Consider the following 56451-nt stretch of genomic DNA (forward strand, 5'->3'; position numbering starts at 1 on the left):
CCCCCACTCCGTCAGCCATTCGTCGCGGGTCAAGGTCGACGAGGTGAGGAACTCGCTCACGTCCACCCCGATCCCGCCGGCCCCGATCACGGCGACCCGCGACCCGACCGAGGCGCCACCTCGCACGACGTCCACGTAGGACACCACCTTGGGATGGTCGATCCCCTCGAACGCCGGCACCCGCGGCACGACGCCCGTGGCCAGCACGACCTCGTCGAACCCGGCCAGATCCTCGGCCGACGCACGCCGTCCGAGGTGCACCTTCACGCCCGTGACCTCCAGTCGCCGCGCGTAGTAGCGGATGGTCTCGGCGAACTCCTCCTTGCCCGGGATCCGCCGCGCGATGCCGAACTGGCCGCCGATCTCGTCAGCCGCCTCGAACAGCTCGACGCGGTGACCGCGCTCGCCCAGCGCCGTCGCCGCCGCGAGCCCGGCCGGCCCGGCGCCGACCACGGCCACGTGCTTCGCGCGCCGCGTCGGCGACAGCACCAGCGTCGTCTCGTGGCCGGCGCGCGGGTTGACCAGGCACGACACGGGTTTGCGGCTGAACGCGTGGTCTAGGCAGGCCTGGTTGCACGCGATGCAGGTGTTGATCTCGTCTTCGCGGCCTTCCTCCGTCTTGCGGACCCACGACGGGTCGGCGAGGAACGGCCGCGCCAGCGACACGAGGTCCGCGTCGCCGCGCGCCAGCACCTCTTCCGCGACCTGCGGCATGTTGATGCGGTTCGACGTCACGACCGGGATCGACACGTGCGGCTTGAGCTTCCCGGTCACCCAGGTGAACGCGGCGCGCGGCACCGACGTCACGATCGTCGGCACACGCGCCTCGTGCCAGCCGATGCCGGTGTTGATGATGGTGGCACCGGCGGCTTCCACTTCCTTCGCCAGCGCCACGACGTCGTCCCAGCTCTGCCCGCCTTCGACGAGGTCGAGCATCGAGAGCCGGTAGATGATGATGAAGTCCGGGCCCACCTTTTCGCGCGTGCGCCGCACGATCTCCACGGCGAACCGGCGGCGCTTCCGGGCCGAGCCGCCCCAGCCGTCGGTGCGCTTGTTGGTGCGCTCGGCCAGGAACTGGTTGATCAGGTAGCCCTCGGAGCCCATGATCTCGACGCCGTCGTACCCCGCCTCGCGGGCGAGCGCTGCGCAGTCGGCGAACGCGCGGATCGTCCGCAGGACGCCGTAGCCGGTCAGCGCGCGCGGGCGGAACGGGTTGATCGGCGCCTTGAGGCTCGACGCCGAGACGCTCAACGGGTTGTACGAGTAGCGGCCCGCGTGCAGGATCTGCAGCGCGATCTTGCCGCCGGCCTCGTGCACGGGCGCGGTGAGCTGCCGGTGCTCTTTCGCTTCCGCCGTCGTCGAAAGCTTCGAGGCGAACGGCAGCAGCCAGCCTGTGCGGTTCGGCGCGAACCCGCCCGTGACGATCAGGCCGGCGCCTCCGCGGGCCCGCTCGGCGTAGTACTCGGCGAGCTGCGGGAAGTGGGCCGCGCGGTCTTCGAGACCGGTGTGCATCGAGCCCATGAGCACGCGGTTGCGCAGGGTCGTGAAGCCGAGGTCGAGCGGTTGCAGGAGGTGCGGGTAGGGCGTCATCGGGCGTCCTTCTCGTCGGATTGGAGCGCGCTCAGGACTTCGTCGAGCCACTCGACCTGGCCTTCTTCGGCTCGGATTCCACCGCGCAGCACGAGGTACTGGTGCAGAGCGCGGCCGCTGGTGGGTGCGGGGAAGTCGCGTTTCTCGATCCGGTGGTAGGCGTCGAGGCGTTCGGCGTGGGCCGCGCGGTGCCGCGCCAGCTCTTCGGCGACGGCCCTTTCGTCTCCGAAGGACGCCCCTCGGAGCTTCACCGCCAGCTCCTGCGGCCCGGCTGCTGCGTTGGGCTCCGCGAGCCACCGCCGCAGCTCGGCGCGCCCGTTTTCGCTGACGGTGTGCACCTTCTTGTCCGGCCGCCCGTCCTGCGCGACGGTCTCGACGGCCACCCAGCGGGCCTCTTCCATCCGCTTGAGCACGCGGTAGATCTGCTGGTGAGTGGCGCTCCAGAACAGGCCGATCGACTTCTCGAAGCGGCGCGCGAGCTCGTAGCCCGAACCCGAGCGTTCGGACAGCGAGACGAGGATCGCGTGCTCCAGTGCCATGGCGCTCAGGGTGCTATGCAACTAGGTGCAGTGCAACCCGGTGCAACGCAGGTCACCCGGCAGGGTGGGGCAAATCGGGTCGACGAATGGCGTGAACCGACCAGGATGGACATCGTGCACCCGGTTCTGGAACTGATCAACGAACGGCTGGCGTCGGGCAGCGTGCCGGGGGAGCGGAGTGACGACCGCCGCCTGGTGCTCGCGATCGAAGGGGGCAGCAGCCGCGGCACGTACTCGAGTGGCATGGTCCTGGCCCTGGACGAGATGGGCGCGACGCCCGCGTTCGACGCCGTCTACGGCTCGTCCGCCGGTGCCTTGAACGCCGCGTGGCTGCTGTGCGGACGCTCGCAGACGGGCGTGCGCACCTGGTGGAACCCCACGGTGATGCGCCGGATCATCAACCCGCTCCAAGCCCTGCGCGGCAAGTCCGTGATCGACCTGGACTACCTCGTGCACCAGGTCTATTCGGTGCTGGAACCCATGGACTTCCCCGCGATCCTGGCCAACCCCGTCACGTTTCACCCCTTGGCGACCGACGCGGACACCGGCGAGTCCACCGACCTGCACCCGTTCATCACGGAGGTCGAGGACATCAAGACGGCGCTGGCGGCCTCGTCGTGCATGCCCGTGCTCGCCGGGCCGCCCATCGCGATGGGCGGCCGTCGTTTTGTCGACGCGGGTGTGGCGGAGCCGCTGCCCTTTCGGACCGCTCTGGCTCAGGGCGCGACAGACGTGCTGGTCCTGCGCACCCGCCGGTCGGACGAGCTGCCGGCCCGGCCGCCGCGGGTGCAGGACGTCGTCGTGCCCCGGTTCCTGCGCCGCCACGCCCCGGGCACGATCAACGCGTGGCGGGAGCAGTACACCCACGACCTCGACGACGAACGCCTGCTGCGCGAGGATCCGCGGCTGGCCAGCATCCGCCCGCCCGCCGGCTCCCCGGCCGTCGGGGCGCTGGAACGCGACCCCGCGGTGCTACGGCGGGCGGTGGAGCTGGGGACGGAAGCGGTGTACAGCGCGTTGGAACAGCTGAGGGAAGTTTCCTAGGCCGCCACGACGTGGTTGGCCCTCGACTGGACCACCAACCTCTGCGCGCCCAGCGACACCGCCAGGTACAGCAGGATCGAAGCGCTCCCCAGGCCCTTCGCCGGGCTGTTCGCGTCGATCACGAAGTCCAGTCCGATGTGGATCGCGATGGCGACCACCCAGAGGACCACGGTGAGCCACGTGCCCTGGCGCCAGAGCTGGCCGTCGGCGCGCCAGAGGCGGACGGTGTACGCGCGGACGAGGCCGAAGAGGGCCGCGACGACCAGGCTGCCGATGAGCAGCAGCACGGCGGGCGTGCCCGGGGTTCCGCCCTTGAAGAACGACGCGAGGGACACCACGCCGAGCACGGCGAGGATGAGCAGGACGGTCGGTTTGCGGTCTTCGCGCACGAGGCGTTTCTGCGTCTGTCGCCAACACAGCCACGCCAGCACGACGAGTCCGATGAGGATGTTGACGGTGTTGCTCACGGTGGTCCCCTCCAGGCAGAACTCAAGGTGAGCACCAGCTTGGCGGCCGGCGAGCCGGGAAGCGTCAAACCCAGGGTTGATCCCGGGCCGGTTTCACCCCACCGAGTCCCGCCCGAGTCCGCCCGAGCCCGCAAACCGGTCAGAGCGACGGTTTCCGCGCCACCCCGCCGATCACCCGCGACTCCGAGGGCGCCTTCGCGAACACGGTGTCGCGGTCCGGGTGCCAGGCAGGCGCGTAGACCAGGCCCGGATCCAGCAGCGGCCACCCGCCGAAGAAACGCGAGAATTCCGCCACGTTGCGCAGAACGCCGGGGTTCGTCGTGGACTCGTAGTACTCCAGCAGATCAGCCAGCGCCTGGCGTTCGTCGTCGTCCACCGGGTTCTCGTTGGTCATCTGCGAGAGCACCAGCAGTGAGCCGGGAGCCACGCGGTCGCGGTAGAAGGACAGGATGCCGTCCGGATCCTGGTCGTCCTTGATGAAGTGCAGCACCGCGTTCACGATCAGCGCGACGGGCTCGCGCACGTCGATCACGTCCGAGTCCATCACGCGCTCCCACAGCTCTTCCGGCTGCAGCAGGTCCGCGGCGATGGCCTGGTGACGTCCCTCGTCGGCGGTGTCGGCGAGCAGGATCTGCGAGTGCGCGAGGGCGACGGGTTCGTTGTCGATGTAGAGCACGTGCACGTCGTTGTCGGGGCGCTCGGCGTCGGCGACCTCGTGCACGTTGCCGGCCGTCGGCAGGCCCGAGCCGATGTCCACGAACTGTCGAATCCCGGCGCGCACGCTCTGGCGCACTGCGCGGCCGAGGAACTGCCGGCTGGTCAGGCAGTAGTCACCCATGAGCGGCAGCCGAGCGCGCACCTTCTCGGCGAACTCGCGGTCGATCGCGTAGTTCGTGTTGCCGCCGATGAAGTAGTCGTAGATCCGGGCCGCGGACGGCCGGTCCAGGCTGCCTTCGACTGCGCGCAGGGCTTCGTCTCGTTCGATCATCGCCGTCCTCACCGCTCGGGTCGCGCCCATGCTAACCACGGTGCGCGACAAGCGGATCAAGCCGTGGTGATGGCCTCCCGATAGGCGTTCACGGATTCCGTCAACTGGTCCATCGAGACGCGCAGCTGGACGATCGTCTCGAGGTCGAAGCCCAGGGAGCGGCCGATGTGCGGCGGGATCCGCTCGGCCTGCGCGCGCAACGCCTCGCCCTTGTCGGTGAGCGTGATCCGCACGGACCGCTCGTCGTCGGCCTGGCGCTCGCGCGTGACGAGGCCGGCCTTTTCCAGGCGCTTCAACAGCGGCGACAACGTGCCCGAGTCGAGGTTCAGCGCGGCGCCGAGTTCCTTCACCTGCTGGGCGTCGTGTTCCCACAGTGCCAGCATCACGAGGTACTGCGGGTACGTGAGGTCGAGCGGCTCGAGCAGCGTCCGGTAGAGCGACGTGACGGCGCGCGAGGCTGAGTAGAGGCCGAAGCAGAGCTGGTCGTCGAGCAGAAGTGAGCCTGTCTCGCCGGGATCCTGGCTGGTCATGGGTACCTCCTCCACAAGGTGTAACTCTCGATGATCCCCGATTTGTGCCCGAACGAGCAACTCAAGTGCCTTAGATCTCATTGTACTCAGTTTAGTTGTGCACAACTGAGTTGCTCACTAACTTTATGGAAGTCGGCAACGGACACCGCCTGGAGGAGACTCGAGATGACCACCCCGAACCCGCAGAACCTCGCCCTCGAACCCGCCGCGCAGGCGTTTTCCGAGGCCACGGCCGCGCACCCATTCCTGTTCGAGCTCCCGCCGGCCGAAGGTCGCAAGGCCGTGGACGGCGTGCAGGACGGCCCCGTCGAGATGCCGCCCGCCGACATCGAGGTCGTCCAGGTGCCGGGCGGCCCGAACGGCGACGTCGAGGTGCGCATCGTCAAGCCCCAGGGTGTGACCGGTCCGCTGCCGATCCTCGTGTACGTCCACGGCGCCGGCTGGGTCTTCGGCGGCTTCCGCACCCACGAGCGGCTGGTCCGCGAGCTCGCCGCCGGCACCGGCGCGGCCGTGGTCTTCCCCGAGTACAGCCTTTCGCCCGAGGCGCGCTACCCCGTCGCGATCGAGGAGAACTACGCGGTCGCGAAGTGGGCCGTCGAGCACGGCGCCGAGAAGGGGCTCGACACCTCCCGTGTCGCCATCGCCGGTGACTCCGTCGGCGGGAACATGACCGCCGCCCTCACGATCATGGCCAAGCGGCGCGGCGACGTGCGCTTCCTGCAGCAGGTGCTGTTCTACCCGGTTACCGACGCGAACTTCGACACCGAGTCCTACCGCCTGTTCGCCACGGGCTACTTCCTGCAGCGCGACGCCATGAAGTGGTTCTGGGACCAGTACACGACCGACGAGGCCCAGCGCGCCGAGATCACCGCGTCGCCGCTGCGCGCGTCGCTCGAAGACCTGGCGGGTCTGCCGCCGGCGCTCGTGATCACCGGCGAGGCCGACGTGCTTCGCGACGAGGGCGAGGCGTACGCGGCGAAGCTGCGCCGAGCGGGCGTCGCCGTGACGGCCGCACGCTACGCCGGCGCCATCCACGACTTCGTGATGGTCAACGCGCTGCGCGAGACCGGCGCCGCCGACGCCGCGATCAAGCAGGCGATCAGCGTCCTCCGTGCCGCGTTCGGGGCCTGAAACCGCAGCTGAGACGCCCGGCGGGCTACCCTCTTGATCTTGTGACGGCGCTCACCTGATCACAACGGGGGTGGCCTGCCGAACGTTTCTTGTACAGGGGTTTGTACGGCGGGTTCGATCTTCCGGACACGCGCCGGAGGAGGGGGAGTTCCCGTGCACCTGAGCAGCATCCGGCTGGACTCACCGGTCGAAGTGATCGTGATCGGTGTGCTGGCCGTGCTCGCGGTCGTGGCCGTCCCGTGGTTCTGGGACCGGTGGCGCAAGCGTAAGCAGCTCGGGCGCAGCACCACCGTGCTCACGGCCGTGGTGCTGGTCGTGGTGAGCGTTTCGCTGGTGGGCAACCTCATCGGCGGCTTCTTCCCGACGCTCGGCTCGCTGCTCGGCACCGGCGTGTACGCGGCCGAAAGCGTCGACGCCGAGGCCGGCGACAACGGTGCGGACCTCGACAAGATGCGCGACCTCGGCGTGGTGCACGCGCGCGAGGGCAAAGGGACCGTGCTGCACATGAAGGTCACGGGCCGGCGCACCGGGCTGGTGCGCGACGTCGCCGTTTACCTGCCGCCGCAGTACTTCCAGCTGGCCTACCGCTCGCTGAAGTTCCCGGCGATCGAGTGGATCCCGAACTACCCGTCGGGACCCGAGGTCGCCACGAGCGGCTACCACCTGCCTGAACAGCTCGACGCGGCGATCGCCAAGCACGTGCTGCCGCCCACCGTCGTCGTGATCCCCGACCCGACGGGCGTGCCCAAGGTCGGCCACGACACCGAGTGCGTCGACGAGGTCGGCGGCACCCCCAACGACACCTACCTCTCCGCCGACGTCCGCGAGTGGGCCATCCAGCGCCTCGGCCTCAACCCGGCGCGCGGCGCGTGGACCATCGCGGGCTGGTCCTCGGGCGGCTACTGCGCCATGAACCTCGTGACGCGCCACCCGCAGTGGTTCGCCCAGGCCGTCAGCGTCAGCGGCTACGACCGCGCTCAGGTGGACTCCGAAACCGAAGACCTCTTCCACGGCCGCCACGACATCGACGACGCCAACAACGTCCGCCTGAACGTGCGCCTTCATCCGTCCCCTGTGGACATCCTGGCGATCTCCGGGGACAAGGAGAACTACGAAAGCTTCGCCATCGACCAGATCCGCGCCGCCGCTCAAGCCCCGGTCCGCTTCTCCTCGTGGCGGATCCCGGACGCGGGACACAACATGAACACGTTCAAGTCGCAACTGCCCGACGTCCTGGCGTGGATCGGCGCGCGCATCCCCGGACCTTGTGCGGCCGGCCGGCAGGTCGACGTCAGCGGCGGCGTGCGGCCGTGGCCGTTGCCGAAGTCGGGGGCGCGCGGTGCGTTGTCGGCGACGGACGAGTGAGGGTCAGGTTTTCAGCAGCGGCACAAGGTTCTTCACGACGGACGTGATCTGCGCCGACGCGGTGTCGTAGCTGACGGACTGCGGCTGTTCCGTGAGGACGGTGACGATGAAGCGGTCGCCGTCGCCGGTGAGGCCGGAGGTGTGGAGCATGCGCGTCGGGCGGCAGCAGGACCAGCCTTGCTTGACGGCGAAGTTGCCGGGGCCAAGGGCGTCGGGGATGCCGAAGTACTGGCGGAAACCGTCGGCGCCGAACTCGGTGGCGGCGTGCAGGGCGGCGAGGATCACCGTGCGTTCGTCGGCGGGAGCTTTGGTGAACAGGTACTGGTAGATCTTCGTGACGTCGTTGGCCGTGATCTCCGTGTCGCCCCAGCGGCCGGGGCTCGCGGGCGGGTGGGTTTCCGTGAGTCCCATCCGCTGGATAGCGCTTTCGACGATCTGCGTCTCCCCGTTGGCGACCCAGAGCGTGCTGGCGGTCGTGTCGTCGCTGCGGGACAGCATTTCCTTCACGGTGCCGGCGGGCGTGCCGTTCTCCAGAGCGGACACGGCGATCATCAGCTTCACCAGCGACGCCGACGTGTAAGTGCGGTCCGCGTTCACCGACAGCACGGTGGTCCCCGTCGTGCGGTCGTAGACCACGGCGCTCACGTGCCCACGCGGGACGAGCGCCGACAGCGCCTGGGTGCTCGGCTTGCGGGGCTTGGCGCCACCGGGCGTCGACGAGTTGCGCGCCGGCGGGATTTTGCTGGACGACGTGGGCGACGGGGTCTCCGAGGGCACGGAAACGGTCGAGCTTTCCGAGCCGGCCGCGGCGACCGGCGTCGGACCGAGCGCGGTGACGACGTGCCGCGCCGGTTCCGCCACCACGAGCACCAGCGCGACGAGTGCCCCCAGGCACAGCCCCACGAGGAAGAGGATGTTCACTTTGCGCATGACCGGACTTGTCCGATCACCCGTTCGGTGTTGCCGAATCGGGGGCCTTTTGTGGCATTGATCTCGAACAAGCCCGAATCCGGTGACGCTCCGGGGGTCTGCGGGCAAGCACCGGCGTTTCACCCCGGGTGAAGACGGGGTACTTCCTTCGCGTGAGTCAGCTCACCACGGGAAGGACTGGAGTCATGGTTCATGCGCACGGAGCCCGGATCCGGGTGGAGGGCCTGCAGCCCGCGCAGGTCCTGGCCGCACTGGTGGGCGTTGCGTTCCTGGTCTACGGCGTAATCGGCTTCGCGAGGACCGGCGTCGGTGGCTTCACCGGGCACCACGAAGCCGGCTTTTGGCGGTTCTCCGGCAACCCGATGAACAACCTGGTGCACGTGGTGACCGGTGCGCTCGGCCTGCTGCTCGCGTTCGGCTCCGGCCGCGCGCGGACGTTCGGCTGGCTGCTCTTCCTCGGCTACGGCGTGCTGTTCGTGTGGGGCCTGATGATCACCGGCATGATCGCGGCCAATCCGTTCGCCGTCGCCGGCAACCCGCTGGACCTCACGACGCCGGACAACTGGCTACACCTCGGCATCGCCGTGCTGGGCCTGGTGATCGCGATGGCGCCGGCGCGCCGCAAGGTGCGGCTGCCGGACGAAGACGTGGAGCCGATCACGGCGGATCAGGCCCAGACGAGCGTGATCGAGTGCGTCGAGGACGACGACCACGCCGGGTCCACCCGGGAGATCCAGCCCCGGGAGAAGCGCGGTCCCGGCCTGGCGCACTAGAACACACCCGAAGGCCCGGCAACTCCCGCAGCTGCCGGGCCTTCGGGTGTGTTCGGGAACTGCCGCTCCTTCCGCCGCCCGTGGCCGGGTTGTCCTGACGACGCGCTGTCGGGGCGCGGCGCCGGGTCTGGGGTCAGTAGCTGTACGGCTCGCTCGAAGCGCTGGCGGCCGGGGCGCTCGTGGTCGGCTTGGCCGGGGCGGATCCGGTGCTCGTGGTGGTGCCGGACTTGCAGCCGTTGGGCTCGATCACGAACCACGTGCCCTTCACGCCCATGCCGTTGGCCTGGCCGGGCGCGGTGTCCTTCGAATACCGGTACAGCGGCCAGCCGCCGAGCGTGGCCTGCGTGGTGCCGTCGGCGCGTTTGACGCTGCCGAGCAGCTTGGCGTCGATGCCGTCGAGCGCGACGTTGCCGCTGGTCAGCACGGGCGGCCACAGCTTGGCGCAGTCACCGTCGCAAGTGGACTTCGAGGGTTTCTTGCTGTCCTTGGTGAACAGGTAGAGCGTGAAGCCGTCCTGGTCGACCACGGCCGCGCCGACGCCGTCGACCTCGCCGGCGCTGAGCTTCACACCGTCCGAAGTGGACTTTCCGGCCTTGCCGCCCTGCGGGGTGGCCGCGAACCAGGTGCCGTTCACGCCCTGGCCGGTGGCGTCGCCGGGCGTGGTGTCCTTCGCGTAGGTGTAGAGCGGCCAGCCGTTCACGGTCACCTGCTCGGTGCCGTCGGCGCGGGTCACGCTGCCGACGAGGCTCTTGTCCACCCCGTCGAGCTGCACGTCGCCCTTCGACAGCAGCGGTGGCCACGCCTTGGCGCAGTCGTCCACGCACGCGGACTTCGGCGGTTTGGCGGTGTCCTTGTCGAAGCGGTAGAGCGTCTGGCCGTCGCCGTCGGTGAGGACTTTGCCCAGCTCACCGACGTCGGTGGCCGCGAGTTTGACGGCCGTCTCGGTCGCAGCCGCGGCGTTGCCGACCTGACCGCCCCCGGTCCCGCCGCCGGGCACCGGCGCGGGTGGAGCGGTCGTGCCCGAGCAGGCGCTCAGCAGCGTGAGCCCTGCGGCCGCGGAGACGACGATGACGCCCGTGCGGAACCTGCGAAGCATGAAACTTCTCCTTGGGTACGTGGTCGCCGCGCCAGGCGCAGCTGCCGGTACCCCCCGCGTTCCGTGAGGAACGCTTCCCACCCTCCTACACGGGCGGTCGGGCGGAGCGGTTCAGCAGAAGTTGCGACTACTTTCCGTCACCTTCGAGGGCGCGGTCGACCAGTCGCCCGGCCGCGCCCGTGTACTGAGCGGGGTCGAGCAGGTCGTCGAGCTTCGCGGGGTCCAGCACGTCGGTGATCTGGGAGATCTCGGCGAGGACGTCGCGCAGCGGCCGATTCTCGCCGACCGCCCGCTTCGACGCTTCGCCGAGCACGTCCTTCGCCCGCGCCTTGCCGAGCAACGGCGCCAGCGCGGCCGACAGCCGTTCCGACACGATCAGCCCGTGCGTGAGACCGACGTCCTCCCGCATCCGCTCCGCGTCCACGGCCAGGCCGCGCGCCAGCTCGACGGCCGTGTGCGCGGCCCCGCCCGTGAGGCGCAGGCACTCGCGCAGCAGCTGCCACTCGGCCTGCCACACGCCGGCGGACCGCTCGTCCTCGGCCAGCCCGGACTGCGTCACGCCCGCCGCGAGCACCGGCACCTGCAGCGCCGCCGAGCGGATCAGGGCCGACAGCACGGGGTTGCGCTTGTGCGGCATCGCCGACGAGCCACCGCCCGTGGGCTCCGCGACCTCGCCGATCTCGGTGCGCGTGAGCACCTGGACGTCGACCGCGAACTTGCCCAGCGCCGTGGCCGTTTGGGCCAGCGCGGCCACGAGATCGGCGACGGGCGTGCGGTTCGCGTGCCAGGGCAACGTCGTGGTGACCAGGCCGGTTTCCTCGGCGAAGGCCTCGACGAGCCGCTCCGCGTAGTCCTCGGTGCCGTCGCCGTACTCGACGTACGCGGCCAGCGTCCCGGCCGCGCCGCCCAACGACACGGGCAGCTCGAGGCGGCGCACCCGCTCGGCCGCGTCGAGCACGTACTGCCGCCAGCCCGCGGCCTTGAGCCCGAACGTCGTCGGTACGGCGTGGGCCGTCAGCGTCCGGCCGGGCATCACGGTGTCGCGGTGCGCGCGAGCCAGATCCGCAAGCGCCGACGCGGTTGTCGCCAGGTCGTCTCGCAGCAGCTCCAGCGCGTTCCTCGCGACGATCATCAACGCAGTGTCGACGATGTCCTGACTCGTCGACCCGCGGTGCACGTAGTCGGCGTGCTCGGCGCCGACGGCCGCCGTCAGCTCCTTGACCAGCCCGACAACGGGATTCGCCGTCGCACGCGCCGTCTTCGCCAGCGCCACCACGTCGATCTCCCGCGCCACCTCGGCGGCCTTCGCGGTGATCGCCTCCGCGGCCCCGGCCGGCACGGTCCCCAGCCGCGCCTGCGCTCTCGCCAGCGCCGCCTCGGCCGCCAGCATCGCCCCCACCACCGCGTTGTCCCCGGTCACCGCCTCGACCGGCGTCCCGGCCCGCACAGGCGACAACAACCCGGAATCAGGATCGACGCTCATGCCGCCCAGCATCGCACGCAGGACTCGTCGCCACCGCGCTTCTGTGCGGAGCCTCGCATCGGGTCAGTGGCCCACCGTGCCGTCGAGGGATTCGCGCAGCAGATCAGCGTGGCCGTTGTGCCGCGCGTACTCCGCGATCTGGTGCACCAGCAACCACCGCAACGTGAACGGCTCACCGGTCACCAGCGACGTTCCCCGGTCCTCCAGCGAGGAAGCCAACGCAACGATCTCCCGCGAGCGTGCGCACTCCGTGCGCCACAAGGCCATCGCCTCGGTGACGTCGCCGTCGAGGGAGTCGAAGTCCTGGTTGGGGTCGTCGTCGGAGTAGTGGAGGAGGGGCACGTCGGCGCCGGCGAACTGTTGTTGGAACCACCAGCGTTCGACGCCCGCGAGGTGGCGCAGGATGCCGTGCAGGGAAAGGCCCGACGGGGACACGGCCTTGGTCGACAGGGCGTCCTGCCCGAGGCCCGCGCACTTCACCGCGAACGTCTCGCGGTGCCAGTCGAGGAACGCGACCAGCGTGTCGCGCTCACTGGCCAGCCTGGGGATGGCCTCTCGCGTGCTTTCGGCCACGGGCGAGAAATGCTGAGGAATCTCCATCCGCCCACGGTCTCACCCGGCACCGACAATTCGGGCTCACCGGGCAATCAGCCGCGAAACCGCCGTGGCCAAGGCCGTCCGCTGCGAATCCGGCCACAACGCGGCGTTTCCGGCCTGCGCGATGTTGCCGTACGTCAACGCGAGGATCAGATCGAGCAGCGCCGCAGCCGGCAACGCCGAAGACACCGCCCCCGCGGCCTGCGCCGCCGCGATGCCCGTCACTTTGTCGGCCATCGCGCGCGAGACGGGGGCCAGCGACGGCAGCAGATCCGGCCGTTCGAGTGCCTGCCACAGGTTCAGCCGCACCATCCGCGGATGGGCGCGGTAGAAGTCGAACACCTGGCACGCGTACCCCGGCAGGTTCTCGGCGTCGAACGTCACCGCGGCCTGCGCCTGCAGCACCTTCTCCGTCAGCACGGCCTCGAACAGCCCGTCCTTGCTGCCGAAGTAGGCGTAGATCATGCGCTGGTTCGCGCGCGCCCGGTCGGCGATGCGGCCGACGCGCCCGCCAGCGAGCCCGGCGTCGGAGAACTCCTCGATGGCCGCGTCGAGGATGCGACGGCGAGTGGCGGCGGCGTCGCGGGCCGGAGCCTCAGTCATGGGCGTCCACCGAGCGGCTCAGCTCCTCCCAACGGTCCAGCTCCGCGAGTTTGCGCTGCTCCGCGGGCCGGATGAAGTCCACGGCCTCGCCCGAAAGCGGCAGCCACAACGGCGGGTCGGTCAGCTCGAACACGCTCAGGATCATCGCCGCCGCCCGCGCTGGGTCGACCCCCGGGGCCCGCCCGGTGGCGTGGGCCGTGCGCATCGGCGCCAGCACGGACGCGTACGCGGGGCTCGGCTCGGGCGCGTCCATCGACGAGTACAGCGACGTCGCCATCGACCCCGCCTCGACCACCGTCACGCGCACGCCGAACCCGGCCGTCTCCAGGGCCAGTGCTTCGGAGAACCCCTCCAGAGCGAACTTCGCCGTGACGTAGGGCCCGAGCCCCGCCGCCGGTGCCAGCCGCCCGCTCACCGACGAGATCTGCACGACGTGCCCCGAGCCCTGCTTCCGGAACACCGGCAGCGCCGCGCGGCTGACGTGGACCGCGCCCCAGAGGTTCGTCTCGACCTGGTCGCGGAAGTCGGCGAGCGGGGTGTCCTCGAGGCTGGAGACGTTGGCGTAGCCGGCGTTGTTGATCACGCCGTCGAGCCGGCCGAACTCGTCCACCGTGACCTGCACGGCGTCCGCGGCGGCCTCGGGATCCCGCACGTCCAGGGCCACGGCCCGCGCCGATTCGGGATACGCCGAGACCAGGTCCGCGACCGCGTTGGAGCGGCGTGCCGTAGCCACGACCCGGTGGCCGGCCTCGAGCGCCGCGACCGCGAGCGCGCGACCGAGGCCGCGGGAAGTTCCGGTGATGAGCAGGGTGCGTGACATGGCCGTCCTCAAGTAAGTAACTGAATACTTACCACCATAACGGAGGATCCTCCGTCTTGCCAGGGGCTGGTCCCGGCCTCCGCCTCCGCGGGCCTGGCCAGCTCCGGCGGGTTGGTTACGGCCGGACACACCTACCCCAATGCGGCATTGGTTGCACTGAACGCACCGAACGCCGCATTGGGTGCGTTGGGCGCACCGAACGCCACATTGGGGCGCTCCGCCCACCCCGCCACCGCGACGTCAACGCCAGTCGTCCCGCGAGGACAACGTTCAGCTGTGAGCGAGCTCCCGCTGCCGCAGCACCTTCCGCAGGATCTTGCCCGCGGCGGACTTCGGGATGGCGTCCACGAACTCCACCTGCCGCACCTTCTTGTACGGCGCCACCCGCTCGGCCACGAACGCCTGCACCGCGGCCTCGTCCAGCTCCGGTGACCGGCGCACGACGAACGCCTTGGGCACCTCGCCCGCCTCGTCGTCGGGCACGCCGATCACGGCCGCGTCGGCGATGCCCGGGTGCGTCAGCAGCAGCGCCTCCAGCTCGGCCGGCGGGACCTGGAAACCCTTGTACTTGATCAGTTCCTTGAGCCGGTCGACCACGTGGAACACGCCGCGGTCGTCGACGGTCACGATGTCGCCGGTGTGCAGGTAGCCGTCGCTGTCGATGGTCGCGGCGGTGGCGGCGGGATTGTTGAGGTAGCCGCGCATCACGTTCGGGCCGCGCACCCACAGCTCGCCGCGCTCGGCGTCGTCGCCGGTCACGGGGTCGACCACGCGGGCCTCGACGCTCGGCATCAGCAGCCCGATCGACCCGCGGTCGACGTCGGGCCGGTCGGCCGGGATGCCGTGCGTGCAAGGGCTCGTCTCGGTGAGGCCGTAGCCCTGCAGCACTGTGACGTTCAGCCGCGCGGCCAGCTCCTGGGCGATGCCGGCGTCGAGGGGCGCGGCGGCGCTCATCACCACGTCGACGCAGCCGAGGTCGTAGTCGGTCACGAACGGGACCTTCGCCAGCGCCAGCGCGATCGGCGGCGCGATGAACAGGTGGTCCACGCGGTGTTCGGCCACGGCGGCGAGGAAGCCCTTGAGGTCGAACCTCGGCATGGTCACCACGGTCGCCCGGTTGAGCAGGCTGATGTTCATGATCCCGTTCATGCCGTAGATGTGGAACAGCGGCAGCACGGCGATCGCACGCTTGCCCGGGCGCAGCTCCGTCAGCGGTTGCATCTGGCTGAGGTTCGCGACGACGTTCCGGTGCGTCAGCAGCACGCCCTTCGGCAGGCCGGTGGTGCCCGAGGAGTACGGCAGCACGGCGAGGTCGTCGGCCGTCGGTTCCGGCGGCGCGGCGGCGGTGCCGGCGAGCAGGTCGTCGAGCGACGTCACGCCGTCGGCCGCGTCGAGCACCACGATCTCTTCGACGCGTACGCCTTCCTCTTTCACGGCGGCGCGCGCGTTGCCGAGCCCGGCGGAGGTGGTGAACAGGATCCGCGCGCCCGCGTCACGCAGCTGGTGCGCCAGCTCCACGGGGGTGTTGAGCGGGTTGGCGGGTGACACCGCGGCGCCCGAGCGCAGCACGCCGTGGAACACGACGGGGTACTCGGCGCAGTTCGGTGCGGCGAGCACGGCGACGTCGCCCCGGCCGATGCCCCGCTCGGCCAGCGCGGCGGCCAGGCGCTCGACGGCCGTGGCGAGCTCGCCGTAGGTCAGTCGCCTGCCCGAGCCGGCGTCGATGACCGCGGCGCGCGCGGCCTCCTCGGGCGTGAGCGAGCCCAGCAGCAGGCCGGGCAGGGATCCGTCGGGGATGACGACGTCGGGGTAGGTGCTGCGAATGGCCATCGCTCCTCCTGGGCAGGCCGCGGGTTCAACGCACGGGCTTGGGTTCCTTGGGTAGCCCGAGCAGCAGATCTCCGACGATGCCGCGCTGGATCTGAGACGAGCCGGCGTAGATCGTGCCGGCGCGGGAATTGAGGTAGACGCTGGTCCATGACGCAGTCGAGTTCGGCGCGCCGGGATCGTCGGTGTGGTACCAGTTCGGCGACGGCCGCCCCGACGGCGTGAGCGCGTCTAGGCCGAGCACGTCGAGCGCGAGCTCCGTGACCAGGCGATGGTACTCGCTCCACAGCAGCTTGAAGGCCGCTGCGCGCGGCCCGGGCTCCTCGCCGTCGATCAGTAACGCGGCCGTGCGGAGGCCGTGGCAGCGCAGCTGTTCCACCTGCACGTGGCACCACGCGACGCGGCGGCGGATGTCCGGATCAGTGTCCAGGCCACGCTCGCGGACCAGGTCGACCAGCCGGTCGAGCTCGGCGCGGAAGCGGATCGGGGCGTGCAGCGCGGTTTCGCCGCGCTCGAACCCGAGCAAGGTCATCGCGACGGCCCAGCCGCGGTCGACGTCACCCACCACGAGCTCGCGGTCGGTGGTGGCGTCGGTGAAAAAGACCTCGTTGAAGTCGGTGCCGCCGGTGATGTTGCGGATCGGCCGGATTTCCACGCCGGGCTGGTCGAGCGGGACCAGCAGCATGCTGATCCCCTTGTGCGGCGCGGCTTCGCGGTTGGTGCGGGCGAGCACGAACATCCAGTTGGCCAGGTGTGCGCCCGAGGACCAGAGTTTCTGGCCGTTGAGCCGCCACCGGTCGCCGTCGGGCTCGGCGCGCAGGGCGAGCGATGCGAGGTCGGACCCGGCGCCCGGCTCGGAGAAGCCCTGGGCGAACACGTACTCACCGGTGACTATCCGCGGCAGAAACCTCGCGCACAGCTCGGGTTTGGCCCAGCGGAGCATGGTGTTGCCGAGCATGCCGATGCCGAACGCGTCGTTGTCGGAGCCGAACGGGATCCCGGCTGTGGACAGTTCTTCCACCAGCACCACGAGTTCGGCCGGGCTGAGGCCGGCGCCGCCGTACTCGACGGGCCACGCGGGCGCGACCCAGCCGCGCTCCGCCAGGGCCGCGCGGGCCCGGGTGCGGAACTCGGCGTAGGCGTCGCCTTCGAGGCCGCCGATGCCGCGCCAGCCGGGCGGCACGAGGGCGGCGACGAACTCGCGGACCTGCTCGCGGAAACTTCCCACGCGCCCTCCTGCCTGGGTGACAACTCTGTCCTGACCTCAACAGTTGCGTAGATAGACCCGATAGTCAATGCTTCGATGCGGGCCTGGATCTTCGAGGAGGCGTGATGGGTTACGCGACGACGGACGAACAGCGCGAGCTCGCCAGGTCGGTGCGGCGGATGCTGGCCGACGCCGCGCGCACGGCGCCGCTGCCGCCCGCGTGGGAAGCCGCGGGCGCGGGCCTCGACGGAGCCCTGTGGAAGACCTTCGCGGACGCCGGGCTGCTCGGGTTGGGCGTGCCCGAGGAACGCGGCGGGTCCGGTGGTGGTTTGCGGGAACTGTGTGTGGTGGCCGAGGAAGTCGGGGCCGCGTTGCCGCGGATCCCGTTCGCCGCGGCGGTTTCCGCGGTGGCCGTTCTGAGTTCTGTGCACAATGTGGACAACTTTGTGGATGGTTCGGCCGTGGCGGTGGCGGCGTGGGAGACGTTCCCCGTTTTTCCTGGGCATCGTTCGCCGTTGCGGCTGAGTGGGTCCACTGTGGACGGCGTGCTGCGCGTGGTGCCGTTCGGGCTCGACGCGGACGTGCTCGTGGCGGCCGTCGAGGGTCGGTTCGTGCGGATCGACCTGACGGCGGCCGGGGTGCGGCGCGAGTCGGTGGGCGCGTTCGACGTGATCGAGCCGGCCGCGGTGATTTCGTTTTCTTCGGTACCGGTTGTCGAGCTGTCTTCGGCTGACGTGTCGGCTCGGGTACTGACGGTGCTCGCGGCGGAGCTGGTCGGAACGGGACAGCGGGCGCTCGACGGCGCGGTGGAGTACGCGAAGCAACGGCAGCAGTTCGGGCGGGCGATCGGGTCGTTCCAGGCGCTCAAGCACCTGCTCGCCGACCGGTTCGTGCAGCTCGACGCGGCACGGCTGCTGGTCGAGTGGGCCGCTTCCACCGTGGACGCCGGTGTTGAGGCCCTGCCCGCGGCGCGCACCGCCGTGGTTGCCGCGAGCGACGTCGCCGACGCCGCGACGCGCGATGCGCTCCAGGCCCACGGTGGCATCGGCTTCACCTGGGAGCACCCGGCGCACGTCCATCTCAAGCATGCCCGCGCGCGCCGCCAGCTGCTCGGCTCGGCGGCACGCCAGCTCGACGCGGTGGCGGAGCACGTGTTCGCCTGAAACGTGGGTGCTTCCTTGATCCGGTTCGGGTAGTTTTCCGATCCGGAAAGAGGGGGAAATATTCATGCGGATTGTCGTGATCGGTGCTGCGCTGCTCGTGGCGCTGGCGGCGTGCAGTTCTGGGCCGCAGGCAAGCGCACCCGGGCCTGAGGCGCTGGGACCCGACGGCTTGCGCGGCCTTGCGCCGGGCGTCACCAAGGCGGCGACGGGCACCACGCTCGCGGCCCAGCCGATGTCGGGCTTCGACGGCTGCGAGTCGTACTCGTTCGCGGGCGGGCCGGCGCCCGAGCCGGGTGCGCTCGAGGCCGAACAGCAGGCCGTCGCCAAGGCCGACGACCTGAACCACAAGGCCCAGGACGCCGACGCGCACGTGCTGGATCCGGGGCTGCGCGGTTCGGCGGCTGACTACGCGAAGTCAGCCGCTCAGTCGGCCGCGGCAGCCAAGCTGAGCGCGCAAGCCGCGGCGGCCACGGTCAGCGTCACCGAGCTGCGCGAGGAGCGCGCGGCCGAGCTCGCGGCGAGCGGCGGCGCCGTCTTCTCCGGTGAAAAGCTGCGCTCGGTCGTCGCTCCGCCGCAGGTCAAGACGCCCGAGGGGGCCGGCGCGGGCACGCCGCTGGCCGATCTGCACCGGCTCTACGACGCCAAGGGCCTCAAACCGACGCCGGCCGGGCACTTCGCGGTGGCCGTGCCGGGACACCCGACGTGGACGTACGACTTCACGGCCGAAGGCCCGAAGGTCACGTACGTCGCGTTGCTGGACGCCTCCGTGAAGTGCGGCTGATGGTCAATTATCCCGGTACGAGAGGACACTCCCGGCCGGCCGCCGTCGACCCGGTGGAGCCGCGCGTGGTCTGATCGACTTCAGGAGTCTTGCTGAAGGAGTGCGCGTGACGAGATTTGAGTTTCCCGGGTCTCAGGGCACGCCGCTGGCGGCGCGGCTGGAGCTGCCGGAGGGCGAGCCCAAGGCGTACGCGCTCTTCGCTCACTGCTTCACGTGCAACAAGGACGTGGTCGCGGCGACGCGGGTCGCACGGGGGCTCACGGCGTTCGGCGTGGCCGTGCTGCGGTTCGACTTCACCGGGCTCGGCGGGTCGGAGGGCGAGTTCGCCAACACGGACTTCAGCTCGAACGTCGCCGACCTGGTCGCGGCCGCGAACCACCTGCGAGAGGAGTACGCCGCCCCGAAGCTGCTGATCGGGCACTCGCTCGGTGGCGCTGCCGTGCTGGCCGCGCGGCACGCCGTGCCGGAGGTGCGGGCCGTGGCGACGATCGCCGCGCCCGCCGATCCGCAGCACGTGGCGAAGCTGCTGGGTGACTGTCGCGAGCAGATCGAGCGGCACGGCGAGGCCGAGGTGGTGCTGGCGGGGCGGCCGTTCCGCATCCGCAAGCAGTTCCTGGACGACATCGCCGCGCAGCCGCAAGCGGAGCGGATCCGGGGGTTGAAGGCGGCGCTGCTGGTGCTGCATTCGCCGGTGGATGCCGAGGTCGGCGTGGAGAACGCCCGCGTCATCTTCGACACCGCGCGGCACCCGAAGTCGTTCGTCGCGCTCGACGGTGCCGACCACCTGCTCACGGGCCGCGCGGACGCCGCGTTCGCCGCGGACATCCTCGCCACCTGGGCCAAGCGCTACCTGGCCTGACCTGCGCCCCAATGTGGCGTTCGGTGCGTTGAGCGCACCGAACGCCGCATTGGGTGCGCTCAACGCAACCAACGCCACATTGGGGTGGCGTCAGCTCAGCACGTCACGCCACTTGTCGGCCAGCGAGGTCAGGAACGCCGGGTCGCTGGAGGCCACCTTCGGGAAGGTGGCCAGGCGTTCGAAGGGGCGGCAGGCGTCGATGATGGCGCGGCTGTTGTAGGCGGGAGAACCGTCCACGTACAGCGGGTCCAGCTTGCTGCCCCACGTCTGCTTCATGATCTCGATGTCGCGGGACGGGTCGCTGCGGGTGGACATGGCCCAGATGACCTCGTCGGGGTCGGCGGGGTCGACGTCGTCGTCCACGACGACCACGTAGCGGTTCATGTACGCCGCGGCGGGGCACTGGGCGGCGAGGTACGCGACCTGCCGCGCGTGGCCGGGGTAGCGCTGCTGCAGCGAAACGGCGATGAACAGCCGGCCGCCGCCCGATTCGTGCGCCCACGCCTTCACCACGCCCGGCACGCCCGTGGCGGCGAGCTCGTCGTGGATCATCGCCGACTTCATCACGGTCCGCATGTACGAGTAGTCGTGCGGCGGTTTCCCGGGCGGCGCGCCGAGCAGGATCGGGTTGTCGCGGTAGTACATGCGCGTGATGTCGATGGCCAGGTTCGGCCGGCGCTTGCCGGAGTAGTACCCGGTCCACTCGCCGAACGGGCCTTCGTCTCGCTGGTGGTCCGGCCGCAGCCAGCCCTCGATGGCGATCTCGCTGCCGGCGGGGATGGGGAGGCCGGTGTCGGGGCCCAGCACGACCGGCACCCGCGAACCCAGCACCGCGCCCGCGTACTCCAGCTCCGAGACCCCGCCCGGCACCTCCGTGCCGCCGAGCACGAGCAGCAGCGGGTCGTGGCCGAACGACACCGTGACCGGCGCCCGGCCTTCCTTCTCGAACCAGGCCCGCACGTTCTGGTCGCCGTGCTTGCCCGGCACCATCGCGACGGTGACGCCGCGGCCGTCGTCCTGGACCTCCATGCGGTAGCAGCCGCCGTTGTGGACGCCGGTTTCCGGGTTGGAGGTCACCACGAAGCAGCCGGTGCCGATGAATCGCCCACCGTCGTCGGCGTGCCAGCGCGGCACGGGGAAGTCGAGGAGGTTGACCTCGGAGCCGGCCACGGAGTTGGCCAGCAGGGGCGCGTCCGACACCGGCAGCACGGGGAAGTCCCGCGCGGCGGCCGACCACTGGGACGGCTTGCCGCGCAGGGCGTCCACCACGCCGACGGAGTCGAGGTCCTCGCCGAGGCGCAGCGTGCGGCCCAGCCGGCGTGGTGAACCCGTGCTGCCCGTCAAGACGCGCAGGCCGCTCGCGTAGCCCTTGATGTCGTCGAACAGCAGCGCGGGCGGTGGGTCCATCCGGTAGCTCAGCTCGGCGATGCCGCCCAGTTCGAGGTCCCAGTCGGCGCCCTTCACGTCGCGCAGTTCGCCGTAGCCCGCGATCGCGTCGAGGTGGGTGCGGAGGCTGAGGAGGGGTTCGTCCGTCACTGCGTGCCGCCGAAGAACGAGGCCAGCGAGGGCCACAGGTCCGGTCGCTCCAGGAGGCTGAGGTGGCGGGTCTTCTCCAGGACGCGCAGCTCGGCGTTGGCGATGCCCGCGGCCACTGCCTCGGACATCGCGGGCGGAGTCGCGTAGTCCTCTTCGCCGACGACCACGAGCGTCGGGGCCGTCACGTCGCCGAGGCGGGTACGCGCGTCCAGACCGCCGAGTGCGCGGCAGGCAGCACCGTGAGCTGCGGAGTCGGTCTTGAGGAAGATCTCGCAGACGCGCTCGACCTCGTCCGGGTGGCCGGTGAGGAACGGCTCGGCGAACCACCGGTCGCGCTGGAAGTCGAGCTGCTTGTCCCGGGGCACCGTCGTCGCCCGCTCGGCTCGCTCCGCCCAGACCGGCACGGCATCGTCACCGTAGTACGCCGTGCCGTCGGCCAGGACCAGCCGGTGCACGAGCTCGGGCCGCGTCGCCGCGAGGGCCAGCGCGGTGCTGGCGCCCATGGACAGGCCGACGACGTCGGCGGGGCCGGCGTCCGCGGCGGCGATCACGGCCGCCGCGTCCGCCGCCATGTCGTCGACCGTGAAGTCGGCACCGTCCCAAGTGGACTCGCCGTGGCCGCGCGCGTCCAGGGCCAGCACCTGCGCCTCAGCCGAGAAGAACCGCGCCACCGGGTCCCAGACCGCTCCGGACAGCGCGAGCGGGTGCAGGAGCAGCAGCGGCCGGCCGGACGTTCCCGTCCGGTGGACGTGCAGCGTGCCCTGCGGGGTTTCGACGTTCACGCGGTGGCCCTTTCGTTCTTGGCGGCCCGGCGCGTGGCCGCGGCCTTGATCGCGGCGTGGATCTCGGAGTACGTGCCGCAGCGGCAGATGTTGCCCTCCAGGTGCTCCACGACCTCTTCGTCGGTCGGCTGCGGGTTCTCGCCCAGCAGCTCGTGGGCCATCATCACGAACCCGGGAATGCAGTAACCGCACTGCATCGCGCGGTTGGCGACGAACTCGTCCACCACCTCGTCATCGGCCGGCAGGCCGTCGGCGGTGGTGATCTCGGCACCGTCGAAGCGCGCGGCCCGCGAGAGGCACGTCGACACGCTCTTGCCCGACACCAGCGCCGTGCAGGCGCCGCACGCGCCGACGCCGCAGCCCTCGCGCACGCTCGTGGTGCCGAACTCGCGGCGCAACACGTCGAGCAGCAACTCGTCGTCGGCCACGCCCAGCTTGCGGCGCAGGCCGTTGACCTTCAGCTCGATCTCCCTCACGACTGTTCCTCCAGCGCGGTCAGAATGCGTTCCGGCGTCAGCGGCAGCTGCGTGATGCGCACGCCGGTCGCGTCGCGCACGGCGTTGGCGATGGCCGGCGCGAGCGGGATGATGGTGGTCTCGCCGACGCCCTTCGCGCCGAACGGACCCGTCCGATGTGGACTCTCGATGATGATCGGCGTGAGCTTGTCCGGCATGTCCTTGATGGACGGCAGCTGGTAGTCCAGCAGCGTGCCGTTCACGATCTGGCCCTCGTCGAACACCATCTGGTCGAACAGCGCGTGCCCGATCCCCATGATCGCCGCGCCGGAAAGCTGCTGCTCCACCATCGCGGGGTTGATCGCACGGCCCACGTCACCGGCCACAGCCAGGTGCTCGATGTGCACGCGCCCGGTCGCCGTGTCCACGGTGAGCTGCACCGCGGCCGCACCGGCGAACCAGTGCTCGGTGACCTGCGGCGACAGGCCGTTCTCGTGGTCGTACGGCTGCCACGACGTGGTGAAGTTGGCCTCCGCCGTCAGCGTCGTGCCGCGCGCCCCGAAGTGCCCGTGCAGCAGCTCCGACACGGACACGGTCTCCTGCGTCTGCGCGCTGACGAGACCGTCGGACGTGAGCTTGATGTCCGTCGCCACCACGCCGAAGCGCTCCGCCGCCAGCTCCACGAGCTTGTCGCGCATGTTCTCCGCGGCCAGGCGCACGGCGTTGCCGGTGTGGTACGTCGAGCGGCTGCCGGCGGTGATCGTGTCGTAGGGCGTCACGTCGGTGTCGGCCTGGACCACGCGCACGTCGCCCTCGCCGAGGCACAGCACCTCGGCCGCGATCTGCGCCATGATCGTGTCGCTGCCCTGGCCCATGTCGATGGTGCTGATCAGCAGCGACGCCGAACCGTCCTGGTTGAGCTGCACCACGGCGTTGGAGATCGTCGGCGTGAGCACGGCCTTCATGCCGACTGCGACGCCGCGGCCGCGCACCAGCGTGCCCTCCTGCTTCACGAACGGCGTGCCCCACTCGATCGCCTCGGTCACGGCGTCGAGGCTGCCGAGGAAGTCGGCGCTGTGCATCGGCGTGCCGACCGGCGCGATGTCGCCTTCGCGCAGCATGTTGCGGCGGCGGAACTCCGCCGGGTCCTCGCCGAGCTGCCGCGCGAGCTCGTCGGCCAGCGACTCGTGCGCCCACGTGACCTGCGGCACGCCGAACCCGCGGAACGGCCCGGCCGACGGCTTGTTCGTGTACACGCACCGGGACCGCACGTGCACGTTGTCCACTTTGTACGGACCCGGCGCGACCAGGCCCGATTTCGCGGTGATACGCGGGCCGACATCGGCGTAGGCGCCGGTGTCGTAGCGGACGTCCGAAGTGGACGCCACGATCATCCCGTTCTCGTCGGCGGTCATGCTGCCCGCCACCGCGCAGCCGTGGCGCGTGGTCAGCAGGAAAGCTTCTTCGCGCGTCGCCGTGATCTTCACGGCCATCTTCTGCGTCCACGCCAGCGCCGCGACCAGCGGTTCCAGCCGGTCGTACATCTTCGCGCCGAAGCTCCCGCCCAGCGGCGCGGTGCGCACGCGGACGCGGTTCAGCGGCAGGTCCAGCAGGTCGGCCAGCGACTGCCGCACGTACGACGGCGTCTGAGTGGTCGCCAGCAGCTCCAGCCGCTCGCCCTCGCACCAGGCGGCCGCGTACGGCAGCTCGATCGGCACGTGGTGCGTCGGCGGGCACCAGAAGTCGTAGGACACCGTGGTGCCGCTGACGCTCGACGGGTCGCCCTTGCGCAGGTTGTACTCGTAGTTCACGTTCGTGTCGCGCTTGCCGCGCAGGTGCTTCAGATCGCCGAAGACGATCGAAGGCCGCAGCTCGTCGTGCACGAACGGTGCGCCCAGCACGGCCTTGTCGACGTCGTGCACCGGCTCGAGCTCGTCGTAGGAGACCTCGATCAGCTCGGCCGCCTCGCGCGCCTGCTTGGCGCCGTGGGCGATCACTGCGGCGATGGGCTCGCCGACGTAACGCACCTTGCCGTAGGCGAGGCACGGCTGGTCGGAGAACGCCGGGCCGGTCATGAGCCGGTCGCCGAACTCCGCGTACAGGTCGGCGCCGGTCACCACGGCGACCACGCCTTCGGCCGCGAGCGCGCGGCTCGTGTCGATGGCGGTGATCTTCGCGTGCGGGCGGGTGCTGCGGTGCACGGCGACATCGAGGCAAGGCCGCACCGGCTGGTCAGCTGCGTATTGCAGCTCACCGCGGACCTTGGCCCGGCCGTCGACGCGCGCCCAGCGTTCACCGACGGCGGCGACCGAAGATCGAGACTCGACGGTGGTCATCGTTGCCCTCCTTCCAGGAGTTGCGGATAGCTTCTTCGACGGCCACGAGGCCGAGGCGCCGCTTGTAGTCGGAACTCCCGCGCACGTCGGGAATCGGGTCGAGCAGGGGTGTCGCGGCTTCCTTCGCGGCGCCGACGACGTCGTCCACTGACGTGTCGGCCGACGCTTCGAACTGCAGGAACACCGGCACGTGGCTCAATGCGCCGAGGCCGAGCCGGACGTCGCGCTTGCCGCGCGAGCGCTCCACGACGAGCGCGGCAGCCGAAGCCGCGGGCCAGTCGTTGGCCGCGAGGCTGGAGAGCTTCGCGAAGTGCGCGCCCGCGGACTCGGGCTGGGTGGGGATCTCGATCGCCGACACGAGCTCGCCGTGCTCCAGCGCGGTCTGCTGGAAGTCGACGAAGAACTCGCGCGCCGGCACCTTGCGCGAACCGCGGCGCGAGGTGAGTTCCACTGTGGCGTCGAGCACCATCAACGCCGTCGGCGGGTCGAGCCGGTAGTCGCCGTGGGCGATGTTGCCGCCGACGCTCGCCGTGTTGCGCACACGCGGGTTGGCCACGCGGCTGTAGACCTCGGCCGCGAGCGGGGCGACGCGGCGGACGATCGGGCTGGTTTCCATGCGCCGCAACGTGACCAGCGGGCCGACTCGCAGCCCCTTCGACGTCTCGGAGATCTCGTCCAGGCCCGTCACACCGCCGATGTCGACCAGATCAGTGGCGAACAGCACACCCTGCTTGAGCAGGATCTGCACGGCTGTGCCGCCGCCGTAGACCATCGTGTCCTCACCGTCGTCGAGGAGCGCGCAGGTCTCGTCGAGCGTGGTGGGGTAGTGGTAGGCGGTCATTTCTTCCCGCCGAACAGCTTCGCGAGCAGGCGGCGCCACCAGGATTCCTTCGCGGGCGCGGCGTCACCGGCCGGCGTCTCGGAGACCCGCTTCTTCGGGCCTTCCCGTTTGGCGATCACGCTCGCAAGCCCGGGGTTGTCCGGCCCGGGCGGGCCCGCGGCGCAGATCTCGGCGAACGCGGACACGAACTCCCGCTCCACCTCCTGCGAGCGGCGCCGGACGATCGACTCGCCCATGCGCCCGATCTTGCCCCAGATCGCGACGTCGAGGCTGTATTCCACTTTGGATGAAGACGCACCGTCGGGCTGTACGCCGAGCCGCGCGTCGATCTTGATCGAGCTGCCGAGCTTGTGGTCCTCGCCCTTCAGGAGGGCCTTGACCTCCTCGGGCTCGGTCAGCTCCGTGATCTCGGCGGAGAACCCGGCGCTGAACTTCACGTGCGCGATCTCGTTGACCAGCTTGCCGCGGTAGTGCGTGCTGTCCGAACGGACGAGCTCAGCGGCGCCGGGGATGGCGACCCGCATCGTGTCAGGGTCGAGGAAATGGGCGAAAACGCGTTTGTGGTCCGCGGGGACGACAAAGGAGGATCCAAGCTTCATAATGACCACCATAGAGGACTAAGTGTCTGCTCCACAGGACGTTAACACGGTCCTGGCGAGTCCGGAAAGGGCTCGGCTACCGTGCGCTGAGGCAGAATGGCGAGGGGTGACGGATCATGAGCGACGTTCCGGCGGTGCTGAACGCGGTGCGGCTCCTGGAGCGGATTGCCCGCGATTGGCCGGAAGCGGTGTCTTCCGGAGCGCTGATCGAGGAGCTCGGGCTCAATCGCAGCACGGCGTACAACATCCTCGGCACGCTGCAGCGGGCCGGCTGGACCACGTCGCGCGGCGACCGCGGTGGCTGGTCACTGGGGCCGCGGCTGCTGTCGATGGCCCGCGTGTCCGAGGACTGGATGACCGACATCGTGCAGCAGGAGCTCGATTCGCTGAGCCAGCGCACGGGGTTCATCGTCTTCGCGGTGCAGCGCCACGGTGCCACCGACTACTCAGTGCTGGCGAAGGGTGACCGCGGCAAGGGGGTGCGGATCACCGTCGGCATCGGCGACACCTTCCCGTTCTCCGCGCCCGCCATCATGCGCGCGTTCCACGCGTGGGATGACCCGGCGCACGTCGAGCGGCTCGCGGAGCGTTACGGGCTGGAGGGTTTCACGGCCGAAACCATCACCACGCGTGCCGCGCTGCGCGAGGAGCTGGCGGCCACACGGGAGCGCGGCTACAGCGTCAGCATCAGGGAGTTCGACCTCGGTCAGTCCGGGTTGGCTGCGCCGGTGTTCGACGCTCAGCGGCGCGTGTCGATGGTCGTCTGCACGCTCGCGTTCTCGTCGGAGCTCAACGAGTCCACTGTGGATCAACATGGCGCACTGATCCGCGAATGCGGCCTCAGGATCACCGATCGAACCGGAGGTGCGGTCAAAATCGACGAATAGTTCCGCATTTGCGGAAGTATTCCGATCTTGCCTGGCCACGGGTTTCTTGACCGCTGTCGACCGGCTCGCTTAATGTGCCGCATGCGGGACTCAATGTCCTCAATAGAGGACAACCTGTCCCGCCCTCCGAATCTCGATCCGGCCCATGGCGGCCCGGAAAGGAGATGGCCATGAGCGATGTCGCCGTCAAATCCACCTCGTGGACCAAGACTCTGACCCGCACCCAATGGCGGTCACTGATCGCAGCCAACCTCGGCTGGCTGTTCGACGGCTTCGAGACCTACGCCCTGATCCTCACAGCGGCGGTGGTGCTCAAGCGGCTCGACCCTGGCGCGCCCGCGAGCCAGGTCGCCTTCCTGACCGGCGCCACGATCGCCGTGACGCTCCTGGGCTGGGGCTTCGGCGGCATCCTCGGCGGCGTCTTCGCCGACTACTTCGGCCGGCGCCGGGCGCTGCTGACGTCGATGGTCCTGTACGCGGCGTTCACGGGCCTCACCGCGGTGTCGTGGTCGTGGACGTCGTTCCTGGTCCTGCGCTTCATCACCGGCTTCGCGCTCGGTTCGGAGTGGGGCACGGGCACGTCGCTGGTCGCGGAGACCTGGCCGGCCCACGCCAGGGCCAAGGCCGCCGGGCTCATGCAGTGCGGCCTCGGGCTGGGCTTCTTCATCGCGTCGGCCTGCTGGCTCTTCATCTCGCCGCTGGGTGCGGACTCGTGGCGCTACATGTTCCTCATCGGAGTGCTGCCGGCCGTGTTCGCGCTGTGGCTGCGCAAGTCCGTGCCGGAGTCCGAGAACTGGAAGAGCGCGCACAAGCGGCGCAAGGAGCTCAAGGAACGCAAGGGCCAGCAGCTCACCGAACACGAGCAGTCGTTCACGCGGCTCACGTTGCGCCAGATCATGATCGACCCCAAGCTGCGCAAGCTGACCATCCTCGGGTCGCTCATGTCACTGGTCACCACACTCGGCTGGTGGGGCATCTCCACGTGGGTGCCCGCGTACGTCGCTTCAGTCGCGGCCCACAACGGAGCTTCAGGGCAGTCGTGGGCCAGTGCGGCCGGGATGATCTACAACGCGGGCGCCATCGCCGGGTACATCTCGTTCGGCTTCATCGCCGACCGCTTCGGCCGAAAACCCGCGGTACTGCTGTTCTTCGGTGCGTCACTGGTCCTCACGCCCGTGCTGTTCCTGTGGACGCACAGCCTCGGCCTGATCGTGGTCGTGCTGGTGATCAACGGCTTCTTCACCCTCGGCCAGTACACCTGGATGCCGGTGTGGCTGCCGGAGTTCTACCCGACGCACCTGCGCGCGACCGGCGCCGCGTTCGTCTTCAACGCCGCGCGCTTCATCGCCTTCCTCGGCCCGCTCACCGCGGGCGCGATCATCTCCCAGCTCGGCGGTTACGGCGTGGCCGCCACAGTTGTCGGGCTCATCTACATCCTCGGCCTCATCGTCGCCCCGTTCTGCCCCGAAACCCGCGGCCAGCAGCTTCCCGACTGATCGCCTGACCCCTCCCCCGTGAAAGGCCCCCGAATGTCGACCGTTCGCATCAACGCGCCGACCGGCGGTGGCACCGGCATACGCCCGGCCACCGCACGCATCCTGATCTTCGCCTTCCTGGGCACCCTGTTCGACGGCGCGGAGCTGAACCTCGTCGGCTATCCGCTCGCGTACCTGTCGGAAAGCCTGCACGTGAGCACCATCCAGATCGTGCAGGTGGCGACGCTGCAGGGCTTCGCCTCGATCGCCGGCGGCATCCTCGTCGGCTGGCTCGGCGACCTCTACGGGCGCCGCTGGACCTACACCGGTTCGGTCGTCGTGTTCGGCATCGCCGCGCTGCTCGGCGGGCTCGCGCCCAACTACGCGCTGTTCCTGCTCACGCGGCTGCTCGCCGGCGTCGGCATGGGCGGGCTCTTCGGCCTGTCGTACTCGATGTTCACCGAGGCGTGGAAGACGAGCAGGCGCGGCCTGATGGGCGGCTCGATCCAGTCGATGTACATCGTCGGGCAGATCGTGACCGAAGGCGTCATCTACTTCTGCATCGTCCAGTTCGGCACCGCGTCGGGCTGGCGCGCGGGCTACATCATCATCGGTGCCGTGACGCTGCTGATCGGTGTGCTGTCGGCGATCATGCTGCCCGAGTCGGAGCAGTGGCGGACCTACCAGCGGGAGCTGCGCGAGGGCCGCGTGCCCGAGGACAAGCGGCGCACCAAGGTGCCGATCTTGGACCTGTTCCGCAACGGCTACGCCGGCGGCACCATCCTGTTCATGGGCATCGCGACGGCGCTGTTCCTCACCACGAACTCGATGATCTCGTACCTTTCGACGTTCCTGATCAAGGTGGAGAAGGTGCCGCTCGGCACGGCCAGCCTGATCGTGCTGCTCAACCTCATCGTCACGGCGGTCACCTATCCGATGGCCGGCGCGCTGTCCGACAAGATCAAGCGCAAGTGGGCCATGTCCGTCGCCGGCGCGTTCGGCGTCATCGGCTTCGCCTGGTTCCTCATCCTCGTGGTGGGCCACAACGCGAAGATCGGGGCGAACTTCTGGGGCGCGCCGACGTTCTGGGCGCTGATGTTGTGCGCCGCGGGTGCCAGCGGCTTCGGCGTGCTCGGCGTGTGGATGGCGGAGTTCTTCCCCACGCGCGTGCGCTCCACCGGCTCGAACCTCAGCTACTACGCCGGCCGCGGACTGGGCGCGGGGCTGTTCCCGCTCATCGCGCTGTCGATCGCCGGCACGGTGCCGCTCGCGCTGGCGTTCGGCATCGTCGGCCCGGTCGCGGCGGCGGCGCTCGCTCTGGCCGCGCCCGACTCGACCGGGCGGCGGATCGAAGCCGTCGAGTAGGTCTTCAGCTGTGGTGCCTTGCCCGGTCCGTCGTCACTCGGCGGACCGGGCAAAACGCTGCCCTGCAAGGGATGGACGCTAGACCGGCTTGGTCGCGACCAGCTTGGCCACGGAAAACACGCCGGCGGCCCGGGCCGCGTCGAGCGCGACCTTCGAGTCGTGGAAGAGATCGTTGCGGTCACCTTCGTAAGTGAGCCACTTGTCCCGCTCCTCCTCGGGCGTCGAGCCCCAGCAAGGGCCGGACGGGAAGAGGTCGACCGCTTCGCGCACGTCGAACCCGGCGGAGACCAGCATGTTCCGGTACTGCTCGACGGTGGCGTGGTACGGGATGCAGAACCCACGGTTGACCTCGGCCATGACCGCGTCGATCTGCTCGGCGCTGCGGTGTTCGCCCCACGGGCGCTGGATCCAGTCCACGGCGGCCAGGGTGCCGCCCGGGCGCAGCACCCGGAACGCGGCGTTGAAGAAGGCCTGTTTGTCCGGCAGGTGGACCACCGACTCCTGGTAGGTGATGGCCGCGAACGCGGCGTCCGGCCACGCCCCGAGCGTCTGGTACTCGGTGTCCCCGACCGAGTGGAAGAAAGCCTTGTCCGCCAAGCCACGTGCCGCGGCCAGCCGCTGGGCTTTCGCCGTCAGCGCGTCGTTGTTCGAGATGCCGACGAACCGCGCGCCCGACATGTCCGCCATGTTGACCACCGCGCCGCCGACCCCGGAGCCGAAGTCGAGCACGAGATCGCCGGCGGTGATCCCGGCCGCGGCGACAAGCTGGCGCTGCATGTCCAGCGCGGCTTCCTCCGAGGACAGTCCCGCGTTGTGAGCACGCTCGTCTCCGTGATGCCAGGCGTCCTGGGGCATCATCACGGCGTAGGCGTCGATGGCTGCGTTGTAATAGCCCCGCACGGTTTCTTCGACTCCGCCAGTGTTTGTCACTGAAGTCACTTCTGCACCCCTTCGAACCTGCCTGATGGCGCGGATGATGATGGCATCGGCCCCGGAACGCGTCCAGCCGCCAACCGGGCTGCGCGCCGGGTGCCGACTCGCGTGTGCGCGCCCGCGTACCCGCAGTACGTCGTCGTGTCGATGCGGTGTTCAGGTGAACCCGTTGATCCCGCAAGCACACTCAGACACAGCTTTTCGAGTCCGGATCGCCCCGTCAGAGGTAGCGGGTGCAGTATTCCTCCGTCTAATCTGTTCGACGGTTCACTTGTCTGTCCACCAAACGGGGGTGGCAGCGTTGAGCCGAACGCACGAATGAATGGTGAATACGGCGTCATGGTCGGAGCGAGTGTGTCGATGGCTGATTTGTCGATGTACACCCACCTCAGCGGACAACTCGAGCGGCTTTGCGAAGTAGTCGGTTTCGACGGCGCGGACGGCCGTCACCTGGGCTTATTGCGTGGACTGCTGGGCCCGCAGGGAGAAAAAAGCCTGGCGACCCCGCCTGAATTCCCCTCGAATGTGGCGGACGACACAACTCCCATCGAATTCTCGCTCGCGTTCGACACCACCGGCGAATGCGTGGTGCGGGTCCTCGGCGAGACCGTCGGCTCGAGGAGCCCCCGCGAGTTCCTCGACGCGGTGGCCGGCGAATACGGCCTGGTCACCGACCGGCTCGACGCCGTGGCCGACCTGTTCCTGCCGCACGAGGAGCGGCAGGGGCCGTTCACGCTGTGGTACTCGCTGATCTTCCGGCCGGGCCGCGCGCCGAAGATCAAGGTCTACCTGAACCCGCAGATCAGCGGCCCGTCGATGGCCGATTCCCTGGTCAGTGAAGGGCTGCGCCGGCTGAACATCGACGAGGCGTTCGATCCCATGATCGCGCACGCGCTGCGCCGCGGCGAGCGGGACAACTTCTCCTTCTTCGCGCTCGACCTCGACGACGATCCTCTCGCGCGGGTGAAGGTGTACGTGTCGCACGCGGCCGCGGATTCGGCCGACGCCGAGTTCGCGGCGGAGCTGGTGGCCGGCACCGACCCGCTGCTGATCCGCGAGTTCCTCGCCGTGCTGGGCGGCGGGAAAGGTCCGTTCGAAGATCGACCGTTGGTCTCCAGCTATTCCTTCGTGGAGGGATCGGGAGCCCGGCCGGCCAACTACAGCGTCTATCTTCCCATTCGCAGTTATGTGCCCGACGATGAAGTGGCCCGCGCCCGCGCGCACGCCGTTCTCGCGCAGTACGGCTTCGACGGGACAAAACTGGACAAAGCCCTGGCAGCGGTTTCGCAGCGCCCACTGCGGGACGGGGTCGGGCTGATCGCACACGTCTCTCTGAGAATGGGGGAATTCGGCTCGGGAATCACCGTATACCTGTCGTCTGAGGCTTATCAGGTTCTGCCGGCGCGAAAGAGACCGGTCCTCGGACCGGTCTCGTGACTGCGGTAGTTTTTCACCGACACCAGACAGTGGAGGAAATACCTGATGCGGACCTTCCCGCCCTACCGTGCCCAGGTTGTCTCGGAAATCCCGGTCACCACCCGCGCCGAGCGTGAGCGCGCGCTCGCCGCGGCCGGCTACAACGCGTTCAACCTGCCGGCCAACATGGTCTCGATCGACCTGCTCACGGACTCGGGAACCGGCGCGGTCTCCGCGAGACAGGAGGCGGCGGCAGCGGCGGCGGATCGCTCCTACGCAGGCTCCGAGTCGTTCTTCCGCTTCCGCGAGGCGCTGAGCGAGCTCACGCACTACCCCCACCTCCTGCCGGTGCACCAGGGCCGTGCGGCCGAGCGCGTGCTGTTCACGAACGTGCTGGGGCCGGGCAAGATCTCGGTGAGCAACACCCACTTCGACACCACGCGCGCCAACGTCGAGCTGCTCGGCGCCGAGGCCCGCGACCTGCCGTGCGCGGAGTTCGGCGACCTCGACAGCCTGGAACCGTTCAAGGGCAACATCAACCTCGACGTCCTGGAACAGCTGCTGACCGGCCCCGACGCCGGTCGCGTCGGCCAGGTGCTCGTCACGATCACCAACAACGGCGGCGGCGGCCAGCCCGTGTCGATGGCGAACCTGACCGCCGCGAGCCGGCTGGCCCGCGCGCACGGTGTGCCGATCTTCCTCGACGCCGCGCGGTTCGCGGAGAACGCCTGGCTCGTGGTGCAGCGTGAGGAGGGCTACGCGGGCAAGACGCCGCGCGAGGTGGCCGAGGAGGCGTTCGCCCTCGTCGACGGCTGCGTGGCCAGCCTCAAGAAGGACGGCATCTCTCCGATGGGCGCGTTCATCGGTCTGCGCGATCCCGAGCTCGCGCAGCGCTGCGAGGCGCTCCTCATCGCCACCGAAGGGTTTCGCACCTACGGCGGCCTCGGCGCCCACGATCTCGACCGCCTCGCCCAGGGCCTGCAGGAGGTGCTCGACCCGAATTACCTGGAGGCCCGGGCGGCCGAGGCCGCGCGGCTGGCGCAGCTCGCGAACGAGTCGGGCGTCGACATCGTGCAGCCGCCGGGCATCCACGCGCTGTACCTCAACGCCGGCCGCCTGCTGTCGCACCTGCCGGCGAGCCGGTTCCCGGGCCACTCGCTGGCGTGCGAGCTCTACCTCGCGGGCGGGATCCGTTGTGCGGAACTGGGTTCGCTCTACATCGGCGAGCTCGACGAGAACAACGAGCTGGTGACACCGGCGCCGTTCGAGCTCGTCCGCTTGGCGCTGCCGCGCCGGACCTACTCCCGGGGTCACTACGACTACGTCGCCGAGATCCTGGGCGACATCGCGAAGAACCCGGAAAGCGTGCCGGGCTACCGGATCGTCGAGGCGCCGAAGATCCTGCGGCACTTCAACCTGACGATGGCACCCGTCGTCTGATCTGTCCACAATGGAGGGTCGCTTCCCCTGGGGAGTGACCCTCCACTGTGTTGGCTTCACGCGGGCTGCGGAACCACCGTCATGGCGTGCTTCACCAGACGGATCAACGCGATCTTGCTCGAGTCCCGCTGCCGTGCGTCACACATGACGATCGGCACGCGATCGGGCACGACCAGCGCTTCGCGGATCTCGTCCGCGGTGTAGCGCGGGGCGTTGTCGAAGCAGTTCACCGCCACGATGAACGGGATTCGCCGGCGCTCGAAGAAGTCGACGGCCGCGAAGCTCGTCTCCAGGCGGCGCGTGTCCGCGAGCACGATGGTCCCGATCGCGCCGCGCGCGAGGTCGTCCCACATGAACCAGAAGCGCTCCTGGCCGGGCGTGCCGAACAGGTACAGCACGTGGCGCGGTGAGATCGTGATCCGGCCGAAGTCGAGTGCGACCGTGGTGGTCTTCTTGCGCTCCACGCCGGACAGGTCGTCGATGCCGTGGCTCGCCTCGGTCAGCACCTCCTCGGTGGACAGCGGCGGGATTTCGCTGACCGAGCCGACCATGGTGGTCTTCCCGGCGCCGAACCCGCCGGCGATGATGATCTTGACCGGCGTCGGGACAGAGTCGACGCCCTTGCCGTCAGAGCTTGATGAGGCCATCGAGAACCGCCTGGAGAGTTTCGTGGTCCGGCGCCTGGGCCGGCTGGTGGGACGGGGACCTCGTGATGACGAGGCCGCGTTCGATCAGGTCGCCGCACAGCACCCGGACGACACCGAGGGGCAGCTTCACGTACACGGCGATCTCCGCGACCGACAGCGGCCGCCGGCACAGCCGGATGATCGCCAGGTGCTCCGGACCGAGACCGGCCGGCTCCTGTTCCGACTGCAGGGTCATCACCTGCGTGGACACGTCGAGCTGCGCGCCTTCGGACGGCGTGCGGCCACTGGTGATCGTGTAGGGCCGGACCAGCGGCCCGGCGGCCTCGTCGTACCAGTTGTCGTCGGTCATTCCGCCTCCGCGGGAAGAAGTACGTCGGCGGCGGTCACGTGGCCTCCCTGAGCATGGTCGCGGCTTCCCGCGGCGCCGAGGCGAGGTAGTCGCCGACGCGCTTGACCAGCCGGTTCATCTCGTAGGCGATCATCTCCACGTCCACATCGGCTCCGGCCAGCACCGCGAGGCACGCGCCCTGGCCGGCCGCCGACACGAAGAGGTACCCGCCCTCCATCTCGATCATGTTCTGCAGCACGGGACCCCGGTTGAACTGCCGGCTCACCCCCTTGGCGAGGCTCTGCAGGCTGGACGCGATCGCCGACAACTGGTCGGAGTCGTCCTTGCTCATGCCGCTCGACTTGCCGAGCAGCAACCCATCGGCGGACAGCACGATGGCGTTCTGCGCGCCGACGACGCGGTGGACGACATCGTCGAGGAGCCAGTTGAGGTCGGGTTTGGAGTTCCCGTACTCGTTCATGCGGAGAGACCTTGACTTTCCTGTGTGGACTTTCCTGTGTGCTGTCGCGGACTAGGCATCGTCGGTGCCGCCACGGGCGCGGCGGGTGCCCTTGTGGAACGCCATCAGCGTGCGGGCCGTGGCTTCGCCGGTGCCCGCGACGTCGACGTCCTGGTCACCCAGGTCGTCCTGCTGCAGCTGTTCGACGAGGTTCTGCTGCGGCTGCCGCCGGGGCAGCCGGGGCCGGTCGTCGCCCACCAGCAGGCTCTGATCGGGCTCGCGGGCCGGTTCCGCAGCCGCGGCCACCGGTACGTGGACCGGAGCCGGCGGTTGTGACTGCAGGGGCTCCGGTTGCTCGCCCGCGGTGTACGCGCGAGCCGGGTAAGGCCTCGGCTTGGCGTCTCGCCTCATCGGGATCTGGCCGGTGAACGAGTTGGTGGATTCCATGACACGCGGTGAGCTCTCCAGTGCCGGTCGTGCGGCACCGCCCACGGGCTCCAGCACCGCGGCTTGCTCGCGCGGGGCTTCGGACCGGAACTCGGCGTTGCCGACGGCGTCGACCGACTCGTTGCCGGCCAGGTGTTGGGACGGAATCAGCACGGTGGCGCGAGTGCCGCCGTACCGGGACGGGTCGAACGTGACGGTGATGTCGAGCCGCGAAGCCAGGCGCGCGACCACGAACAGGCCGAGGCTGGAGTCGGCCCGCAGCGCCATGGCGTCGAACTCGGGGGCGTCGGCCATCATCGCGTTGGCCCAGTCGCGCACCGCTTCCTTCATGCCGAGGCCCTGGTCGGACACGTCGACGACGACGCCGCGCGCGACCATGCGGCTGGTCACCTCGACCGGCGAGCCGGGCGGGGAGAACGACGTGGCGTTGTCCACGAGCTCGGCGATCAGGTGGATGGCGTCGGCCACGGCCGAACCGACGATCGAGACGTCGGGCACCTGCTCCACCTGCACCCGCGAGTACTGCTCGGTCTCGGAGACGGCCGCGCGCAGCACTTCCATGAGCGACACCGGCTTGCGCCAGCGCCGGCCCGGCTGTTTGCCGCCGAGGATGATCAGGTTCTCCGTGGTGCGGCGCGCACGGGCGGCGAGGTGGTCGAGCTGGAACAGCGACGCCAGCTGCGTCGAGTTCTCTTCGCGGCTTTCCATCTCGTCGAGGATCTGCAGCTGCCGGTGCACGAGCACCTGGTTGCGGTGCGCAATGCCGAGGAACACGTTGTGCACACCGCTTCGCGCCTTCGCCTCGCTCGCGGCCGCGTTGACGGCGGTCAGCTGGGCCGCGTTGAAGGCCTCGGCCACCTGGCCGATCTCGTCGAGGCCGTGGTCGAGCTGGGGCAGCTCGGCACCGACGTCCACGGCCTCGCCGTTCTTGAGCCGGTTGACGATGCCGGGGAGGCGGTTGCGGGCGAGGTCGAGCGAGTCACTGCGCAGGCGCTCAAGCCGCGTCATCAGGGTGCGGTCGACGAGCGAGCGGGACACCCGAACGGCGATGATGATCGCGACCAGCGAGGCGATCAGGGCCGCGATACTGCCGATGATCGCGTTGCGCAGCTGCGAGTCGCCGGACTCGATGGCGGCGTTGGACACCTCGTCGCCCTGGGCGATCGTCAGCTGGGTGAGGCTGTTCGAGACCTGGCCGGTGAGGGTCTGCCAGTCCGCCGCCGAGACCGGCACCGTGCTCCGGTCCTCCTGCGTCCACGGGCCGTGCTTCACCAGCGCGCTCTCCGCGTCGGTGAGCTGTTTCCAGCCCGGGCTCGTCACGAGGGCTTGGTAGTCGTTGCGCACCGCGGGCTCGAGGAACGGCGCGATCTGGCCGACCTGAGTGCGGTAGAAGCCCGCCAGCTGCGTGAACTGCACGAAGTCGTCGGGTGCGAAGGTGCCGCTCGCGAGCGCGCTGGTGACCAGCGACGTCTCGCGCGACATCAGGTCGGTCGCGCGGAACAGCGAGGTCGCGGAGATCGCGCCCTGCACGGCCGTCGCGTCGGGCACGATGCGGGCCTGGGTGTCGAACAGCGTCGACGCCGTGTCGAGCACGCCGTTGAAGTAGGTGTTCACCTGCGCGCGGCCGATGGTGCGGAAGTTGATCTGCGAACGCAGCACCGGCAGCTGGTCGAGCTGGGTCTTCAGCGCGGTGACCTTGTCGGCGATCTCGGCGGGCGCGCTCGAGATGGTGGACGCGAAGGCGTCCTGCATGCCCTTGAGCTTCTCGTCGTTGCTCTTCTCCAGCTGCTGCAGCTCGCCGTTCCCCGCGTTGGGGGTGTCGAGGAACTGCAGCGCGACCTGGCGCTCCTGCTGCAGTGACGACAGCGCCTGGATCGCGGGGATCGACACCTCACGCACCGAGACGGCGACGAGGCGCACGTACAGGCCGTTGATGAAAAAGTACGACGAGACCGCGGCCACCAGCACCAGCAGCGTGATGCTCGGGATGAGAACGGTCCTGGTCAGCCTTTTCCGGATCGACTTGTCGTACGCCTTGCCGGACTCATCTTTGTTCTCCACGACGATTCACGAACTCCTGAGTCACAGTCGGCGAAAAGCCGGAAGCCGGCAGGGGAAGCGGACCCGACGGTAGGACCGGGGCGGCCGTCGTCACGAGTCCTCGACTCACCCTTCGTTTCACCACGGAACAGATCAGGGTCCGTTTTTTACCATGAACCGGGCCATCGTGGTGCCACTGATCGGGCGCTCGACCTGCCGATGAGTGGCCCAACGTGACCCATCACGTCGCGTGACGAGTCGATTACCGGCATTTCTCGTGGTGATGACCTCGGCAGGCAACCTCTTGGACGTGTGCTGAGCTGAACGGGTGAATACGAAATCCGGGGGAAGGTGGCGAATCCCACTGGCCGGGTAGTCGTCGAATTGATTTGTCGACAGGCGAGGGGGCGGTGTTCGAGCGTTCGGCGGGCCGGGCCGGTCAGTGTCCTGTCCGGATTGGTTCAGCCGGAAGCCACGCCTGCATCAGCGCTGCGTATCGCCTTGACTGGACCAGCAGCTCGGCGTGGCTGCCAAGCAGGGTCTCGCGCCCGTCGAGCACGAGCACGTGGCGCGCCCGCACGGCGGACGACAGGCGGTGCGCGATCACGACCAGCGTGCCGCCGCGCTCGGTGAAGGCGCGCTCGGCGCGGGCCTCGGCAGCGGGGTCCAAAGTGGACGTGGCTTCGTCGAGGACGACGATGCGCGCCGCGCTCGCGTGGACGCGGGCGAGGGCGATGAGCTGGGCCTCTCCGCCCGAGAGGCCCTCGGCTTCGTGCCCGAACTCGGCGTCGAGGCCGCCGAGGCGGCCAAGCAGCTCTTCGGCGCCGACGGCTTCGGCGGCGGCGCGGAGGCGCTCGTCCGACGCGGTGGGAGCGAACAGGCCGAGGTTGTCACGCAGTGTGCCTGCGAAGACGTAGGCCTGCTGGGGGATGAGCGCGATGAGCTCGTGCCGGTTGGCGGCTTCGGCCACGGGCACGCCGCCGAGCAGCACCTGGCCGGCCTGGGGCGTGAGCAGCCCCGTGAGCAGACCCGCGAGTGTCGACTTGCCGATCCCGCTCGGGCCGACGACAGCGAGGTGGTCGCCCGCGCGCAGGTGGAGGTCCAGTCCACGCACGACGGGTTCGGGTGCGGCGCCCCAGCGGAAGGTGAGGCCGCGGACTCTCAGGTCGGTGCTGCGGGCTTGTTCGGTTTTCGGTTTCGCCGGCGGCACCTCGGCGGTCTCGGCCAGCCGCTTGAGCGCCACGATCAGCCTGAGCACGACGGTGCCCGCGGTGGCGGCCAGCCCTCGCAGCGCCGGCTGCATCGTCGTCGCCAGGTAGACCAATGCGCCCAGCGCCGCTCCGGCCGTGAGCTCACCCGTCTCGACCAATCCGGGCGCGACCGCCAAGCTCGCGATCAACGGCACGAACGCCCCGAGCGAGATCACCAACGACCTCGCCGCCCCGGAATGTGCGACTCTCACGGCGGCTTCGGCCTGCTTCTCGACGGCGTCGTACACCGCCAGCGCCGCCCCAGGCTCGGCCCCGCACGCCACGACGTCCCGCATTCCGCCGAGCACGGCGCCGGTGGTCTCGGCGGTCCGCTCGTCGGCCAGCACGAGCGCCCGCTGCCTGCGCGCGAGCGACGGCAGCAGCGCCGCGAACACCGTGATCGCGATCGCCACGGGCACCACCACAGGGAGGACGAGCTGCCCCGCGACGGTCACCAGCCCCGCGATGGCCGCCGCCGTCGTCACGACCATCGCGCGCGCCTGCACGAGCAGTCCCGCCGTGGCGTCCCGCACCACCTCCACGTGCTGCGTGATCCTCGCGACGCCACTCGCGTCGGCCGCGTTCCGTGGCGGGTTGGGGTCATGCAGCACCCCGCGGACCACGGCCGTCACCAGCGCGTCCCGCAGCGGCTCCACCACCTGCCCGAGCTGCCGCCACACCAACCGCGACCCGAACGCCCCGGCCAGCGCCGCCACCCCGAACAACGCGAGGTAGCCGATCCCGGCCTTCGGCGCCCCCACCGCGAACCCCCGGTCGACGGCCAGCTCGACCAACCGCCCGGAGAAGAACGCCGGCGCACCTTCCAGTGCGGAGCACGCCAGGAGGACCAGCCCACCGCGCCATTGCCGCAGGAGGGTCGCGCGGTAGAGGTGACTGACGCTCATCCCGCCTCCTCCGTGAACACGGCGCGGTACTGCGGGTCCTGCCACAGGACGGCGTGCGGGGCGACGGCTCTGACGTGGCCGTCCTCGAGCCAGACGACAGCGTCGGCGCGGGAGGCGAGGGCGGCGCGGTGTGTGACGACCACCAGGGTTCCCGCGGGGAGGTCGGCGAGGACGGACTGTTCGGTGACGGTGTCGAGGCTCGCGGTGGCGTCGTCAAGGAGGAGCACGCGCGGGTTGTGCACGATGGCCCGCGCGAGGCCTACGCGCGCCGCTTCGCCGCCGGAGAGCGGGGTGTCGGCGAGCGGCGTGTGGTAGCCGCGGGGGAGGCGGGTGATGACGTCGTGGATGCGGGCGGCGCGGCAGGCCGCGCGGACGGCGGTGTCGCCGGCCCAGGTGCCGTAGCCCACGGCGTCGGCGACAGTGGCGCCGAGCAGGTGTGGCCGGGCGAAGCCGTAGCCGACCACGGCGCGGAGCTCCTCGGGGCGCAGGGTGGTGAGGTCGCGGCCGTCGAGGTGGGCTTGGCCGGAGTCGGGGGAGGTGAGGCCGCCGAGGAGACTGACCACAGTGGACTTCCCGGAGCCGGATTTCCCTACGATGGCGATGAATGTGCCGCCGGGGATGGTGAGCGTGGTGGGGTGCAGGGCGCCTTGGACGGTGGCGTTGTGGAGGGTGAGCGTCCCGGTGCCGGGCAGGAGGCCGAGCTTGCCGCGTTCGGGGGTGGGGACGTCGAGCACCTCGGCGACGCGCTCGGCGCAGCCGCGGGCCCGCGAAACGGTGGTGAGCAACGGGATTTGCGTCACGATCCCCATGCCGAGCGCGACGTAGCCGAGGGCGGCGAGCACGTCGCCGACCGTCAGGCGGTGCCCGAGCACCCCGAACCCCGCCGCGGTGAGCGCCGCCAGCTCCACGGCCGGCAACAGCAACGCGGCGCGCCACACCATCTTCGCCTGCGTCCGCCACATACCTCGTCCGGCAAGACTCAGGCGCGGCAACGGTTTCAGCACGCGCTCGGCTTCCCGGTCCGCGGTGCCGGACGCGGCGATCGTGGCCAGGCCGGTGGTGGCGTCGAGCAGCCGCGCCGCGAGCTCGCCGGAGACGCGCTGGTAGGTGAGGACGTCGTCGGCGGTGTTCTTGAGGTGTGACCTGGCGAGGAGGAGCGCCACGGGGATGCTGCCGAGGAACACGAGCGCGAGCCGCCAGTCGAGGACCGCGAGCAGCACGATGGCCCCGACGGAGATCACCGCCGCGGACACCAGTTGCACCACGACCGGCACGATGCTGCCCGCCCCCACGGCGTCCCCGGCCATCCTGCTCACCGCGTCCCCTTCGGCGAACGGGGTTTTTGTCTTCTGGGCCAGCAGCCGGTCGATCATCCTGCGCCGCAGCCACGCGCCGGCGCCACTGGTGACCCTCACGACGACCACCCCGCCGACCACGTCGGCCACGATCTCGGCCCCACCGACGACGACCAGCCAGACGACCGGTTTCGCCGTGCCTCTGCCGCTGATCACGGCATCGGTGGCTGCCGCCAACGCCCCGGGCAACAACAAACTCGCCCCCACCGCGACGAGCCCGACCACGGCGAGGACCCCCACCCGCCAGGGGTCTCTCCTCGCGACTTCCCCCAAGAGCCGATCCCCGGGTGCTGCCGGTTTTCTTGCCTTTCGTCCGCGGCTTGCCACGGGCTCCGGCAAGTCGGAAGGCGGTTCGGCAGCTTGCCGCACAGCTCGGCCGGATGCTGGCCGTGCTCGTGCCGCTCGGTCGCGGCTTGCCGTCGGTTGCGGCAGGTCGTCGTGCGGAGTGGCAACTTGCCGTTCCGAGGGGGCGTTTGCCGGTGATGGGGTGGGCGTCGGGCGGCGATGTGCCGTGGGTTGTGGCAAGGCGGAGGGGGTTGTGGCAACTTGCCACTCGGGACCCGCGCTTGCCGAATCGGGGCGGGGTGTGCCGACGGGGCCGGCGGTGGGCACCGCGTCGACGGGGCCGTCGGAAGGTGCTCCGTACCCGGGCATCTCACTCCTCGTCCAACGAGCCCAACGAGCCCAACCAGCCCAGCGAGCCCAACCTGCCGCCCATCGCGCGGCAGATCCCAGCGAACCCGGTGACCAACCCGCGGCACCGGGGCAGAATGGTGAGGCGGGAGCGGCGCACTTGGCCTGCGCCGCTCCCGCACCCGGTCCGTGACGCCCCGACGCAAGGCGCCCGAGAGCACCAAAGCACCCGAGAGCACCGAGGCACCCCAGAACGCCGAAGCGCCCGAGAGCACCCAATCGCCGAAAGACCGTCAGAAGGTCGACAAGGATCGAAGGGTCAGTAGGTCAGCTAACTCAGTGGCAGGTCAGCAGGCTGAGCGTGCTGTGCGCGCACGACGCCAGCAGGCTCAGGTTGCTCGGCGCCCCGTGGCCGTGACCGTGGCCGCCGCCGTGGCCTTCGAGGGCTTCGGGGGCTTCCAGGGCCTGCAGGTCGAGAACCAGTTCCATGGTGATCCCTTCTCGTGTTCTTCCGCCGGCCATCAGCGGCCGGAGGTGTGGGGGGACGGCGTGGCGCCCAGGAAAGGCAGCACCTCCGAGCCGTCCAGCAGGGCCGACAGCGCGAGCAGCACGCCCGCGCTCCCGGTGGTGACGTCGGTCGACAGCCGCAGCAGCTGGTTGCCCGGGAAGGCCAGGCCGCCGCGAAACGGGATGGCGTGCCAGGCCAGGCGCGCCAGGTGCAGGTCGATGGCCGAGCGAACCCGCTCCGAGGGCGAAGCGGTGAACGACAGCGCCGCCAGCAGCCCCGCGCGGCCGTGCAGCAGGCCGGGCTGGATCACGAACTCGCCGCGGCACGCCTCGCGCAGCGCGGGCAGACTCGAACACGCCAAAGCGGAGGGCGAAACCCGCGCCAGCTGCTCCAGCACCATCAAGATCCCCGCGCTGCCGATCCCCGCATACGGCAGCGTCCGACGCTCGCCGTCGCGGACTTGCAGGGAGCCGTCGTCCGCCGTGGCGCATTCTTCGAGGTCGCGGCGCAGCGCTTGGTCCGCGAACGACAGCCACGCGGGCTCACCGGTCCGCTCGTACAGCCGGATGAACAGCAACGCCGGCCCCGACCACCCGCTCAGCAGCCCCGCCCGCGCGAAGTTCCCCAGCGGCGCGGCTGTCTCCAACGTCTCGGCGAGCCGCACGGCGGTGGCCAGCGCCTGCCGCCCGTACTCGTTGTCGCCGCGCGAAGTCGCGAAGTGCAGCTGCGTCAAGGCAATCCCGGCGAGCCCACCATCGAACGCGTGGTCAGTGGTCTGGTCCACCAGTGCCCGTGACGCGGCCAGCACCCCCGAGGCCGCGTCGCGGTGGCCGAAGTGCTCGAGCACGTACGCGATCCCGTGGCTGCCGTCGAAGAACCCAGGCCGCGCGGGCGGTTCGCGGCGCACGGCGTCGAGCAGCCACTGCTCGTGCTCCGGGAACCGCCCGGCCCCGGCCACATCCAGCGCCCACAGCACACCTGCCGCGCCGAAGCCGAAACACGCGCCGCCCACCCGGAACTGCTCGATGTCGCCCGGGAACAACCGGTCCAGTCGCGACGGGGTGGCCGAAGCCAGCACACCCTCCACGATCTGCTTGCGCACCAGCGTCCAGTCGGGCCGCTCTTCGTCGAGCTCGGTGAGACCCCCGACCCGGTCGTCGCCCAGCACCCGCACCAGCTCGTCCGCGTACCCGTCGGCCAGCCCGAACCGGCGCTGCGCGAACTCCGCCGCACCCCGCAGCTTCGCCGGCGCCAGCTCCAGCAGCGTCGCCAACGGCAGGAACAGCCACAGCCGCAGCATCGCCAGCGCGTACCGGTCGATGTCGAACCCGTGCCGGTCGGCCGGCGCGCGGAATCCGGGCGCTCCCAACGCCGGCCGCGAACCCGAAGCGACGTCGAACGCCATCTCGAAGTCGATCAGCGACACCGTGTCGTCGTCGGCCACCAGCACGTTCAGGGCGTGCAGGTCACCGAACACCACCCCGCGTTCGTGCAGGTCGGCGACGATCCGCTCCACCTGTGCGAGCACTCCCAGCGCCCGATCGCGGTACGCCAGCAGGTCGGCCTCGGTGCTGTCGCGGCGGGTGAGCGGGTAGTGCAGCGCGAGCCAGCTGCCCAGCGACGTCCCCGGCATCCGCTGCATCGCCAGGTAGTGGTGCTCCCACACGGTGAAGCGCTCGTACGCGTCCGGAACGCCCGGAACGTCCGCCAGCCGCTGGAGAACCTCGTGTTCGCGCTGCAACCGTTCGACGGCGTCGACCAGTTCGCGGTCCAGCCCGGCGTGGGGCCGGGCCTCCTTGAGCACGACCTCCGCCCCGTCCGCCTTGCGCTCGGCGACGTACACGCCGCCGCCGTTGGAGAAGTGCAGGGAGCTCGTCACGCGGTAGGGGAACTGCCCCGGATCGCCGCCTTTGCGCGTTGCGAGGCTCGCGTCCAGGCACGCCGGAATCTTCACCCAATCGGGTACCGAGAAAACGGGCTCACGCCGGTCGGGCACGGGTGTACCGTCGGGTTTGCGGATCGCGAGCACTCGTGTGCCGTCGTGTTCCACCCATTGTTCGGCGAATCCGCCATAACGTACGTATAACGGCCCAGATTCGTAGCGAAGGTCGCTGAGCACATAAGCGCCGTGTTCGCCACTCAGCCGCTCGGAAAGATCTTGAAGAACCTGTGTAAGTTCGCACTCGTCGAGCGGATAAAGCGTGATCAACTTGCCGCTTCCGTCGCGAGGTGCATATTTCGAATTCCGCGCCAGCAGGATGGTCCGGGACCGCAGGTGCTTGAACGCCACGCGACGGTCCACGCAGTACTCGTGCACCGCTGCCAGCACGTGGTCCGCATTGTCCATTCCGGCCGAAACGTGGACCTTCCAGCCTTGTTCGGGCAGGTCAACGCCCCGCGGGTGCAGCACGCGCCAGATGCCGCGCGTGCCCACCGTCCACATCGGTCCCGGCGCCGGCAGTCCGGCGGCGAAGTCGTCGGCGGCTGCTCCGGTTTCGCGTTGTTCGTCGAAGAACAGCGGATCCGCGAAGCAGAACGCTTCATACCGCATGTCCATGAAACCGCACCCTCCGCGTACTTCCGCACTCCCTGACGAGGAATATTCCCGCACGCCGGAGGTGTAAAGGCCAATCCGCCAACCCGGGGGTTCGGCTGGGCTGATCAGGGTAGACAGAAGTGCCGCCGAAGTCCGAAACCGGGGACCCTGTGTGATTTCACGGATTACTCGACCACTCGGTCGTGGTGTAACGCCCGGCTCGTCGCATTGTTCATGCAGGTCCGGCGAAGTGCGGCATACTCTGCCGATCGTTACCGATCCGACCACAGTCACGGCCGAATGGCTTCGTGGCGGCGGTTACGTGCCGCGTGGGGGTCGGCCTACTTTTGGCCGGATCAGTAACTGTACCGCGAAATTGGCAGAATGCCATCAACGGATTCCGGTGCCCGATTCCGACGGCCGCGTGGAGCTGGGGAACGGCTCAGTCCACAGGAGACCGCCGGTCGTGGCGCCGGCCACGTCGGCGGCCCTCGGCGAACAGCCCCGGAAACGCCAGCGGGTACGTTGTGGCCAGCGCGGCAGAAGGAGGAACGGGTGATTCTCGGTTTCGCGGTGGCGGTGGCGGTGTGCGCACTGCTGGTCGCGCTGTGGAGCTTCCTGCAGGCCGCGCGCAAGCGCCTGCCGGACACCCCGCTGCTCGTCGCGCTCGGTGTGGTCGAGGTGCTGCTCGTCGCCCAGCTCGTGGTCGGCATCGTGCTGCTCGCGAGCGGTGAGAAGCCCGGCAGCCTCGCCACGTTCCTGGCCTACCTGATCGGCTGCCTGGTCGTGCTGCCGGTCGGCGCGGTGTGGGCGCTGGCCGAGCGGAGCCGGTCGAGCACGGTCGTGCTCGGCATCGCCTGCCTGGCCATCCCGGTGATGGTGCTGCGACTGAACGAGGTGTGGAGTGGAGCAAGCGCGTAAGACGGCCACGGGCCCGGGCCGGGTGCTGGTCGCGGTGTACGCGATCTTCGCGCTGGCCGCGACCTCGCGCGCCGGCGTCCAGATCGGCACGAAGTTCCACGAAGCGCCGCTGGCCTACGTGCTCTCGGCCTTCGCCGCCGTCGTCTACCTCCTCGCGACCTTCGCCCTCGCCAAAGGCGGCGAACGCTGGTGGCGGGTCGCGCTCGTGGCGTGCAGCGTCGAGTTCCTCGGGGTGCTGACGATCGGCACCCTCAGCATCTTCGACCGTCAGGCCTTCCCCGACGCCACGGTGTGGTCGGTCTACGGCCAGGGTTACGTCTTCATCCCGCTCGTGCTGCCGCTGGTCGGCCTGTACTGGCTGTGGCGGACCGCGCCCAAGCGCGTCTCGGCCTGATCTGCCGGGAAGGGTCACCGGCCTCCTGTGGTTACTCGAGAGAGAAGCCACTGCGGAACGAGGAGACCATGGCCCAGCCCACGCAGAAGATCCCCGGCCCCGACCACCCGATCACCGTCGAGGTCAACCCGGCGCGTGTGGTCGTGAAGCTCGGCGACGCGGTCATCGCCGACACGACCCGTGCGCAGGTCCTGCGCGAGTCCACCTACCCGGCCGTGCAGTACATCCCACGCGAGGACGTCGACTTCACGGCGCTCTCGCGCACCGAGCACCACACGTACTGCCCCTACAAGGGCGACGCGTCGTACTACTCCCTCACTCCCGCCGGCGCGCGAGGTGACAACGCCGTCTGGACGTACGAGGAGCCCTACGACGCGGTGTCCCCGATCAAGGACCACGTCGCGTTCTACGCCGACCGCGTCTCGATCGAGGAACTGCCCGCCTGACCCACGAAAAAGCCGGGCGCGCCCCGGAAACGGAGCGCGCCCGGCACTAGGAATCAGCGAGTGACGGTCAGCTGAGCCGACCCGGTCACGCCGCCGCTGGTCACCGAGATCATCACGGTGCCCGCTCGACGCGCCGTGACCTTCCCAGTCGCCGCGTCCACGGAAGCGACACGAGAGTCACTCGACGACCACACGTGCGAGGCCGGATCGGCGATCGGCATCGTGGCGGCCGGGAGGTTGTCCCCGCCCACCTCGGCGCCGGTGGCCGAGGCGACCGCCGAGCCGCCCACGCGCAACGAAGGCACCGTCACCGCGATCGACGAGAGCACCGGCTCCACCGAGAACTGCACGTCACCACGAGCGGTGTGCAGCAGCACGAAGTGGTAGATGCCGCCCTCGTCCGAAGGCGCGTACGCCGGCATGCCGAGGTCCGCGATCGTCAGCTGCGGGATACCGCCGGCGGCCGGCGACGTCGGGTTGCCCAGCGGGTCGATGACCTGGTCGGCGAACCCGCGCGCATGGCCGTAGAGCATCACCACGTGCTTGTCCGGGTGCGTCTGCTGGTAGCGCTGCACCAGCCGCACGTACATGCGCGCTTCCCACCGGTCGCTGAACTGGCTGTTGGCCACCGGGTGCGGGTCGTACGCCGGCATGTGCGTGGTCACCAGCACGGTCTGCGACGAGGCGTCCGTGAGCTGCTTGACCAGCCACGGGTACTGCGCCTCGGCGGGCGACTGGAACGCGTCCGACGACTGCAGGCTGCCGTGCGCGTTGTCGGTGACGATGACCTGCGCGTCGCCGGCCTTGTACTGGTAGTGCGTGGCGCCGAAGACCTGGGCGAAGTTGCCGTTCTCCGGCAGCACGCCCTGGCTGATCTCGTGGTTGCCCACCACGTCGTGGTACGGCACGCCCAGCGCGGCGATCTTCTGCTGCGCGTACTGCAGGTCGGCGACCGCGCCGTCGTCCGACATGTCACCCAGCGCCTGCACCGAAGACGGCCGAGCCTGCGAAGGCAACATCGGCAGCCGGCCCTTGATGGTGTCCATGACGTTCGAAGAAGCCGAACCCGGGTCGCTCGCCACCATGTGCGCGTCGTCGCCCAGCAGCATCGTCGAGCCCGAACGCGAGAAGTCCGCGGCGTTCTCCGAGAACTTCAGCCACGACGGGTTCTGCGGAATCGCCTGGTACGGCGGCGCGACCAGCGGGCGCGGTGAGTACAGCGCCTGCAGACCGCTCACGTTCAGCGTGCCCGACGTCGTCTGGCTCGGGTTGATCGTGAGGAAGTCGACGAAGCTGATCCGCAGCGGGAAGTTCAGCCCCGGCGGCAGCGTCGCGATGGCCAGGCGCCAGTCCTGCCACGTCACCGTGGTCGGGTACAGCGTGGTGGTGGCGCCGTCGATGCCGATGTACGACTCGGCGAGCTGGATGCCGGTGCCGTCGCCCTTCACCCACACGCCGATGCCGGTCGGGTTCTGGCCGCTGGTGTTGGCGCCGGCCGTGATCGTGGACTTCGGCGACAGCACGAGCTGCTTCACGCCGGAGCCCGCGGGCATCGTGTACGTCAGCTGCGTCGAGGCCGAAGCTGTCGATCCCGGCGGGACGACGCCCGGCGCGGCGACCATCGTGGCCGGCTGGCCCGTGGTGTTGCGCAGGCTCCACGCATCCGGGTCGCTGAAGTCGTTGAGGTCCTGCGACACGCTGCCGATGGCCACGGTCGCGGTCGCTGTGGTGCCGCCGACCTTCGCCGTCACCTTCTCCAGGCCCGAGTTCACTGCGTCCGCCGTGAAGACACCGGACTTGTCGATGCTGCCGAGCGACGCGTCGCTCACCGACCACGAAGCCGCAGCGGCGGGGATGGCGACCGCGGTGCCCGTGGACGTCGAGCCGGACAGAGTGAACGTCTGCGTGCCACCGTTGTTCAGGTCCGGGTCGGTCGGGGAGATCTGCAGCGACCCGAGCCGGTCGACGACCCGCAGCGGCTGCACGGAGACCGCGATGCCCGCGCGCGCGATCAGTACGCCGGTGCCCGCGTGGCCCGCGGTGAACTGGCCGTCCTTCCACGAACCGAGCGTCGAGGGCACGACCTGCACGGACGCCTTCTCGCGCGCGGGGTTGCCGAGCGAGTCGAGGCCGAACGCGGGGACCGGCACGGTCGCGCCGGGCACCGTGTCCACGCCCTTGCCGCCGTTCACGACCATCGTGCGCGCGAAGCCGGGAGCCTGCTCGGTCGAGTAGAGGAACAGGCCGTTGGCGACGGGCCGCTCGTGGCCGTCCGACGGGTTGTTCATCACCGAAACGGCGGGGTCACCCGGCTTGCGGGCGGCCATCTCGGTGGAGCCGCCGCCGTCGAAGAGCACGGCGTTGTACACGCCGTGGGCCACCATGTAGCCCGCGACCTGCGCCGGTGTCACGCCCAGCGCCGCGCTGGCGCCGAGGCGCCCGTCGAGCGTGGCGATGATCGTGTGCTTGCCGTCCTTGCTCACGCCGACCACGGTCTCGGGGTTGACGCCGCCCGGCGGGTTGCCGGTGGGGTCGTTGTAGACCGCGCCGTCCCTGACCAGCATGGTCGAGCCGGACAGCAGCTGCTTGAGGCCGCCGGTGTCGGCCGTGACCGAGACCGAGTCTCCACTGTGGACGGTGCTCGACAGCCACGTGCCGCCCGCGCCGCCGCCGAGGAGGCCGAGCTGGCCCTTCGTCAGGGCCGGCGCCGCGGTGACGCCCGTCTGCACGGAGTCGACGACGAACGTGCCCGTCTTCGTCTCGTGCCCGAGCACGAGCGTGCTCGCCGGGAGAGCCGTCGCGCCGCCGAGGTCGGGGGTGATCTCGGTGATGCTGCCGGACGCGACGTCGTTGACAACGTTGACAGAGGTCAGGGGAGTGCTCGCGGCACCGTCGGTGATCGACCCGGAGAACGTCTGCGGGCCGAGCACCATCGTGCCGTCGGCGCGCACACCGAGCTGCGCGTTGAAGTTCGGGCGCGGGCTCTTGAGCAGCTTGCCGTTCGTGATCACGCCGCCGAGCGGGCGGCCGCTGGCGTTGATCTCGAAGAAGTCGCCGTTGACGCCGGCCACCGCGTGGGTGCGGGCGGCCATCGAGCTCACCGTCTCGTCGGCCGGATTGGTGATCACGTCGCCGGCTTCGACCACGCCGAGGCGTACGTTCGGGTCGCCGAGGTTCACGTCGAGCACCTGGGTGTGCTGGCGGCCGCCGACGGTGTCGTAGGTCTCGGAGTACTGGGTCACGCCGCGCGTGACGGTCACCGGCGTCGTCTTCGTCTGGTCGACGACGAGGCTCCAGTTCGCGGGAGTGGCCGGCAGCCACGGCTTGGGTGCCGAGGCCTCCGCCGTTCCGGTGGCCCCGAAGGTGACCACGCTTCCCGCGAGCAGAGCGGCCACCACCGCGCTGCTTCTTCGACTGCGTTTCAAGACAGCTCCTCGTTCCGGTGCACAGGGATGTGCGCACGTCACCCCAGCACCGCCTCGTGAAAACAAGATGTCCCGTCGTCGGCGCGCAGGGGTGCGGCAGGGAACGGGCGGTGCCGATCCGGGCGAAACGCCGCGTGCGTTGTGCCACACCAGGCCGGATAGCGCAAGTAACACCGATCCGTACCCGTGTTACCCACGTCATATCGTTGATACGGGAATGCTCTAGCGCGGATACGGGTTGAGCTGTAACGTCAGTATCAACAGAGCGGAACACGGATACGGGAGAACGAAATGACCAGCACTGAGACCACCACCCCGCGCGTCGCGATCGTCACCGGCGGTTCGGGAGGGATCGGCCGGGCCGTGGCCAAGAAGCTGGCCGCTGACGGCATGCAGGTGCTCGTGCACTACTCGGGCGGCAAGGAGCGCGCCGACGCGGTGGTCGAGGAGATCGTCGCCGCCGGCGGGGTGGCGAGCGTGGGCAAGGCCGACGTGGCCGACGAGCACGAGGTCGCGCAGCTGTTCGACGAGGCCGAGAAGCGCTACGGCGGCATCGACGTGGTCGTGCACACGGCCGGGATCATGCCGCTCTCGCCGCTGATCGACCTGGAGCTCGACGAGCTCGACCGCATCCACCGCGTCAACGTCCGCGGCACGTTCGCGGTCGACCGGGAGGCCCTGCGCCGGCTGCGCGCGGGTGGCGCGCTGGTCAACATCTCCACGTCGGTGACGAAGCTGCAGCAGACCGGGTACAGCGCCTACGCCGCGTCCAAGGGCGCCGTCGAAGCGATGACCCTGATCCTGGCGCGCGAAATGCGCGGGCGTGACGTCACGGTCAACACCGTGTCGCCCGGCCCGACGGACACGCCACTGTTCACCGAGGGCAAGTCGCAGGAGCTCATCGACCGCATCGCGCAGCAGACGCCGGCCGAGCGCATCGGTCGCCCCGAGGACATCGCCGAGGTCGCCGCGTTCCTCGCGGGCCCGGGCCGCTGGGTCAACGGCCAGATCATCCACACCAACGGTGGAGCCATCTGAGCCACCCCCGGTCCACCCTGCTGCTCCGAAGGAGAACTCCCATGTCCCAGACCATCGTCATCACCGGTGCTTCCAGCGGCTTCGGCGCCCTCACCGCCCGCGCGCTGGCCGACCAGGGCCACACCGTCTACGCCGGCATGCGCGAGACGGCCGGCCGCAACGCCCCGCAGGTCCAGGCCGTCGCCGACTACTCGAAGGAGCACGATGTCGACCTGCGTGCCATCGAGCTGGACGTGAACTCGCAGGACTCCATCGACGCGGCTGTCGCACGGATCGAGGCCGACAGAGGCACCATCGACGTGCTGATCCACAACGCCGGCCACATGGTCACCGGCCCGGCCGAGGCCTTCACGCCGGAACAGCTCGCCCAGCTCTACGACGTGAACGTGCTCAGCACCCAGCGCGTGAACCGCGCCGTGCTGCCCGGCATGCGCCGCCGTGGCGAGGGCCTGGTCGTGTGGGTCTCCAGCTCCAGCGTCAAGGGCGGCACCCCGCCGTACCTCGCGCCGTACTTCGCCGCGAAGGCCGGCATGGACGCGCTCGCCGTCAGCTACTCGACCGAGCTGACCCGGTGGGGCATCGAGACGTCGATCGTGGTCCCCGGCGCGTTCACCTCGGGCACCAACCACTTCGCCCACTCGGGCCGCCCGGCCGACGACGCCGTGGTCGCCGACTACGAGACCAAGTACGCCGGCCTGATGGAGCAGGTCTCGGGCAAGCTCGCCGCCCTGGAGCCGGCCGACGCCGACGTCTCCTCGGTCGCCGCCGAGATCGCCGGCATCGTCGCCCTGCCCCGCGGCGAACGTCCGTACCGCGTGATCATCGACCCGTCCGACGACGGTTCGGCCGAGGTTTCGGCGGTCGCCGACCGCATCCACCGCGAGTTCTACGAGCGCATCGACCTGGCGGATCTGCTCACGATCCGGAAGTGACCGTCCGGAAGGGACCGTGCACAAGGGAGGGAAGCTCCGGCTTCCCTCCCTTCGCCGTACCTACTTCAGCCGGATGACGATTCCCGTCAGTCCGCTCAGGACGCTCGCCACGCCCGCCCGCACGGCCGCCGCCGCCCGGGCCGGGGTGAAGGACCCCGGGTCGTCGCCTGTGGCGGTGATGAGGCCGGCGCCGCGGTAGGTGGCGCCCGGCCAGTTGGCGGCGGTGACGTTGGCGGTCGGTTCCGCGATTTCCGCGCCGAGCACCAGGAACTGCCGGTCGAGGTGGCTGGCGGTGACCACGGTGATCGCGTCGACGAGTTCGCTGCCGGCCGTGATGATGAGGTCCGGGGCGAGGTTCATGGCCTCGACGATGCTGTCGGTGTGGCGGCCGGGATCGTCGGCCGTGACGACCTTGAGGCTCACCTGCTCTTGCTCGGCCCAGTCCTTGACCGCGCCGACCAGGGTTTTCGTCTGCGGGTCGTCGCCGGTGGTCAGGAGCACCACGCGGTAGCCCGGCGCCGGGTGCACGGCGTCCCACGAACCCGGCCGCGGGGTGATCGTCGCTTCCGGAGTCGGTGGCGTACTGGTGAATCCCTGACCGAGCACGCCGACGGCGGTGGGCGCGGGGTGTGGTCCCGACCAATCGTCGGTGGCGCCGCACCCGCTCAGGAGCACTGCGGTGAGTGCACCGACGACCACGAATCGTGAACGCAAGCCGGATCGTCCTTTCAGGGCAGTGGTGCGTGGATCGGTCTCCTTCCTACCTGATCGCCACCGATTTCCGGTGCGTCGCTTTCTTCCGTCGGAATCCGGTCGCTGCCTGTTCGCCCGCGCTCCTCCGGTTGTTCGCTTGCGCCCAGCAAAGTGCGGGCGAGCAACCGGAAAGAGGAAGTCCATGCCCCGCCCCCTCAGACGTTTCGCCCGCCTGGCAACAGTTTTCGCGTTCGCCGCGCTGGCGGTTATTCTCGGCACCTCGACCGCGTCCGCGCACGGGTTCTCGTCGGTCGTCTACGCCGACGTCACGTCACCTGGGTCAGGACAAGTGCGTGCGGAGCTCGGCCTCGAGTACGACCTACTGGTCGTCTCCGTCGCCGACGCCGAGCACGACGACCCGCTGTTCAAGCAGGGCACTGCTGCGTTCGACGCACACGATTCCGCCGCACAGGCGAAAGCGCTCGAAGACCATTCGGCCGCCGTGATCAAGTACGTGACGGAACGCTTCCACGTGACCACGGAAAGTCCCTGCGCCCCAACGAAAGACGGCGGATTCCGCATGGAGCAGCGGGAAGGTGTGCCCTACGCGCTGCTGGACCTCGACTACCGCTGTCAAAGCGCCGATGCCCACGAGGTGCGCAGCGCGCTGTTCCCCGATACCGAGGGTTACGTCCGCGACACCAAGACCGTCGTCACCTACGACCTCGACCTGACCTCGGGCAGCGCCGCCCTCGACGCGCACCAGCCGTCGTTCTCCACGCAGCAGTCGTTCGGTGAGCGGTTCTGGGAGTTCTTCCGGCTCGGCGCGGAACACCTGCTCACTGGTCTCGACCACATCCTCTTCCTGCTCGCGCTCATCGCCGGCTCCCGGCGCCTGCGCGAGATCGTGCTGGCGGCGACCACGTTCACGCTGGCCCACTCCGTCACGTTCGTGCTGGCCGCGCTGGGGCTGGTGACGGTGCCGGCCGCGATCATCGAGCCCCTCATCGCCCTCTCGATCGCCGTGGTCGCGGCCTGGCCGCTGTGGCGGCTGTGGCGGCGCAAGGTCAACGGCATCGAGGACGACCTCACCGGTGAAGGCCACTTCAGCCTCGACCGCACCGGGTGGATCCGGCTCGCCGTGGTGTTCTGCTTCGGCCTCTGCCACGGCCTGGGGTTCGCTTCGGCCCTGGGTATCGACACCGCGTGGTCTTGGACACTTCTGTGGTCGCTGCTCGTGTTCAACGTCGGCATCGAGACGGTGCAGCTGGCGATCATCGCGATCGTTTTCCCGCTTCTCGTGCTGATCCGCCGCCGTGCGACCTTCGCTCCACAGTGGACGACCGGGGTCATCGCGGCGGCCGTTTCAGTGATGGGGCTCACCTGGTTCGTGGAGCGCATCGCGGCGGGCTGACCACGTAATTCCTGGGCGGGCCACCCGTCCTTCCGACGAAGTTCACCTAACGCACATCATGGGCGGAAACGCTACCAATCGGTCTTCCCGACCCATTTACCCGAAAGGGAAAGCACATCCGATGAAACCTTCCAGATCCGGGCGGAACCTCGCCTTCGGTGTCGCGACGGTGGGCGTGAGCCTCATGCTGGCGTTCGGCAACGGTTCGGCGACTGCCGCCACGTGGACGCCGACCCCGCCGGCCAAGGCGAACACCATCGTTCTCGGTGTCGGTGCCAAGGAATCGCAGCGCGTGCTGTCGTGGTACACCGCGACCAACGCCGACCAGACGGTCGAGCTGGTGCCGACCAACTGGCTCAACCACGGCAATTTCCCCACCAACGCCAAGAAGTTCTCGGCGGTCATTGGCAGCAACGCGGTCAACGGCGGGTTCAACGCGCACGCCACGCTCGACGGCTTGCAGCAGAACACGGCGTACTCCTACCGCATCGGCAACGGTGACGGCTGGTCGCCGACGTACTCCTTCAAGACGCAGTCCTTCAAGGGCGACTTCGACTTCCTGTTCTTCGGTGACCCGCAGATCGGTTCGTCGGGTGACGTCGCGAAGGACGGGGCCGGCTGGGCCGACACCCTGAACGTGTCGCTGGCCGCCAACCCGAAGGCCGAGCTCCTCGTGTCGGGTGGCGACCAGGTCGAGTCCGCCAATGTCGAGGCGGACTGGGACGCGTTCCTCGGCTCGGACAAGCTGCGCCAGTACCCGTGGGCCGCCACCATCGGCAACCACGACGTCGGCGGCAAGGCCTACGAGCAGCACTTCTGGACGCCGAACACCGACCGTTCGACGCCGTTCTACAACGGCTCGCAGAACACGAACTCCGGTGGCGACTACTGGTACACCTACAAGGGTGTGCTGTTCATCGACCTGAACAGCAACGCCTACGCCAACAACGCGGACGAGGCGCACATCGCCTACGTCACCGACGTGATCAAGAAGCACGGCGGCGAGGCCAAGTACACGGTGCTCGTGTACCACCACGCGATCTACTCGCCGGCGGACCACGCCAACGACGGTGACAACCAGCTGCGCCGCCAGGACTTCCCGACGGCGTTCTCCAACCTGGGTGTCGACCTGGTTCTGCAGGGTCACGACCACAGCTACTCGCGCAGCTACGTGATCAAGAACGGCAAGAAGGCCAACCCGGCCGAGCAGCCGGGCGCCACGCAGGTCCAGCAGGGCCCGGGCGGCGTCGTCTACGTGACGGCGAACTCCGCGTCGGGGTCGAAGTACTACGACCTCACCGACCCGGACACCACGAAGGACCCGAACTACGGCGCCGACCCGCTGAACCCGGACAACCACTGGGCCAACTCGGTCGAGAACCAGGAGCACGTGCGCACCTACGTGAAGGTCCAGGTGCGAGACGACAAGCTCGAGGTTCAGCAAGTCCGCAGCGGTACCTGTGCCGCTCCGAACGCGGCCGTCGAGCGCGGCAACGTCAAGTGGTGCGGCCCGGACGAGGGCGCTTCGCCCGCGGGCAAGGTCGGTTCCTTTGTCGACCAGGTCGTCATCCACACCAAGGATGACAACGGCCACGGTCACAACGGCGGGGGCAGCGGCAACGGCGGCCACGGCAACGACGGTCACGGTCACGACGACCACGACGGTCCGCACTGGCTGAGCCAGACGCTCGGCACGCTCGGCTCCACGCTCACCGCGTTGAGCTGACTCGCCTGATCCACCAGGCAGGGGCGGGTGCTCGCCGGCACCCGCCCCTGCTGCTCACTCCGTTCTGCCCACCTGCCCGAGGACTGCACATGCGTTCCACGCTCACCCGCGCGCTCGCCGCCGTGCTGCTCGCCGCCGGGTTCGCCGCCACCACGGCGCTGCCGGCCGCCGCGCAGGACACCGCTTCTCAAGACACGGCTTCTCAGGACACCGCGCCCTGGGCCGTCAGCACCGCGGACAACGAGTTCGGTGCCGATCGCGTCAACTACAGCTACACCGCCCAAGCGGGGGAGCAGGTGCACGACGGCCTCAAGGTCGTCAACAACGGCACCGCGCCGCTGGAGCTGGCCGTGTACACCGCGGACGCGTTCACCCGGCCCGACGGGCAGGTCGATCTCCTCGCGCGCGACAAGAAGTCGGTCGGCGTCGGCGCGTGGGTGCGCGCGGCGAGCGACCACGTGAAGCTGGGGCCCGGCGAATCGGCCGACGTGCCCT

The 56451-nt window shown here is 69.7% G+C and carries 50 protein-coding genes (2 of these 50 only partly in view); 20 read left to right on the forward strand and 30 right to left on the reverse strand.

Features of this window, described 5'->3' with window-relative positions:
• Both ABZU76_RS23150 and ABZU76_RS23155 read right to left on the reverse strand, forming a co-directional pair.
• Positions 1–1590, reverse strand: partial view of an NADPH-dependent 2,4-dienoyl-CoA reductase gene (locus ABZU76_RS23150; protein WP_354872933.1) — the 5' portion only. It extends 408 nt beyond the left edge of the window; the window shows 1590 of its 1998 coding nt (coding positions 1–1590); its start codon is at positions 1588–1590; its stop codon lies off the left edge, out of view.
• The gene (locus ABZU76_RS23155) at positions 1587–2129 is read right to left on the reverse strand and encodes a PadR family transcriptional regulator (RefSeq protein ID WP_354872936.1); all 543 of its coding nucleotides are present in this window, start codon (positions 2127–2129) and stop codon (positions 1587–1589) included. Before ABZU76_RS23155 ends, ABZU76_RS23150 begins: the two co-directional genes overlap by 4 nt.
• Positions 2130–2234: 105 nt before the next feature.
• On the opposite strand from ABZU76_RS23155, the gene ABZU76_RS23160 reads away from it, so the two are divergent.
• Positions 2235–3173: a patatin family protein gene (locus ABZU76_RS23160; protein WP_354872938.1), complete on the forward strand. Its 939-nt coding sequence runs from the start codon at positions 2235–2237 to the stop codon at positions 3171–3173.
• On the opposite strand, the gene ABZU76_RS23165 is transcribed toward ABZU76_RS23160, so the two are convergent.
• The 3 genes from ABZU76_RS23165 to ABZU76_RS23175 all read right to left on the reverse strand — a co-directional run bounded on the left by ABZU76_RS23165 (position 3170) and on the right by ABZU76_RS23175 (position 5158).
• Positions 3170–3640, reverse strand: coding sequence for a hypothetical protein (locus tag ABZU76_RS23165; protein ID WP_220245762.1), 471 nt, complete (start codon positions 3638–3640; stop codon positions 3170–3172). The genes ABZU76_RS23160 and ABZU76_RS23165 overlap by 4 nt on opposite strands.
• 139 nt (positions 3641–3779) lie before the next feature.
• Positions 3780–4628: an SAM-dependent methyltransferase gene (locus ABZU76_RS23170; RefSeq protein WP_354872941.1), complete on the reverse strand. Its 849-nt coding sequence runs from the start codon at positions 4626–4628 to the stop codon at positions 3780–3782.
• A gap of 56 nt (positions 4629–4684) precedes the next feature.
• Positions 4685–5158 carry a MarR family transcriptional regulator gene (locus ABZU76_RS23175; RefSeq protein ID WP_220245764.1) on the reverse strand — a complete coding sequence of 158 codons (474 nt, stop codon included), beginning with the start codon at positions 5156–5158 and terminating at the stop codon, positions 4685–4687.
• A gap of 165 nt (positions 5159–5323) precedes the next feature.
• On the opposite strand from ABZU76_RS23175, the gene ABZU76_RS23180 reads away from it, so the two are divergent.
• Together ABZU76_RS23180 and ABZU76_RS23185 are read left to right on the forward strand one after the other, a co-directional pair.
• The gene (locus ABZU76_RS23180; RefSeq protein WP_354872943.1) at positions 5324–6289 is read left to right on the forward strand and encodes an alpha/beta hydrolase; all 966 of its coding nucleotides are present in this window, start codon (positions 5324–5326) and stop codon (positions 6287–6289) included.
• Between the two features lie 153 nt (positions 6290–6442).
• The gene (locus tag ABZU76_RS23185) at positions 6443–7654 is read left to right on the forward strand and encodes an alpha/beta hydrolase-fold protein (RefSeq protein WP_354872946.1); all 1212 of its coding nucleotides are present in this window, start codon (positions 6443–6445) and stop codon (positions 7652–7654) included.
• 3 nt (positions 7655–7657) lie between these two features.
• On the opposite strand, the gene ABZU76_RS23190 is transcribed toward ABZU76_RS23185, so the two are convergent.
• Positions 7658–8584, reverse strand: coding sequence for a hypothetical protein (locus tag ABZU76_RS23190; protein ID WP_354872948.1), 927 nt, complete (start codon positions 8582–8584; stop codon positions 7658–7660).
• Positions 8585–8769: 185 nt separating this feature from the next.
• On the opposite strand from ABZU76_RS23190, the gene ABZU76_RS23195 reads away from it, so the two are divergent.
• Positions 8770–9357, forward strand: coding sequence for a DUF4383 domain-containing protein (locus tag ABZU76_RS23195; protein ID WP_354872951.1), 588 nt, complete (start codon positions 8770–8772; stop codon positions 9355–9357).
• A gap of 133 nt (positions 9358–9490) precedes the next feature.
• On the opposite strand, the gene ABZU76_RS23200 is transcribed toward ABZU76_RS23195, so the two are convergent.
• The 7 genes from ABZU76_RS23200 to ABZU76_RS23230 form a co-directional block, all read right to left on the reverse strand.
• Positions 9491–10453, reverse strand: coding sequence for an SCO0930 family lipoprotein (locus tag ABZU76_RS23200; protein WP_354872953.1), 963 nt, complete (start codon positions 10451–10453; stop codon positions 9491–9493).
• A gap of 127 nt (positions 10454–10580) precedes the next feature.
• Positions 10581–11936 carry a 3-carboxy-cis,cis-muconate cycloisomerase gene (gene pcaB, locus ABZU76_RS23205; RefSeq protein WP_354872956.1) on the reverse strand — a complete coding sequence of 452 codons (1356 nt, stop codon included), beginning with the start codon at positions 11934–11936 and terminating at the stop codon, positions 10581–10583.
• A gap of 63 nt (positions 11937–11999) precedes the next feature.
• Positions 12000–12536 carry a DinB family protein gene (locus tag ABZU76_RS23210; RefSeq protein ID WP_354872959.1) on the reverse strand — a complete coding sequence of 179 codons (537 nt, stop codon included), beginning with the start codon at positions 12534–12536 and terminating at the stop codon, positions 12000–12002.
• A gap of 36 nt (positions 12537–12572) precedes the next feature.
• Positions 12573–13136, reverse strand: coding sequence for a TetR family transcriptional regulator (locus tag ABZU76_RS23215; RefSeq protein WP_354872961.1), 564 nt, complete (start codon positions 13134–13136; stop codon positions 12573–12575).
• On the reverse strand, positions 13129–13956 hold the full coding sequence (locus tag ABZU76_RS23220) for an SDR family NAD(P)-dependent oxidoreductase (protein ID WP_354872964.1): 828 nt from the start codon (positions 13954–13956) through the stop codon (positions 13129–13131). The genes ABZU76_RS23215 and ABZU76_RS23220 overlap by 8 nt, the downstream gene beginning before the upstream one ends.
• Positions 13957–14226: 270 nt before the next feature.
• Complete coding sequence (locus ABZU76_RS23225; protein ID WP_354872967.1) at positions 14227–15786, reverse strand: AMP-binding protein; 1560 nt, start codon at positions 15784–15786, stop codon at positions 14227–14229.
• Positions 15787–15811: 25 nt separating this feature from the next.
• Positions 15812–17011 carry an acyl-CoA dehydrogenase family protein gene (locus ABZU76_RS23230; protein ID WP_354872969.1) on the reverse strand — a complete coding sequence of 400 codons (1200 nt, stop codon included), beginning with the start codon at positions 17009–17011 and terminating at the stop codon, positions 15812–15814.
• A 104-nt stretch (positions 17012–17115) separates the two neighbouring features.
• On the opposite strand from ABZU76_RS23230, the gene ABZU76_RS23235 reads away from it, so the two are divergent.
• The 3 genes from ABZU76_RS23235 to ABZU76_RS23245 all read left to right on the forward strand — a co-directional run bounded on the left by ABZU76_RS23235 (position 17116) and on the right by ABZU76_RS23245 (position 19793).
• A complete protein-coding gene (locus tag ABZU76_RS23235; RefSeq protein WP_354872971.1) occupies positions 17116–18153 on the forward strand; it encodes an acyl-CoA dehydrogenase family protein in 1038 nt (345 codons plus the stop codon).
• Positions 18154–18217: 64 nt separating this feature from the next.
• Positions 18218–18934 carry a hypothetical protein gene (locus ABZU76_RS23240; protein WP_354872973.1) on the forward strand — a complete coding sequence of 239 codons (717 nt, stop codon included), beginning with the start codon at positions 18218–18220 and terminating at the stop codon, positions 18932–18934.
• 106 nt (positions 18935–19040) lie between these two features.
• Entirely contained in the window at positions 19041–19793 is a 753-nt protein-coding gene (locus ABZU76_RS23245) for an alpha/beta fold hydrolase (RefSeq protein ID WP_220245780.1), read from the forward strand.
• A gap of 90 nt (positions 19794–19883) precedes the next feature.
• Here ABZU76_RS23245 and ABZU76_RS23250 read toward each other — a convergent pair whose 3' ends face one another.
• The 6 genes from ABZU76_RS23250 to ABZU76_RS23275 are packed head-to-tail and all read right to left on the reverse strand — an operon-like array spanning position 19884 to position 26342.
• Complete coding sequence (locus tag ABZU76_RS23250) at positions 19884–21329, reverse strand: UbiD family decarboxylase (protein ID WP_354872976.1); 1446 nt, start codon at positions 21327–21329, stop codon at positions 19884–19886.
• The gene (locus ABZU76_RS23255; protein ID WP_354872979.1) at positions 21326–22111 is read right to left on the reverse strand and encodes an alpha/beta fold hydrolase; all 786 of its coding nucleotides are present in this window, start codon (positions 22109–22111) and stop codon (positions 21326–21328) included. Before ABZU76_RS23255 ends, ABZU76_RS23250 begins: the two co-directional genes overlap by 4 nt.
• Positions 22108–22587: a (2Fe-2S)-binding protein gene (locus tag ABZU76_RS23260; RefSeq protein ID WP_220245783.1), complete on the reverse strand. Its 480-nt coding sequence runs from the start codon at positions 22585–22587 to the stop codon at positions 22108–22110. The genes ABZU76_RS23255 and ABZU76_RS23260 overlap by 4 nt, the downstream gene beginning before the upstream one ends.
• A complete protein-coding gene (locus tag ABZU76_RS23265; protein WP_354872982.1) occupies positions 22584–24902 on the reverse strand; it encodes a xanthine dehydrogenase family protein molybdopterin-binding subunit in 2319 nt (772 codons plus the stop codon). The genes ABZU76_RS23260 and ABZU76_RS23265 overlap by 4 nt, the downstream gene beginning before the upstream one ends.
• Complete coding sequence (locus ABZU76_RS23270; protein WP_354872985.1) at positions 24859–25743, reverse strand: FAD binding domain-containing protein; 885 nt, start codon at positions 25741–25743, stop codon at positions 24859–24861. The genes ABZU76_RS23265 and ABZU76_RS23270 overlap by 44 nt, the downstream gene beginning before the upstream one ends.
• Positions 25740–26342: an SRPBCC domain-containing protein gene (locus ABZU76_RS23275; protein ID WP_354872987.1), complete on the reverse strand. Its 603-nt coding sequence runs from the start codon at positions 26340–26342 to the stop codon at positions 25740–25742. The genes ABZU76_RS23270 and ABZU76_RS23275 overlap by 4 nt, the downstream gene beginning before the upstream one ends.
• 116 nt (positions 26343–26458) lie before the next feature.
• On the opposite strand from ABZU76_RS23275, the gene ABZU76_RS23280 reads away from it, so the two are divergent.
• The 3 genes from ABZU76_RS23280 to ABZU76_RS23290 all read left to right on the forward strand — a co-directional run bounded on the left by ABZU76_RS23280 (position 26459) and on the right by ABZU76_RS23290 (position 30069).
• Complete coding sequence (locus ABZU76_RS23280; RefSeq protein ID WP_354872989.1) at positions 26459–27229, forward strand: IclR family transcriptional regulator; 771 nt, start codon at positions 26459–26461, stop codon at positions 27227–27229.
• 170 nt (positions 27230–27399) lie between these two features.
• The gene (locus ABZU76_RS23285) at positions 27400–28725 is read left to right on the forward strand and encodes an MFS transporter (RefSeq protein WP_354872991.1); all 1326 of its coding nucleotides are present in this window, start codon (positions 27400–27402) and stop codon (positions 28723–28725) included.
• A gap of 33 nt (positions 28726–28758) precedes the next feature.
• Positions 28759–30069, forward strand: a complete 1311-nt coding sequence (locus tag ABZU76_RS23290; RefSeq protein WP_220245789.1) for an MFS transporter — start codon at positions 28759–28761, stop codon at positions 30067–30069.
• 78 nt (positions 30070–30147) lie between these two features.
• On the opposite strand, the gene ABZU76_RS23295 is transcribed toward ABZU76_RS23290, so the two are convergent.
• Complete coding sequence (locus tag ABZU76_RS23295) at positions 30148–31008, reverse strand: methyltransferase domain-containing protein (protein ID WP_354872994.1); 861 nt, start codon at positions 31006–31008, stop codon at positions 30148–30150.
• Positions 31009–31362: 354 nt separating this feature from the next.
• Between ABZU76_RS23295 and ABZU76_RS23300 the strand changes: the two genes are divergently transcribed.
• Together ABZU76_RS23300 and ABZU76_RS23305 are read left to right on the forward strand one after the other, a co-directional pair.
• Positions 31363–32439, forward strand: a complete 1077-nt coding sequence (locus tag ABZU76_RS23300) for a tryptophan dimethylallyltransferase family protein (RefSeq protein ID WP_354872997.1) — start codon at positions 31363–31365, stop codon at positions 32437–32439.
• Positions 32440–32484: 45 nt separating this feature from the next.
• Positions 32485–33858, forward strand: coding sequence for a tryptophanase (locus ABZU76_RS23305; protein ID WP_354872999.1), 1374 nt, complete (start codon positions 32485–32487; stop codon positions 33856–33858).
• A 56-nt stretch (positions 33859–33914) separates the two neighbouring features.
• On the opposite strand, the gene ABZU76_RS23310 is transcribed toward ABZU76_RS23305, so the two are convergent.
• The 8 genes from ABZU76_RS23310 to lanKC all read right to left on the reverse strand — a co-directional run bounded on the left by ABZU76_RS23310 (position 33915) and on the right by lanKC (position 44988).
• Complete coding sequence (locus ABZU76_RS23310; protein WP_220245793.1) at positions 33915–34505, reverse strand: ATP/GTP-binding protein; 591 nt, start codon at positions 34503–34505, stop codon at positions 33915–33917.
• Positions 34486–34854: a DUF742 domain-containing protein gene (locus ABZU76_RS23315; RefSeq protein WP_220245794.1), complete on the reverse strand. Its 369-nt coding sequence runs from the start codon at positions 34852–34854 to the stop codon at positions 34486–34488. Before ABZU76_RS23315 ends, ABZU76_RS23310 begins: the two co-directional genes overlap by 20 nt.
• Before the next feature lie 34 nt (positions 34855–34888).
• The gene (locus ABZU76_RS23320) at positions 34889–35314 is read right to left on the reverse strand and encodes a roadblock/LC7 domain-containing protein (protein WP_285970952.1); all 426 of its coding nucleotides are present in this window, start codon (positions 35312–35314) and stop codon (positions 34889–34891) included.
• Positions 35315–35365: 51 nt separating this feature from the next.
• Complete coding sequence (locus ABZU76_RS23325) at positions 35366–37801, reverse strand: nitrate- and nitrite sensing domain-containing protein (protein WP_354873004.1); 2436 nt, start codon at positions 37799–37801, stop codon at positions 35366–35368.
• 418 nt (positions 37802–38219) lie between these two features.
• Entirely contained in the window at positions 38220–39935 is a 1716-nt protein-coding gene (locus ABZU76_RS23330) for an ABC transporter ATP-binding protein (RefSeq protein ID WP_354873007.1), read from the reverse strand.
• Positions 39932–41530 (reverse strand): ABC transporter ATP-binding protein, encoded by a 1599-nt coding sequence (locus tag ABZU76_RS23335; protein ID WP_354873010.1) that lies wholly within the window; start codon positions 41528–41530, stop codon positions 39932–39934. Before ABZU76_RS23335 ends, ABZU76_RS23330 begins: the two co-directional genes overlap by 4 nt.
• Before the next feature lie 729 nt (positions 41531–42259).
• Positions 42260–42412, reverse strand: coding sequence for a SapB/AmfS family lanthipeptide (locus ABZU76_RS23340; RefSeq protein ID WP_220245799.1), 153 nt, complete (start codon positions 42410–42412; stop codon positions 42260–42262).
• Positions 42413–42444: 32 nt separating this feature from the next.
• Complete coding sequence (gene lanKC, locus ABZU76_RS23345; protein WP_354873013.1) at positions 42445–44988, reverse strand: class III lanthionine synthetase LanKC; 2544 nt, start codon at positions 44986–44988, stop codon at positions 42445–42447.
• A gap of 534 nt (positions 44989–45522) precedes the next feature.
• Here lanKC and ABZU76_RS23350 point away from each other — a divergent pair.
• The 3 genes from ABZU76_RS23350 (at position 45523) to ABZU76_RS23360 (ending at position 46728) form a co-directional block, all read left to right on the forward strand.
• The gene (locus ABZU76_RS23350; RefSeq protein WP_354873015.1) at positions 45523–45888 is read left to right on the forward strand and encodes a hypothetical protein; all 366 of its coding nucleotides are present in this window, start codon (positions 45523–45525) and stop codon (positions 45886–45888) included.
• 22 nt (positions 45889–45910) lie between these two features.
• Positions 45911–46282 (forward strand): hypothetical protein, encoded by a 372-nt coding sequence (locus ABZU76_RS23355; RefSeq protein WP_354873318.1) that lies wholly within the window; start codon positions 45911–45913, stop codon positions 46280–46282.
• Positions 46283–46350: 68 nt separating this feature from the next.
• A complete protein-coding gene (locus tag ABZU76_RS23360; RefSeq protein ID WP_354873018.1) occupies positions 46351–46728 on the forward strand; it encodes a DUF427 domain-containing protein in 378 nt (125 codons plus the stop codon).
• 53 nt (positions 46729–46781) lie between these two features.
• Here ABZU76_RS23360 and ABZU76_RS23365 read toward each other — a convergent pair whose 3' ends face one another.
• Positions 46782–50123 carry a phosphodiester glycosidase family protein gene (locus ABZU76_RS23365; RefSeq protein ID WP_354873021.1) on the reverse strand — a complete coding sequence of 1114 codons (3342 nt, stop codon included), beginning with the start codon at positions 50121–50123 and terminating at the stop codon, positions 46782–46784.
• A gap of 321 nt (positions 50124–50444) precedes the next feature.
• On the opposite strand from ABZU76_RS23365, the gene ABZU76_RS23370 reads away from it, so the two are divergent.
• Positions 50445–51191, forward strand: a complete 747-nt coding sequence (locus tag ABZU76_RS23370; protein ID WP_354873023.1) for an SDR family oxidoreductase — start codon at positions 50445–50447, stop codon at positions 51189–51191.
• A gap of 41 nt (positions 51192–51232) precedes the next feature.
• Entirely contained in the window at positions 51233–52123 is an 891-nt protein-coding gene (locus tag ABZU76_RS23375; protein WP_354873026.1) for an SDR family oxidoreductase, read from the forward strand.
• Between the two features lie 60 nt (positions 52124–52183).
• Here the strand turns inward: ABZU76_RS23375 and ABZU76_RS23380 are convergent, their stop codons facing one another.
• Positions 52184–52837 carry a hypothetical protein gene (locus ABZU76_RS23380; RefSeq protein ID WP_354873029.1) on the reverse strand — a complete coding sequence of 218 codons (654 nt, stop codon included), beginning with the start codon at positions 52835–52837 and terminating at the stop codon, positions 52184–52186.
• Positions 52838–53018: 181 nt separating this feature from the next.
• On the opposite strand from ABZU76_RS23380, the gene ABZU76_RS23385 reads away from it, so the two are divergent.
• The 3 genes from ABZU76_RS23385 to ABZU76_RS23395 all read left to right on the forward strand — a co-directional run.
• The gene (locus ABZU76_RS23385; protein WP_354873031.1) at positions 53019–54230 is read left to right on the forward strand and encodes a HupE/UreJ family protein; all 1212 of its coding nucleotides are present in this window, start codon (positions 53019–53021) and stop codon (positions 54228–54230) included.
• Positions 54231–54351: 121 nt separating this feature from the next.
• Positions 54352–55956 carry a metallophosphoesterase family protein gene (locus ABZU76_RS23390; protein WP_354873034.1) on the forward strand — a complete coding sequence of 535 codons (1605 nt, stop codon included), beginning with the start codon at positions 54352–54354 and terminating at the stop codon, positions 55954–55956.
• Positions 55957–56045: 89 nt separating this feature from the next.
• Positions 56046–56451, forward strand: partial view of a DUF916 domain-containing protein gene (locus ABZU76_RS23395; RefSeq protein WP_354873037.1) — the 5' portion only. 704 nt of this gene lie beyond the right edge of the window; only the first 406 of its 1110 coding nucleotides appear in the window; its start codon is at positions 56046–56048; its stop codon lies off the right edge, out of view.

The organism is Amycolatopsis sp. NPDC005232 (assembly GCF_040607795.1).
Lineage (GTDB): Bacteria > Actinomycetota > Actinomycetes > Mycobacteriales > Pseudonocardiaceae > Amycolatopsis.

What these genes read in the sequence shown, in the direction of transcription:
- ABZU76_RS23155 (WP_354872936.1), bottom strand. Translation starts at nt 2,129, where the DNA reads ATGGCACTGGAGCACGCGATCCTCGTCTCGCTGTCCGAACGCTCGGGT.
- ABZU76_RS23160 (WP_354872938.1), top strand. Translation starts at nt 2,235, where the DNA reads ATGGACATCGTGCACCCGGTTCTGGAACTGATCAACGAACGGCTGGCG.
- ABZU76_RS23170 (WP_354872941.1), bottom strand. Translation starts at nt 4,628, where the DNA reads ATGATCGAACGAGACGAAGCCCTGCGCGCAGTCGAAGGCAGCCTGGAC.
- ABZU76_RS23175 (WP_220245764.1), bottom strand. Translation starts at nt 5,158, where the DNA reads ATGACCAGCCAGGATCCCGGCGAGACAGGCTCACTTCTGCTCGACGAC.
- ABZU76_RS23180 (WP_354872943.1), top strand. Translation starts at nt 5,324, where the DNA reads ATGACCACCCCGAACCCGCAGAACCTCGCCCTCGAACCCGCCGCGCAG.
- ABZU76_RS23190 (WP_354872948.1), bottom strand. Translation starts at nt 8,584, where the DNA reads ATGCGCAAAGTGAACATCCTCTTCCTCGTGGGGCTGTGCCTGGGGGCA.
- ABZU76_RS23195 (WP_354872951.1), top strand. Translation starts at nt 8,770, where the DNA reads ATGGTTCATGCGCACGGAGCCCGGATCCGGGTGGAGGGCCTGCAGCCC.
- ABZU76_RS23200 (WP_354872953.1), bottom strand. Translation starts at nt 10,453, where the DNA reads ATGCTTCGCAGGTTCCGCACGGGCGTCATCGTCGTCTCCGCGGCCGCA.
- pcaB (WP_354872956.1), bottom strand. Translation starts at nt 11,936, where the DNA reads ATGAGCGTCGATCCTGATTCCGGGTTGTTGTCGCCTGTGCGGGCCGGG.
- ABZU76_RS23210 (WP_354872959.1), bottom strand. Translation starts at nt 12,536, where the DNA reads ATGGAGATTCCTCAGCATTTCTCGCCCGTGGCCGAAAGCACGCGAGAG.
- ABZU76_RS23215 (WP_354872961.1), bottom strand. Translation starts at nt 13,136, where the DNA reads ATGACTGAGGCTCCGGCCCGCGACGCCGCCGCCACTCGCCGTCGCATC.
- ABZU76_RS23220 (WP_354872964.1), bottom strand. Translation starts at nt 13,956, where the DNA reads ATGTCACGCACCCTGCTCATCACCGGAACTTCCCGCGGCCTCGGTCGC.
- ABZU76_RS23225 (WP_354872967.1), bottom strand. Translation starts at nt 15,786, where the DNA reads ATGGCCATTCGCAGCACCTACCCCGACGTCGTCATCCCCGACGGATCC.
- ABZU76_RS23235 (WP_354872971.1), top strand. Translation starts at nt 17,116, where the DNA reads ATGGGTTACGCGACGACGGACGAACAGCGCGAGCTCGCCAGGTCGGTG.
- ABZU76_RS23240 (WP_354872973.1), top strand. Translation starts at nt 18,218, where the DNA reads ATGCGGATTGTCGTGATCGGTGCTGCGCTGCTCGTGGCGCTGGCGGCG.
- ABZU76_RS23265 (WP_354872982.1), bottom strand. Translation starts at nt 24,902, where the DNA reads ATGACCACCGTCGAGTCTCGATCTTCGGTCGCCGCCGTCGGTGAACGC.
- ABZU76_RS23270 (WP_354872985.1), bottom strand. Translation starts at nt 25,743, where the DNA reads ATGACCGCCTACCACTACCCCACCACGCTCGACGAGACCTGCGCGCTC.
- ABZU76_RS23275 (WP_354872987.1), bottom strand. Translation starts at nt 26,342, where the DNA reads ATGAAGCTTGGATCCTCCTTTGTCGTCCCCGCGGACCACAAACGCGTT.
- ABZU76_RS23280 (WP_354872989.1), top strand. Translation starts at nt 26,459, where the DNA reads ATGAGCGACGTTCCGGCGGTGCTGAACGCGGTGCGGCTCCTGGAGCGG.
- ABZU76_RS23285 (WP_354872991.1), top strand. Translation starts at nt 27,400, where the DNA reads ATGAGCGATGTCGCCGTCAAATCCACCTCGTGGACCAAGACTCTGACC.
- ABZU76_RS23290 (WP_220245789.1), top strand. Translation starts at nt 28,759, where the DNA reads ATGTCGACCGTTCGCATCAACGCGCCGACCGGCGGTGGCACCGGCATA.
- ABZU76_RS23300 (WP_354872997.1), top strand. Translation starts at nt 31,363, where the DNA reads ATGGCTGATTTGTCGATGTACACCCACCTCAGCGGACAACTCGAGCGG.
- ABZU76_RS23305 (WP_354872999.1), top strand. Translation starts at nt 32,485, where the DNA reads ATGCGGACCTTCCCGCCCTACCGTGCCCAGGTTGTCTCGGAAATCCCG.
- ABZU76_RS23310 (WP_220245793.1), bottom strand. Translation starts at nt 34,505, where the DNA reads ATGGCCTCATCAAGCTCTGACGGCAAGGGCGTCGACTCTGTCCCGACG.
- ABZU76_RS23315 (WP_220245794.1), bottom strand. Translation starts at nt 34,854, where the DNA reads ATGACCGACGACAACTGGTACGACGAGGCCGCCGGGCCGCTGGTCCGG.
- ABZU76_RS23320 (WP_285970952.1), bottom strand. Translation starts at nt 35,314, where the DNA reads ATGAACGAGTACGGGAACTCCAAACCCGACCTCAACTGGCTCCTCGAC.
- ABZU76_RS23330 (WP_354873007.1), bottom strand. Translation starts at nt 39,935, where the DNA reads ATGAGCGTCAGTCACCTCTACCGCGCGACCCTCCTGCGGCAATGGCGC.
- ABZU76_RS23340 (WP_220245799.1), bottom strand. Translation starts at nt 42,412, where the DNA reads ATGGAACTGGTTCTCGACCTGCAGGCCCTGGAAGCCCCCGAAGCCCTC.
- lanKC (WP_354873013.1), bottom strand. Translation starts at nt 44,988, where the DNA reads ATGGACATGCGGTATGAAGCGTTCTGCTTCGCGGATCCGCTGTTCTTC.
- ABZU76_RS23360 (WP_354873018.1), top strand. Translation starts at nt 46,351, where the DNA reads ATGGCCCAGCCCACGCAGAAGATCCCCGGCCCCGACCACCCGATCACC.
- ABZU76_RS23370 (WP_354873023.1), top strand. Translation starts at nt 50,445, where the DNA reads ATGACCAGCACTGAGACCACCACCCCGCGCGTCGCGATCGTCACCGGC.
- ABZU76_RS23375 (WP_354873026.1), top strand. Translation starts at nt 51,233, where the DNA reads ATGTCCCAGACCATCGTCATCACCGGTGCTTCCAGCGGCTTCGGCGCC.
- ABZU76_RS23385 (WP_354873031.1), top strand. Translation starts at nt 53,019, where the DNA reads ATGCCCCGCCCCCTCAGACGTTTCGCCCGCCTGGCAACAGTTTTCGCG.
- ABZU76_RS23390 (WP_354873034.1), top strand. Translation starts at nt 54,352, where the DNA reads ATGAAACCTTCCAGATCCGGGCGGAACCTCGCCTTCGGTGTCGCGACG.